General features: G+C 41.5%; 67 protein-coding genes, 1 riboswitch and 2 other annotated features (2 of these 70 cut by a window edge). Of the genes, 58 read left to right on the top strand and 9 right to left on the bottom strand.

Annotated features, from left to right (window positions below; all coding sequences use genetic code 11):
- The 3 genes from ytxC to NSS76_RS13475 all read left to right on the top strand — a co-directional run.
- Positions 1–553 carry the 3' portion of a putative sporulation protein YtxC gene (gene ytxC / locus NSS76_RS13485; protein WP_024425712.1) on the top strand. It extends 317 nt beyond the left edge of the window, so the window shows 553 of its 870 coding nt (coding positions 318–870); the start codon falls outside the window, past its left edge; the stop codon is at positions 551–553.
- Positions 554–596: 43 nt separating this feature from the next.
- Positions 597–844, top strand: a binding site (T-box leader).
- Between the two features lie 46 nt (positions 845–890).
- On the top strand, positions 891–2,831 hold the full coding sequence (thrS, locus tag NSS76_RS13480) for a threonine--tRNA ligase (protein ID WP_024426134.1): 1,941 nt from the start codon (positions 891–893) through the stop codon (positions 2,829–2,831).
- 156 nt (positions 2,832–2,987) lie between these two features.
- Positions 2,988–3,908 carry a methyl-accepting chemotaxis protein gene (locus NSS76_RS13475; protein ID WP_341082386.1) on the top strand — a complete coding sequence of 307 codons (921 nt, stop codon included), beginning with the start codon at positions 2,988–2,990 and terminating at the stop codon, positions 3,906–3,908.
- Between the two features lie 51 nt (positions 3,909–3,959).
- Here NSS76_RS13475 and NSS76_RS13470 read toward each other — a convergent pair whose 3' ends face one another.
- Positions 3,960–4,739, bottom strand: a complete 780-nt coding sequence (locus tag NSS76_RS13470) for an HAD family hydrolase (RefSeq protein WP_024426132.1) — start codon at positions 4,737–4,739, stop codon at positions 3,960–3,962.
- A gap of 176 nt (positions 4,740–4,915) precedes the next feature.
- Here NSS76_RS13470 and NSS76_RS13465 point away from each other — a divergent pair, with 176 nt between their 5' ends.
- From NSS76_RS13465 to NSS76_RS13430, 8 genes are all read left to right on the top strand, one after another.
- The gene (locus NSS76_RS13465; protein ID WP_073206892.1) at positions 4,916–6,673 is read left to right on the top strand and encodes a sensor histidine kinase; all 1,758 of its coding nucleotides are present in this window, start codon (positions 4,916–4,918) and stop codon (positions 6,671–6,673) included.
- Complete coding sequence (locus tag NSS76_RS13460) at positions 6,670–7,407, top strand: LytR/AlgR family response regulator transcription factor (RefSeq protein ID WP_034624188.1); 738 nt, start codon at positions 6,670–6,672, stop codon at positions 7,405–7,407. Before NSS76_RS13465 ends, NSS76_RS13460 begins: the two co-directional genes overlap by 4 nt.
- A 137-nt stretch (positions 7,408–7,544) precedes the next feature.
- Entirely contained in the window at positions 7,545–7,988 is a 444-nt protein-coding gene (lrgA, locus tag NSS76_RS13455) for an antiholin-like murein hydrolase modulator LrgA (RefSeq protein ID WP_044335475.1), read from the top strand.
- Positions 7,989–8,002: 14 nt separating this feature from the next.
- Positions 8,003–8,698 carry an antiholin-like protein LrgB gene (gene lrgB / locus NSS76_RS13450; RefSeq protein WP_205684420.1) on the top strand — a complete coding sequence of 232 codons (696 nt, stop codon included), beginning with the start codon at positions 8,003–8,005 and terminating at the stop codon, positions 8,696–8,698.
- 128 nt (positions 8,699–8,826) lie between these two features.
- Positions 8,827–8,958, top strand: a sequence feature (ribosomal protein L20 leader region).
- 71 nt (positions 8,959–9,029) lie between these two features.
- Complete coding sequence (gene infC / locus NSS76_RS13445; protein WP_024425720.1) at positions 9,030–9,545, top strand: translation initiation factor IF-3; 516 nt, start codon at positions 9,030–9,032, stop codon at positions 9,543–9,545.
- A 24-nt stretch (positions 9,546–9,569) separates the two neighbouring features.
- Positions 9,570–9,770 carry a 50S ribosomal protein L35 gene (gene rpmI, locus NSS76_RS13440; RefSeq protein WP_003216324.1) on the top strand — a complete coding sequence of 67 codons (201 nt, stop codon included), beginning with the start codon at positions 9,570–9,572 and terminating at the stop codon, positions 9,768–9,770.
- A gap of 31 nt (positions 9,771–9,801) precedes the next feature.
- Positions 9,802–10,161: a 50S ribosomal protein L20 gene (gene rplT / locus NSS76_RS13435; protein WP_007501659.1), complete on the top strand. Its 360-nt coding sequence runs from the start codon at positions 9,802–9,804 to the stop codon at positions 10,159–10,161.
- A gap of 63 nt (positions 10,162–10,224) precedes the next feature.
- Positions 10,225–10,491 (top strand): DUF1294 domain-containing protein, encoded by a 267-nt coding sequence (locus NSS76_RS13430; protein WP_034279690.1) that lies wholly within the window; start codon positions 10,225–10,227, stop codon positions 10,489–10,491.
- A gap of 17 nt (positions 10,492–10,508) precedes the next feature.
- Here the strand turns inward: NSS76_RS13430 and NSS76_RS13425 are convergent, their stop codons facing one another.
- Positions 10,509–10,913 (bottom strand): hypothetical protein, encoded by a 405-nt coding sequence (locus NSS76_RS13425; RefSeq protein ID WP_024426127.1) that lies wholly within the window; start codon positions 10,911–10,913, stop codon positions 10,509–10,511.
- Between the two features lie 179 nt (positions 10,914–11,092).
- On the opposite strand from NSS76_RS13425, the gene NSS76_RS13420 reads away from it, so the two are divergent.
- Positions 11,093–12,181 (top strand): M42 family metallopeptidase, encoded by a 1,089-nt coding sequence (locus tag NSS76_RS13420; RefSeq protein WP_151040371.1) that lies wholly within the window; start codon positions 11,093–11,095, stop codon positions 12,179–12,181.
- Positions 12,182–12,527: 346 nt separating this feature from the next.
- A complete protein-coding gene (gene cstA, locus NSS76_RS13415; protein ID WP_172881103.1) occupies positions 12,528–14,324 on the top strand; it encodes a carbon starvation protein CstA in 1,797 nt (598 codons plus the stop codon).
- A gap of 43 nt (positions 14,325–14,367) precedes the next feature.
- Here cstA and sspI read toward each other — a convergent pair whose 3' ends face one another.
- Positions 14,368–14,589, bottom strand: a complete 222-nt coding sequence (gene sspI, locus NSS76_RS13410; RefSeq protein WP_024425725.1) for a small acid-soluble spore protein SspI — start codon at positions 14,587–14,589, stop codon at positions 14,368–14,370.
- A gap of 113 nt (positions 14,590–14,702) precedes the next feature.
- On the opposite strand from sspI, the gene NSS76_RS13405 reads away from it, so the two are divergent.
- From NSS76_RS13405 to pheT, 3 genes are all read left to right on the top strand, one after another.
- Entirely contained in the window at positions 14,703–15,446 is a 744-nt protein-coding gene (locus NSS76_RS13405; RefSeq protein ID WP_341082385.1) for a TrmH family RNA methyltransferase, read from the top strand.
- 376 nt (positions 15,447–15,822) lie between these two features.
- Positions 15,823–16,857 (top strand): phenylalanine--tRNA ligase subunit alpha, encoded by a 1,035-nt coding sequence (gene pheS, locus NSS76_RS13400; protein ID WP_024425727.1) that lies wholly within the window; start codon positions 15,823–15,825, stop codon positions 16,855–16,857.
- Positions 16,858–16,872: 15 nt separating this feature from the next.
- Positions 16,873–19,287, top strand: a complete 2,415-nt coding sequence (pheT, locus tag NSS76_RS13395; RefSeq protein ID WP_341082384.1) for a phenylalanine--tRNA ligase subunit beta — start codon at positions 16,873–16,875, stop codon at positions 19,285–19,287.
- Between the two features lie 64 nt (positions 19,288–19,351).
- On the opposite strand, the gene NSS76_RS13390 is transcribed toward pheT, so the two are convergent.
- Positions 19,352–20,502, bottom strand: a protein-coding gene (locus NSS76_RS13390) for an IS3 family transposase (protein WP_206534229.1) whose coding sequence is annotated in 2 segments (ribosomal slippage) — positions 19,352–20,229 and positions 20,229–20,502 — 1,152 coding nt in all. Because the reading frame shifts where the segments join, the coding sequence is not laid out codon by codon here.
- A gap of 111 nt (positions 20,503–20,613) precedes the next feature.
- Positions 20,614–21,492 carry a ribonuclease HIII gene (gene rnhC, locus NSS76_RS13385; protein ID WP_217273348.1) on the bottom strand — a complete coding sequence of 293 codons (879 nt, stop codon included), beginning with the start codon at positions 21,490–21,492 and terminating at the stop codon, positions 20,614–20,616.
- A 179-nt stretch (positions 21,493–21,671) separates the two neighbouring features.
- Between rnhC and zapA the strand changes: the two genes are divergently transcribed.
- From zapA to NSS76_RS13310, 15 genes are all read left to right on the top strand, one after another.
- On the top strand, positions 21,672–21,929 hold the full coding sequence (gene zapA, locus NSS76_RS13380; RefSeq protein WP_012010831.1) for a cell division protein ZapA: 258 nt from the start codon (positions 21,672–21,674) through the stop codon (positions 21,927–21,929).
- A gap of 7 nt (positions 21,930–21,936) precedes the next feature.
- The gene (locus NSS76_RS13375; protein WP_024423226.1) at positions 21,937–22,470 is read left to right on the top strand and encodes a CvpA family protein; all 534 of its coding nucleotides are present in this window, start codon (positions 21,937–21,939) and stop codon (positions 22,468–22,470) included.
- A 114-nt stretch (positions 22,471–22,584) separates the two neighbouring features.
- Entirely contained in the window at positions 22,585–24,297 is a 1,713-nt protein-coding gene (gene polX, locus NSS76_RS13370) for a DNA polymerase/3'-5' exonuclease PolX (RefSeq protein WP_341082383.1), read from the top strand.
- 21 nt (positions 24,298–24,318) lie between these two features.
- Positions 24,319–26,676 (top strand): endonuclease MutS2, encoded by a 2,358-nt coding sequence (locus NSS76_RS13365; RefSeq protein ID WP_341082703.1) that lies wholly within the window; start codon positions 24,319–24,321, stop codon positions 26,674–26,676.
- 14 nt (positions 26,677–26,690) lie between these two features.
- The gene (locus NSS76_RS13360; protein ID WP_007501637.1) at positions 26,691–27,095 is read left to right on the top strand and encodes a DUF350 domain-containing protein; all 405 of its coding nucleotides are present in this window, start codon (positions 26,691–26,693) and stop codon (positions 27,093–27,095) included.
- A 162-nt stretch (positions 27,096–27,257) separates the two neighbouring features.
- Positions 27,258–27,713, top strand: coding sequence for an immunity 63 family protein (locus NSS76_RS13355; protein WP_122631840.1), 456 nt, complete (start codon positions 27,258–27,260; stop codon positions 27,711–27,713).
- Between the two features lie 99 nt (positions 27,714–27,812).
- Positions 27,813–29,531 (top strand): AMP-binding protein, encoded by a 1,719-nt coding sequence (locus NSS76_RS13350; RefSeq protein ID WP_135032563.1) that lies wholly within the window; start codon positions 27,813–27,815, stop codon positions 29,529–29,531.
- Positions 29,532–29,699: 168 nt separating this feature from the next.
- Positions 29,700–30,284, top strand: coding sequence for a TetR/AcrR family transcriptional regulator (locus tag NSS76_RS13345; RefSeq protein ID WP_024427175.1), 585 nt, complete (start codon positions 29,700–29,702; stop codon positions 30,282–30,284).
- A 26-nt stretch (positions 30,285–30,310) separates the two neighbouring features.
- Positions 30,311–31,090, top strand: a complete 780-nt coding sequence (locus NSS76_RS13340) for an enoyl-CoA hydratase (protein WP_025092456.1) — start codon at positions 30,311–30,313, stop codon at positions 31,088–31,090.
- Between the two features lie 31 nt (positions 31,091–31,121).
- Positions 31,122–31,895, top strand: a complete 774-nt coding sequence (locus NSS76_RS13335) for an electron transfer flavoprotein subunit beta/FixA family protein (protein ID WP_024427173.1) — start codon at positions 31,122–31,124, stop codon at positions 31,893–31,895.
- Positions 31,896–31,938: 43 nt separating this feature from the next.
- The gene (locus NSS76_RS13330; protein ID WP_073206874.1) at positions 31,939–32,916 is read left to right on the top strand and encodes an electron transfer flavoprotein subunit alpha/FixB family protein; all 978 of its coding nucleotides are present in this window, start codon (positions 31,939–31,941) and stop codon (positions 32,914–32,916) included.
- Positions 32,917–32,991: 75 nt separating this feature from the next.
- Positions 32,992–34,470, top strand: a complete 1,479-nt coding sequence (locus tag NSS76_RS13325) for an alpha-N-arabinofuranosidase (RefSeq protein ID WP_341082382.1) — start codon at positions 32,992–32,994, stop codon at positions 34,468–34,470.
- A gap of 246 nt (positions 34,471–34,716) precedes the next feature.
- On the top strand, positions 34,717–35,031 hold the full coding sequence (gene trxA, locus NSS76_RS13320; protein WP_007501629.1) for a thioredoxin: 315 nt from the start codon (positions 34,717–34,719) through the stop codon (positions 35,029–35,031).
- A gap of 139 nt (positions 35,032–35,170) precedes the next feature.
- On the top strand, positions 35,171–36,943 hold the full coding sequence (uvrC, locus tag NSS76_RS13315; protein ID WP_024423216.1) for an excinuclease ABC subunit UvrC: 1,773 nt from the start codon (positions 35,171–35,173) through the stop codon (positions 36,941–36,943).
- Between the two features lie 61 nt (positions 36,944–37,004).
- A riboswitch (Lysine riboswitch) is annotated at positions 37,005–37,182 on the top strand.
- 133 nt (positions 37,183–37,315) lie between these two features.
- Positions 37,316–38,551 (top strand): aspartate kinase, encoded by a 1,236-nt coding sequence (locus NSS76_RS13310; RefSeq protein ID WP_044335318.1) that lies wholly within the window; start codon positions 37,316–37,318, stop codon positions 38,549–38,551.
- Between the two features lie 153 nt (positions 38,552–38,704).
- Here the strand turns inward: NSS76_RS13310 and NSS76_RS13305 are convergent, their stop codons facing one another.
- Entirely contained in the window at positions 38,705–39,148 is a 444-nt protein-coding gene (locus NSS76_RS13305; RefSeq protein ID WP_024423214.1) for a YslB family protein, read from the bottom strand.
- Between the two features lie 283 nt (positions 39,149–39,431).
- On the opposite strand from NSS76_RS13305, the gene NSS76_RS13300 reads away from it, so the two are divergent.
- From NSS76_RS13300 to NSS76_RS13280, 5 genes are all read left to right on the top strand, one after another.
- Positions 39,432–40,040, top strand: a complete 609-nt coding sequence (locus tag NSS76_RS13300; RefSeq protein WP_024423213.1) for a succinate dehydrogenase cytochrome b558 subunit — start codon at positions 39,432–39,434, stop codon at positions 40,038–40,040.
- Between the two features lie 37 nt (positions 40,041–40,077).
- Positions 40,078–41,838: a succinate dehydrogenase flavoprotein subunit gene (gene sdhA, locus NSS76_RS13295; RefSeq protein ID WP_024423212.1), complete on the top strand. Its 1,761-nt coding sequence runs from the start codon at positions 40,078–40,080 to the stop codon at positions 41,836–41,838.
- 1 nt (position 41,839) lies between these two features.
- Positions 41,840–42,604, top strand: a complete 765-nt coding sequence (sdhB, locus tag NSS76_RS13290; protein ID WP_041115060.1) for a succinate dehydrogenase iron-sulfur subunit — start codon at positions 41,840–41,842, stop codon at positions 42,602–42,604.
- A gap of 121 nt (positions 42,605–42,725) precedes the next feature.
- Entirely contained in the window at positions 42,726–43,187 is a 462-nt protein-coding gene (locus NSS76_RS13285; RefSeq protein ID WP_044335316.1) for an acyl-CoA thioesterase, read from the top strand.
- A 79-nt stretch (positions 43,188–43,266) separates the two neighbouring features.
- Positions 43,267–43,986, top strand: a complete 720-nt coding sequence (locus NSS76_RS13280) for a biotin--[acetyl-CoA-carboxylase] ligase (protein WP_044335313.1) — start codon at positions 43,267–43,269, stop codon at positions 43,984–43,986.
- 27 nt (positions 43,987–44,013) lie between these two features.
- Here the strand turns inward: NSS76_RS13280 and NSS76_RS13275 are convergent, their stop codons facing one another.
- On the bottom strand, positions 44,014–45,144 hold the full coding sequence (locus NSS76_RS13275; protein ID WP_044335311.1) for a 2-methylaconitate cis-trans isomerase PrpF family protein: 1,131 nt from the start codon (positions 45,142–45,144) through the stop codon (positions 44,014–44,016).
- A 135-nt stretch (positions 45,145–45,279) separates the two neighbouring features.
- Here NSS76_RS13275 and NSS76_RS13270 point away from each other — a divergent pair, with 135 nt between their 5' ends.
- The 3 genes from NSS76_RS13270 to NSS76_RS19650 all read left to right on the top strand — a co-directional run bounded on the left by NSS76_RS13270 (position 45,280) and on the right by NSS76_RS19650 (position 48,100).
- A complete protein-coding gene (locus NSS76_RS13270) occupies positions 45,280–46,140 on the top strand; it encodes a LysR family transcriptional regulator (RefSeq protein ID WP_024423208.1) in 861 nt (286 codons plus the stop codon).
- A 153-nt stretch (positions 46,141–46,293) separates the two neighbouring features.
- The gene (locus NSS76_RS13265; RefSeq protein WP_341082381.1) at positions 46,294–47,610 is read left to right on the top strand and encodes a CitMHS family transporter; all 1,317 of its coding nucleotides are present in this window, start codon (positions 46,294–46,296) and stop codon (positions 47,608–47,610) included.
- A 205-nt stretch (positions 47,611–47,815) separates the two neighbouring features.
- Positions 47,816–48,100, top strand: a complete 285-nt coding sequence (locus tag NSS76_RS19650; RefSeq protein ID WP_420797613.1) for a helix-turn-helix domain-containing protein — start codon at positions 47,816–47,818, stop codon at positions 48,098–48,100.
- Here NSS76_RS19650 and NSS76_RS13255 read toward each other — a convergent pair.
- Positions 48,069–48,503 carry a helix-turn-helix domain-containing protein gene (locus tag NSS76_RS13255; RefSeq protein WP_341082380.1) on the bottom strand — a complete coding sequence of 145 codons (435 nt, stop codon included), beginning with the start codon at positions 48,501–48,503 and terminating at the stop codon, positions 48,069–48,071. The two genes, NSS76_RS19650 and NSS76_RS13255, sit on opposite strands and share 32 nt — an antisense overlap.
- A 262-nt stretch (positions 48,504–48,765) precedes the next feature.
- Between NSS76_RS13255 and NSS76_RS13250 the strand changes: the two genes are divergently transcribed.
- Positions 48,766–49,881 (top strand): AimR family lysis-lysogeny pheromone receptor, encoded by a 1,116-nt coding sequence (locus tag NSS76_RS13250; protein WP_341082379.1) that lies wholly within the window; start codon positions 48,766–48,768, stop codon positions 49,879–49,881.
- A gap of 20 nt (positions 49,882–49,901) precedes the next feature.
- Positions 49,902–50,027: a hypothetical protein gene (locus NSS76_RS13245; RefSeq protein ID WP_341082378.1), complete on the top strand. Its 126-nt coding sequence runs from the start codon at positions 49,902–49,904 to the stop codon at positions 50,025–50,027.
- A gap of 197 nt (positions 50,028–50,224) precedes the next feature.
- Here the strand turns inward: NSS76_RS13245 and NSS76_RS13240 are convergent, their stop codons facing one another.
- Positions 50,225–50,623, bottom strand: coding sequence for a helix-turn-helix domain-containing protein (locus NSS76_RS13240; protein ID WP_058015859.1), 399 nt, complete (start codon positions 50,621–50,623; stop codon positions 50,225–50,227).
- A gap of 156 nt (positions 50,624–50,779) precedes the next feature.
- On the opposite strand from NSS76_RS13240, the gene NSS76_RS13235 reads away from it, so the two are divergent.
- From NSS76_RS13235 to NSS76_RS13160, 17 genes are all read left to right on the top strand, one after another.
- On the top strand, positions 50,780–50,983 hold the full coding sequence (locus NSS76_RS13235; RefSeq protein WP_269379470.1) for a helix-turn-helix domain-containing protein: 204 nt from the start codon (positions 50,780–50,782) through the stop codon (positions 50,981–50,983).
- 118 nt (positions 50,984–51,101) lie between these two features.
- On the top strand, positions 51,102–51,254 hold the full coding sequence (locus NSS76_RS13230) for a hypothetical protein (RefSeq protein ID WP_017367805.1): 153 nt from the start codon (positions 51,102–51,104) through the stop codon (positions 51,252–51,254).
- A gap of 74 nt (positions 51,255–51,328) precedes the next feature.
- Positions 51,329–52,192, top strand: coding sequence for a phage replisome organizer N-terminal domain-containing protein (locus NSS76_RS13225; protein WP_341082377.1), 864 nt, complete (start codon positions 51,329–51,331; stop codon positions 52,190–52,192).
- Positions 52,131–52,997 (top strand): ATP-binding protein, encoded by an 867-nt coding sequence (locus tag NSS76_RS13220; RefSeq protein WP_341082376.1) that lies wholly within the window; start codon positions 52,131–52,133, stop codon positions 52,995–52,997. Before NSS76_RS13225 ends, NSS76_RS13220 begins: the two co-directional genes overlap by 62 nt.
- Before the next feature lie 84 nt (positions 52,998–53,081).
- Positions 53,082–53,237: a DUF6906 family protein gene (locus NSS76_RS19645; RefSeq protein WP_445662183.1), complete on the top strand. Its 156-nt coding sequence runs from the start codon at positions 53,082–53,084 to the stop codon at positions 53,235–53,237.
- Positions 53,234–53,764 (top strand): hypothetical protein, encoded by a 531-nt coding sequence (locus NSS76_RS13215; RefSeq protein ID WP_151284819.1) that lies wholly within the window; start codon positions 53,234–53,236, stop codon positions 53,762–53,764. The genes NSS76_RS19645 and NSS76_RS13215 overlap by 4 nt, the downstream gene beginning before the upstream one ends.
- Positions 53,733–53,873, top strand: a complete 141-nt coding sequence (locus tag NSS76_RS13210) for a hypothetical protein (RefSeq protein WP_289407654.1) — start codon at positions 53,733–53,735, stop codon at positions 53,871–53,873. The genes NSS76_RS13215 and NSS76_RS13210 overlap by 32 nt, the downstream gene beginning before the upstream one ends.
- Positions 53,873–54,007 carry a BH0509 family protein gene (locus NSS76_RS13205; RefSeq protein WP_341082375.1) on the top strand — a complete coding sequence of 45 codons (135 nt, stop codon included), beginning with the start codon at positions 53,873–53,875 and terminating at the stop codon, positions 54,005–54,007. Before NSS76_RS13210 ends, NSS76_RS13205 begins: the two co-directional genes overlap by 1 nt.
- A gap of 15 nt (positions 54,008–54,022) precedes the next feature.
- Positions 54,023–54,196 (top strand): hypothetical protein, encoded by a 174-nt coding sequence (locus NSS76_RS13200; RefSeq protein WP_341020894.1) that lies wholly within the window; start codon positions 54,023–54,025, stop codon positions 54,194–54,196.
- A gap of 65 nt (positions 54,197–54,261) precedes the next feature.
- Positions 54,262–54,471, top strand: coding sequence for an XtrA/YqaO family protein (locus NSS76_RS13195; protein ID WP_017358222.1), 210 nt, complete (start codon positions 54,262–54,264; stop codon positions 54,469–54,471).
- Positions 54,472–54,508: 37 nt separating this feature from the next.
- Positions 54,509–54,676 (top strand): hypothetical protein, encoded by a 168-nt coding sequence (locus NSS76_RS13190; protein WP_341082374.1) that lies wholly within the window; start codon positions 54,509–54,511, stop codon positions 54,674–54,676.
- Positions 54,673–54,921 carry a hypothetical protein gene (locus NSS76_RS13185; RefSeq protein ID WP_341082373.1) on the top strand — a complete coding sequence of 83 codons (249 nt, stop codon included), beginning with the start codon at positions 54,673–54,675 and terminating at the stop codon, positions 54,919–54,921. The genes NSS76_RS13190 and NSS76_RS13185 overlap by 4 nt, the downstream gene beginning before the upstream one ends.
- Positions 54,918–55,382 carry a hypothetical protein gene (locus NSS76_RS13180; protein ID WP_341082372.1) on the top strand — a complete coding sequence of 155 codons (465 nt, stop codon included), beginning with the start codon at positions 54,918–54,920 and terminating at the stop codon, positions 55,380–55,382. Before NSS76_RS13185 ends, NSS76_RS13180 begins: the two co-directional genes overlap by 4 nt.
- A gap of 28 nt (positions 55,383–55,410) precedes the next feature.
- Positions 55,411–56,154 carry a hypothetical protein gene (locus NSS76_RS13175; RefSeq protein ID WP_341082371.1) on the top strand — a complete coding sequence of 248 codons (744 nt, stop codon included), beginning with the start codon at positions 55,411–55,413 and terminating at the stop codon, positions 56,152–56,154.
- A gap of 10 nt (positions 56,155–56,164) precedes the next feature.
- On the top strand, positions 56,165–56,341 hold the full coding sequence (locus tag NSS76_RS13170; RefSeq protein ID WP_341082370.1) for a hypothetical protein: 177 nt from the start codon (positions 56,165–56,167) through the stop codon (positions 56,339–56,341).
- Complete coding sequence (locus NSS76_RS13165) at positions 56,338–56,469, top strand: hypothetical protein (RefSeq protein WP_341082369.1); 132 nt, start codon at positions 56,338–56,340, stop codon at positions 56,467–56,469. The genes NSS76_RS13170 and NSS76_RS13165 overlap by 4 nt, the downstream gene beginning before the upstream one ends.
- A 12-nt stretch (positions 56,470–56,481) precedes the next feature.
- Positions 56,482–56,662, top strand: the 5' portion of a protein-coding gene (locus NSS76_RS13160) for a hypothetical protein (protein ID WP_073206821.1). It continues 47 nt past the right edge of the window; the window shows 181 of its 228 coding nt (coding positions 1–181); it begins with the start codon at positions 56,482–56,484; its stop codon lies off the right edge, out of view.

Here is a 56,662-nt window from a genome sequence, read left to right as displayed (position 1 = left end):
TCAGCAAGACCCGTCAAGAGAAGCCCTTTTAAAAAAGGAGCTTGAGGCGATTTCTTTACAGCAAGGCGTTTTTTCAATTGGTTCATTTATGACATTTAGACTGTCAGAGTATGACCGAAGGCTGAAGAACTATGTTGAAGTGTCCATTGAAGAATACAAAATGGAGCAAGAGTATCAAAATTTCATTCAATCGCTTCGAGACTATGTGATGGCAAGAGAGCCTAGGCTTGAAAAAGTACATGTTGTGCATCAGGACCGCCTGGTGATTTGGGAATTTCGCTACGCTTCTGAGCGTGATCAAAAACAATACATAGACAGACAGTTTGTAAGAGAGCATCCAATGTATATTGATTCGCAGCTGATTGCACCGCTTGTCTCCATTGCACCGCAAAAAATTGACCTATTTACAAATGATACAGGTCACTCGATGGTGCAAACCATTCAAAATATTTTTCAAGAAAGGGTCGAGGTGTTCCCGTCTCATTCATTCCAAGAGCAGAATGTTCAATTTGTACATGCTCATTTCAACAAGAAAAGTGAAAAGCTTTCTTGATTTTCACGAAAAAACGTTTTATAATACGGTGTAACTTCATACAGAGACCGTATTGATAAGGACATGAACAAATGAACACCCGCTTAAAGAGAGGGAAGCCGCGGCTGAAAGCTTCCTAGCAGAGGACCATTTGCTTTACCACCTTTGAACATCAGCTGTGAACTTTTTAGTAATGGCTGACGGGAATTCCCGTTATCGAACCGCAAGCCGTATTTGCTTATGAAAAAGCAAGCTGCAAATACGGGAAAAAGGGTGGAACCACGATTCCGTTTATTCAACCTCGTCCCTTTCCAGGGGGCGGGGTTTTTATATTGCCAAAAAAAAGGAGTGACCAGAGATGTCAGAACAAATTCAACTTACATTTCCAGATGGAGCAGTCAAGGAGTTTGACAAAACAGCTACAACAGAAGACATCGCGGCATCAATTAGCCCGGGCCTAAAGAAAAAAGCACTTGCCGGTAAATTGAACGGTAAAGAAATAGATCTGCGTACGCCGCTATTAGAAAGTGGAACAATCGAGATCATCACAGATAAAAGTGAAGAAGCACTCGACATTATGCGCCACAGCACAGCACATTTGCTAGCGCAGGCGATCAAACGCCTGTATGGAAAAGAGCATCACGTTCAGTTTGGCGTAGGTCCTGTCATCGAAAATGGCTTCTACTACGATGTGGACATCGATGTTGCCATCACACCTGAAGACTTACCAAAGATTGAAAAAGAAATGAAGAAAATCATTAACAGCAATCTGCCAATTGAGCGAATTGAAGTATCAAGAGAAGAAGCGAAAAAGCGCTTTGAAGCAATTGGTGATGAATTGAAGCTTGAGCTGTTAGAGGCGATTCCAGAAGGTGAAGCTGTGACGATTTATGAGCAGGGTGAATTCTTTGACCTCTGCCGCGGGATTCACTTGCCGTCTACAGGGAAAATCAAAGAATTTAAACTGTTAAGCCTTGCCGGTGCATACTGGAGAGGTGACAGTAACAACCAAATGCTTCAGCGTATTTACGGAACAGCTTTCTTCAGCAAAGAAGATTTAAATGAACACTTACGTCTGCTGGAAGAAGCGAAAGAACGCGATCACCGTAAGCTTGGAAAAGAGCTGAAACTGTTTGCGAATTCCCAAAAGGTTGGTCAAGGACTTCCGCTTTGGCTGCCAAAAGGCGCTACAATCCGCCGCGTCATTGAGCGTTACATTGTCGATAAAGAAGTGCGTCTTGGCTATGAACATGTGTATACACCAGTTCTTGCAAGTGTTGAATTGTATAAAACATCAGGACACTGGGCGCATTATCAAGAAGACATGTTCCCAGTAATGGAAATGGACAACGAAGATCTTGTTCTTCGTCCGATGAACTGTCCGCACCATATGATGATTTACAAAAACGAGCCGCACAGCTATCGCGAATTGCCAATTCGTATTGCAGAGCTTGGTACAATGCACCGCTATGAAATGTCAGGTGCCTTATCCGGCCTTCAGCGTGTTCGCGGTATGACATTAAACGATGCACACATCTTTGTTCGTCCAGATCAAATCAAAGACGAGTTCATCCGTACAGTTCGTTTAATTGAAGAAGTGTATCAAGACTTTGGCTTGAATGACTACACATTCCGCTTGTCTTATCGTGATCCAGAAGATACTGAGAAGTATTTCGATGACGATGCGATGTGGAATAAAGCACAATCGATGCTGAAGGATGCAATGGACGAGCTTGGTCACGACTACTATGAAGCAGAAGGCGAAGCGGCATTTTATGGGCCGAAGCTTGATGTACAAGTGAAGACAGCTCTTGGAAAAGAAGAGACATTATCCACCGTACAGCTTGATTTCTTACTTCCAGAACGCTTTGATCTCACATATATCGGAGAAGATGGAAAACACCATCGTCCAGTCGTGATTCATAGAGGCGTTGTTTCTACAATGGAACGCTTCGTTGCCTTCTTAATTGAAGAATACAAAGGAGCCCTTCCAACATGGCTGGCACCTGTACAATTTCAAGTCATCCCAGTTTCACCGTCTGTTCATTTAGACTATGCGAAAAAAGTACAAGAACGTTTGCAGCTTGAAGGTCTTCGTGTAGAGCTTGACAGCCGCGATGAAAAAATTGGGTACAAAATTAGAGAAGCGCAAATGCAAAAGATTCCGTACATGCTTGTCGTCGGAGATCAAGAAGCAGAAAATGGCGCTGTCAATGTAAGAAAATACGGGGAACAAGATTCAGAAACAATGGATCTTGAAGCCTTTGTGAAACATGCAGTAGCAGAAGCAAAGAAATAATAAGCACAGCCAGTGATTCTCTTTAGATCACTGGCTTTTTCTTTTTGGAGAACACTTCCACTAGTGATCCAATTTCTAAAAAGAGACGTTTAGATAGTACAAAAGTAAGGGTAAGTATGTACTATTGGTTCGAGACAAATTGGGGGAATGAAAGCGATGATGCAAACAACAAACAATTTATTGTCACATGTATTGGAGCAATCAGCTGTTCTTCGTGCATTAGAGCACTCGCTGGCAATGATTGAATTTAATGTGACAGGTGAAGTTCTATGGGTGAACGATATTTTTGCAAAAGCCATGGGATATTCTAAAGAAGAGATGATCGGTCTTAAACATAGACAGTTCTGTCCTCCACATATTATAGAACACACGAGCTATCACATGTTTTGGAAGCGTTTGAGAGAAGGTCAAGTCTTTCAGGAAAAAGTGCAGCGGATCACAAAAAATGGCAGCAGCTTATGGCTTGAAGCGACATATTCACCTGTTCAAGATGAAGAAGGAACTGTAGTGGGTGTTGTGAAAGTGGCAACAGATATTACGGAAAGAGAACATACAATGAAGCAAGTCGTAGAAGACCTAAAGGAGATGTCTGCGAAATTAATGCAACGAGCAGAAGTTGGCATTCAGCATAGTCAAAGTGTCAATGCCTCCTTTGATCATATAGCAAACGAAACCGATCAAAATATGAGCTTGTTAAAAGGATTAACGGAGCAGGTAGAGTCCATCAGCTCCATTGCGGCAACCATCAACAGCATTTCTTCACAAACCCAGCTGCTCGCCTTAAATGCAGCAATAGAAGCGGCACATGCGGGTTCCTATGGAAATGGCTTTAGTGTAGTGGCAGCAGAGATTCGAAAGCTTGCGACAAATTCAAAAGAAGCGATCGTCAAGGTAGATCAATATGTGAAGGCGATCCATGCAGAAGTAGAGAAAGTCAGCAGCGGCACAAGCCGGGCAAAGACAACCGTGTTTACAAACCGGGATCTTGTAAAGCAGGCAAGTGAGGAATTCATCGTTGTAGGAGAAGCAGCACGCGGCTTAGACCGGCAAGCGCAAAATCTAGCAGCAATCATTTAGCTCTGAGAATACAAAAACACCCAATCTCGTGAGAGAAGGGTGTTTTTTGTTCTATTTTAATATATCAAACAATTCATGTAAGTCTTTGATTTCATAATCAGGCGTCACATCTGTTTCATTTTTCTTGCCATGGCGATTGATCCAAACGGTTTGGATACCAACGCGAGATGCGCCGAGAATATCTGTTTTTGGATTATCTCCAACCATGATCACTTCGTCTTTTGTTAAGTTTAACAGCTGAAGGCAGTGCTCAAAGATACCAGGATCGGGTTTGCCTTTTCCGTAATCTCCTGAAATCACGATTTCGTTAAAATAAGGGGCAAGCTCAGGAACACCTGCCAGTTTTTCCTTTTGAAGGCTAGGATCTCCATTTGTTAAAAGGAGCAATTCGTAGCTGCCTTTCAGGCGGTTTAATACAGGGTATGTTTCTTCATAGACATATGGGCGTTTTCTGCGTTCTGCTGCAAAGAAATCAGCCAAATATTGTCCAAATGCCTCATCGTCAATTCCCGCTGTCTTTAAGCCGTTGGTCCAAGCGTTTTTACGATACTCTGGTGCAATGGCGTTCAGCTTTTGAAAGCCTTCGCTAATCGGTTCACTAAAATTGGACCACAGTCCTTCGAAAGGATTAATGCCGATCATGACAGTATAATCATATGTTTCATAGGAAGAGTACAGCTTTCTTGCTTCTTCACGTACAATCTGTTCAAACGATTCTGGATCAAGTCCATATTTCTTTTCCGCTTCCCGGCAAGTTTCCTGAAAAGTTGTATGAATGCTTTTTTCGTCCCAAAGCAAAGTATCATCTAAATCGAAAAATACGGCTTTCATGATCTTCTCCCTTGTTATGTATGTGTTACCTTCAATTGCAAGTGACAGGCTCATGTTCATTTTACAATAGAAGAAGAGGGCAATAAAGAAAAGATTTGAGAGATCTTTGCTCATTGACCGCACATGATAGAATAGAAAGACAGTAGATATGACATACATCATTTGAGGTGGCCGGTTTGCTTCATTTAATTATTATGATGATCGAGCGTGTGGGGATCATCGTTATTTTAGGATTTGTGCTTGCCCATGTGAAGGGCTTTCGCAATCTATTGCTACATAATCAAGGGTTTCGGAAAAAGGCAATTCTTGTCTTCATTTTTGCTTCTTTTAGTATAATCAGTAATTACACAGGAATTGAAATCCAGCAGCAAATTGTCATGAATCATGAGTTTTCTTATCATCTTGGCTCATCAAGCTCAATCGCCAATACGAGAATTATGGGGATCGAAATGGGCGGTTTGATTGGGGGGCCGTTTGTAGGGATTGGCACAGGGCTTTTAGCTGGAATTCACCGCTATTCTCTAGGAGGAAGCACCGCGTTCAGCTGTGCGATTTCTTCCATTTTAGCGGGTGTCATTGCAGGCTATGTCGGCAGCAGGTTTAAACGGAGGAATCGAATGGTCACACCTCGTCAAGCAGCCCTTTTTGGTGTAGCGATGGAATCATTACAGATGATCATTATCCTGCTGTTTGCAAAGCCATTTGCTGATGCATGGGGGCTTGTCAGTATCATCGCTTTGCCGATGATCTTTGTGAATGGAATCGGCAGCTTTATCTTTTTATCTATTTTACAGTCAGTCATTCGGCAAGAAGAGCAGGCAAAAGCGATGCAGACACATCGTGTATTTTCAATCGCCGATCAAACACTGCCTTTTTTCCGCCAAGGGTTAAATGAACAGTCCTGTAAAAGTGTGGCGGAGATCATTCATCGGTTGACTGAAACAGATGCGGTCTCCTTAACAGACACAGAAAAGATTTTAGCGCATGTCGGAGATGGAACAGATCATCATATTCCATCTAAAAGCCTGATTACGGGGCTGTCGAAACAAGTATTGATGAGCGGCAAGATTATGAAAGCACATTCTAAGGACGAAATCAATTGTTCAGTTGCCCATTGCCCTCTTAAAGCGGCAATTGTGCTACCGCTCACCTCTAACGGTCAAACGATCGGAACATTAAAAATGTATTTCAATTCTCCGGTCGGATTAAGCAGGGTGGAAGAAGAGCTTGCAGAAGGTTTGGCGATGCTGTTTTCCACACAGCTTGAGCTTGGGGAGGCGGAAACTCAAAGCCGCCTGCTAAAAGATGCAGAGATCAAAGCACTTCAAGCACAAGTGAACCCGCACTTTTTATTTAACGCCATTAATACCATCTCTGTTTTATGCAGAACCAATGTGGAGATGGCAAGGAAGCTGCTGCTGCAGCTAAGTATTTATTTTCGTTCAAATATGCAAGGTGCCCGCCAGCTGCTGATTCCAATGCATAAAGAGATTCAGCATGTGGAGGCATATTTATCACTTGAACAAGCAAGGTTTCCAAATAAGTACCATGTGACCTTTCAAATTGAAAAGGAGCTGGAGCAGGTGATGATTCCGCCCTTTGTGCTTCAGGTGCTTGTTGAAAACGCAGTGAGACATGCTTTTCCTAAACATCAAACGAATTGTGAAGTCATCGTATCCGCTTTGATAAAAGATGGGCATGTTTATATGAAAGTGACAGATAATGGACAGGGGATTGAAGATGATAAGATGGCTCAGCTATTAAAAGCGCCTGTTGAATCACTAGAAGGAACAGGGACGGCCCTTTTTAATTTAGATCAGCGGTTAAGAGGAATTTTTGGCAGACAAGCCGCTTTATCCATTCATAGTGACCAAGGCACTGACATCTCATTTCGCATTCCGATGGACTATGTAAAAAAGGATGATTCTCGTTGATGAAAGTATTAATCGTAGATGATGAAGTGTTAGCAAGAGATGAATTAAAATACTTATTACGAAGAACGAAAGAGGATGTTCAAATAGAGGAAGCAGAAAATATAGAATCTGCTTTTGACCGGATGGTCGACCATAAGCCGGATCTGCTCTTTTTAGACATTGATTTATCTGGTGAGAACGGATTTGATATTGCCAAAAGGCTCAACCGGATGTCTGATCCGCCAGCGGTTGTATTTGCGACAGCCTTTGATCAATATGCGCTGAAGGCGTTTGAGGTCAGTGCGCTTGATTACTTAACAAAACCATTTGATGAAGAGCGGCTGCTCCAGACCATCCAGAAGTTTAAAAAATGGAAATCTGTTGAGACGCAAGAGCACCAGGTGTCAGATGAGAAAGCGCCCCGCCAGCAAAAATTAGCGATCTCTGTCGATGACTCAATTGTGATCCTGCAAGTTGAAGAGATCATGTATGTAGGACTCAGCGAGGGGAAAAAGGTCGTGAAAACAAAGAATCACATGTATGAGGTCTCAGAACCGCTTGTGGTCATTGAAAAGAAACTTCCTGAGGCTTACTTTATGAGGGTTCATCGCAGCTATATCGTGAATACCTCTCATATGAAAGAAGTACAGCCGTGGTTTAATTCGACGTATAATCTGCATATGACAGACGGGTCCATCATTCCTGTCAGCCGTACATATGCGAAAGAATTAAAGAAGTCGCTCCTGCTAGAGTAGGAGGGCTTTTTTTGTTTGTATTTCAATACTCGTTTTTTGCATTTCAGTCATTGAATCCAGCGAGTTTTATTGTAAACGCTTCATTCATTTATTTCATGCCCTATACTGAGGGCAGTCGAAGAAAGAGGTGAAGGGGCATGAGTGCCACGAAAGTATATGGATTTCTATCTCAAGCATTTATTTTTGCAACCGTAATGTTCGTTTCTAATCTCATTTCAATGTATTTACCGATTCCGATGCCCGCATCCGTCATTGGTTTGGTTCTATTATTTGTTTTGTTAACAACGAAAATCGTCAAACTAGAGCAGGTGGAGCAATTAGGTACATCATTGACAGGACTCATTAGCTTTCTATTTGTTCCCTCTGGGATCTCAGTTATTCAATCATTAGGTGTCATGCAAGAAGTGGGTGTGCAAGTCGTCGGTGTCATTATCATTGCAACCATTATGCTACTTGCAGCGACAGGGCTGTTTTCGCAGCTTCTCATGCAATTATCAGAAAGACCGCAGAAACGTAAAGAGGCAAAGGAGAGTAAATCTGCTCCTTCTCATTCAAATAAACCAGCTTCAAGTACGCATTAAAGGAGAGATGCAAAATGGGTACAAGTACGATGAGCCCTTATTTTGGCATTGTCGTCTCATTGGTCGCTTTTGGAATAGGGACATTCTTATTTAAAAAATCAAAAGGCTTCTTCTTGTTCACCCCGCTGTTTGTGGCGATGGTACTAGGCATTTTATTTTTGAAAGTTGGCGGTTTTTCCTACGCAGATTATAATGAGGGCGGCAAGATTATCAAATTTTTCTTAGAGCCTGCAACGATTGCTTTCGCTATCCCGCTTTATAAGCAGAGAGCCTTGCTTAAAAAATATTGGTGGCAAATTTTATCTGCTATTTTTGTAGGTTCACTTTGTTCTATTACGATCGTATATCTCGTCGCAAAAGGAATTCATTTAGATGCGGCTGTGATGAAAAGCATGCTTCCACAAGCAGCGACAACAGCGATTGCTCTTCCAATTGCAAAGGATATTGGCGGAATCGCAGATATCACAGCCTTTGCGGTCATATTTAACGCAGTCATTGTCTATGCACTAGGTGCTTTCTTCTTAAAATTGTTTCGCATTAAAAACCCAGTGGCAAAAGGTCTTGCACTTGGTACATCAGGACATGCGCTTGGGGTTTCTGTTGGAATTGAGATGGGAGAAATAGAAGCAGCGATGGCAAGTATCGCCGTTGTAGTCGTAGGAGTTGTGACCGTTATCGTCATCCCAATCTTTATGCAGTTGATTCTTTGATGCCGTCATGGTGTGAAAAAGTCTTGCCCAATTCGTTTCATCATGTTACACTGAAAAAGTTGTTTCAAGAGTTCGGTTACTTGACGGACAAATGAAAATTGTGTAGAATAGTTAACGAATTGAATAGATATCACAAGCAGAAGCACCCGCTTCTCACCTGATTGACACATGTTTGTAGTTGACAGGTTGACCGTACATTTATTTTTTCATGCAAATGTTCGCAGTGTGGGTGTTTTATATGCCCACACTTTTTGTTTGCCTGTAAAACATACAACGAAATGGTCAAAATGAATTGTGAACTCAATTCAAAATCTCATGGAGGTGGCTCACTATTAGCAAAGATCAATTAGTTAATGAAGGTATTCGTGCGCGTGAAGTTCGTTTGATCGGACAAAATGGCGATCAGCTTGGGATTAAAACCCGCCAGGAAGCTCTGGAAATTGCTGCTAAAGCTAATCTTGACCTTGTGTTAGTTGCTGCAAATGCAAAACCACCTGTTTGCCGAATCATGGACTATGGTAAGTTCCGATTCGAACAGCAGAAGAAGGAAAAAGAGGCACGTAAGAATCAAAAAATCATTAGCTTAAAAGAAGTTCGGTTGAGCCCGACAATCGATGAACATGATTTTAACACGAAGCTCCGTAATGCAATCAAATTCCTTGAAAAGGGAGATAAAGTGAAAGCTTCTATCCGCTTTAAAGGCCGTGCGATTACGCATAAAGAAATCGGACAGCGCGTGTTAGACCGTTTCTCTGAAGCTTGCGCTGAAGTAGCAACAGTAGAAACAAAACCTAAGATGGACGGACGCAGCATGTTCCTCATGCTTGCACCAAAAGTCGAAAAGTAAAGTAACAGAGGGAGGAAACATCCAATGCCAAAAATGAAAACTCACCGCGGATCTGCTAAACGTTTCAAAAAAACAGGTTCTGGTAAACTTAAACGTTCTCATGCGTACACAAGTCACTTGTTCGCTAATAAATCTACAAAGCAAAAACGTAAATTGCGTAAGAGCGCAATCGTAAGTGCTGGAGATTTCAAACGTATCAAACAACAACTTGCAAACATCAAGTAATTTGGAATAGGAATCATAGGAGGGAATTACAATGCCAAGAGTAAAAGGCGGAACTGTGTCGCGTCAGCGTCGTAAAAAGGTTCTTAAATTAGCAAAAGGTTATTTCGGTTCAAAACATAGATTATACAAAGTAGCAAACCAACAGGTGATGAAATCTGGAAACTACGCTTTCCGTGACCGTCGTCAGAAAAAACGTGACTTCCGTAAACTATGGATCACTCGTATCAACGCTGCAGCTCGTATGAACGGTCTTTCTTACAGCCGTTTAATGCATGGCTTAAAGCTTTCTGGTATCGAAGTAAACCGCAAAATGCTTGCTGACCTTGCTGTGAATGACCTAAATGCATTCAATCAGCTTGCTGATGCTGCAAAAGCACAACTAGACAAGTAAGTTTTATAAAAGATCATTCCTTCGAGGGGTGATCTTTTTTTCTCATCATGTGAGGTGAAATGAATGAATATGGCTTTAATCCTGCTGCTTATTTTAGTGAATGGCTACGGCTTTTTTCTCATGGGCGAGGACAAACGCCGGGCGAAAGCACATAAATGGAGAATTTCAGAGGCGCATTTATGGAGTGCTGCGGTTCTTTTTGGCGCTGCCGGATCGTATCTAGGAATGCAGTATTTCCGGCATAAAACAAAGCATCCTGCCTTTCAAATCGGCATGCCTTTATTAATTATTTTGCAGTTGATTCTATTGGGATATATCCAAGTTATTTGAAAAAGGAGCAGACGCCATTAGGACGGCGTGTCTGCTCCTTTTTTTTGTTTGATTTTTTTAATAGGCTGATCCCAATCAATTTTTGTTTGAGGATAACGCTCGATAATGTTTTCCTCCAGTTTTTCAAAGTCTTCTAATGTAAATTCACTCAGCTTCTCAGGTGACTCCGTCCAAACGTAAATGGAGTGGACAAACAGAGGATGATCCTTAGAAGGAACATGCTTCTCCCCTTCAAACAAGACACCTTTATAGACGAAATTAAAATTTTTGCGCGCATTTTGCTGTTCGTCCATAAAATAAAAGCCTTCTTTTAATTGTGCTTGTTTCAGCTTTCTTCTCGGGTTTGAGAAGAATTTTACCGCCATGTAGAAGATGTAGACAAGCAGTGCAACAAGAGCAAGTCTCATGAGGATTACAAACATGACAGGATGCACCTCCAATACCGTTATCTGATGTACTACGAATGGAAACGCCAAAAGGTTTCAACTTTTTTTAAAAAAATATTTCGTAAAACGAAAAAATATTCATAAAAAGATCGTATTGAACGAAAGAGGTTTTGTATAATAAGAATGCACCATGAAGATAAAGGAGGATAAATGGAATGACAAAGCTCGATCAAACATTAACTATGCTGAAAGACCTAACGGATGCAAAAGGGATTCCAGGAAATGAACGTGATGTCAAAAAAGTCATGCAGACATACATAGAATCATATGCAGATGAAGTCTCTACAGACCGCCTTGGCAGCTTGATCGCTAAAAAGGAAGGAAAAGCAAACGGACCTAAAATTATGCTCGCTGGTCACTTAGATGAAGTAGGATTCATGGTGACAAAAATTGATGACAAAGGCTACATTCGTTTTCAAACAGTCGGCGGCTGGTGGTCACAAGTCATGCTCGCCCAGCGTGTCACCATTGTGACGAAAAAGGGAGAGATCACAGGGGTAATTGGTTCAAAGCCACCACACGTCTTGTCACCTGAAGCTCGTAAAAAGTCAATTGAGATTACGGATATGTTTATTGATATTGGGGCGTCAAGCAAAGAACAGGCAATGGAGTGGGGCGTGCTGCCTGGAGATCAAATCGTTCCTTACTTTGAGTTTACAGTCATGAATGATGAAAAAATGCTCCTTGCAAAAGCATGGGACAACCGCATTGGCTGTGCAGTGGCAATTGATGTCATGAAAAACTTACACAATGCTCAGCATGAGAATATTGCTTACAGCGTCGCAACTGTCCAAGAGGAAGTAGGCCTGCGCGGAGCCAAAACAGCAGCGGCTACAATTCAGCCCGATATTGGATTTGCCATTGATGTAGGTGTAGCAGGAGATACACCAGGCATCACTGAGAAAGAAGCAACTAGCAAACTTGGCAAAGGCCCAACAATTGTTGTATTTGATGCTTCAATGGTCTCTCATAAAGGACTTCGTGATTTTGTTGTCCAAACAGCTGATGAGCTGAACATTCCTTATCAATATGACTCAATGCCTGGCGGCGGGACAGATGCTGGCGGTATTCATTTAACAGGTCATGGAGTTCCATCACTATCTATCGGGATTCCGAGCAGATATATTCATACCCATGCTGCAATGATTCACCGAGATGATTATGAAAATGCAGTGAAGCTTTTAACAGAAGTGATCAAAAGACTTGATCAAAAAACCGTTGAACAGATTACGTATGGTTCTTAAGGAAGAATGCCTTTCCTCAGTACAGAGGAAAGGCTTTTTTTATTGAATTTCCCAGGAAATGAACGGTGTGTTCAAGGTGAGCCAAAAGAACTGTTTTTGGTAAAAGAAGAGAGTGTTTCCTAGTGAATAAGGCACATGTGATCGAGCGTTTATTTTTGTAAGATGAAAGCAATAAAAAGGACAGAGCCATAGAATGCCCTGTCAAAAGAGAGTTTATGGAAGTAGGTGAAGCTACCTTAAGAATAAACACATTATTCTTATTTGTCAACTTGGTTTTAAAAGAAAGAAAAATCAATCAATTTATGTTATATTTGTAACAAATTGTTTATACAAAGGGGATGGTTAAATGAATGCGGTTACAATTGTAATAGGATCTATGTGTATTTTAGCGATTGCCTATCGTCTTTATGGCACATTTATGATGGTCAAGGTATTAAAGGTCACAGATGATCATCCTACACCGGCTCACACGCTAGAGGACGGGAAAGATTATGTGCCGACAAATAAATGGGTCACATTTGGGCATCACTTTGCTGCGATTGCAGCTGCTGGTCCGTTAGTGGGTCCGATTTTAGCCGCTCAATTTGGATATTTACCTGGTCTCCTTTGGCTTTTAATTGGTGCAGTCATAGGCGGAGCTGTACATGATCTAGTCGTCTTATTTGCGTCGATGCGAAAAAAGGGGAAATCATTATCAGAGGTAGCGAAGGAAGAGCTGGGACCTGTTGCAGGGTTTTGTACAGGGCTTGCGATGCTGTTTATTATTACCATCACAATGGCAGGTTTGTCTATGGTTGTGCTTCATGCTTTAGAACGTAACCCTTGGGGGACATTTGCAGTTGGAATCACGATTCCGATTGCAATGGGGGTTGGTCTGTATTATAAAAAAACAGGCAATTTAAAGCTGGCGACATCTGCGGGATTTATTTTGCTGATGTTTGGTGTATTCCTTGGGCCAAATATTCAAGGAACGGCACTAGGTGATTTTTTAACACTTGATACAAAAACGCTTGCTCTTGCCCTGCCGATCTATGCCTTTTTTGCTGCGGCTCTGCCAGTTTGGCTGCTGCTTGCACCGAGGGACTATTTAAGTAGTTTTATGAAAATTGGTGTATTCATTGCGCTGATTGCTGGTATTTTTGTCGTGAATCCGTCCATTCAATTCCCCGCGTTTACAGAGTTTGTGAATGGAGGAGGACCTGTATTAGCTGGTCCTGTCTGGCCATTTATTTCGATTACCATTGCTTGCGGTGCCATTTCTGGTTTCCACGCATTTGTTGGTTCAGGGACAACACCTAAGATGCTGGACCGATGGAGTGATATGAAGCCTGTTGCGTTTGGCGCAATGCTTGTGGAATGCTTAGTTGGGATTATGGCTTTAATTGCGGCTACTGCCCTGCATCCAGGGGATTATTTTGCGATAAACAGTACGCCAGAAGTGTTCCGTACACTCGGTATGAGTGTCGAAAACCTTCCGCAGCTGAGTAAGGAAATCGGCCTCGACTTAGAAGGAAGAACGGGTGGTGCCGTAACATTAGCGGTAGGGATGGCGTATATCTTTACTGGGATTCCGTTCTTTAGTCATTTGGCTTCTTACTTCTTCCAGTTCGTCATTATGTTTGAGGCTGTCTTTATTTTAACTGCTATTGATGCGGGGACACGTGTGGCACGCTATTTGATTCAAGACTTTTTAGGTGAAGCATATAAACCACTTAAACGAACTGACTGGGTACCTGGTTCGGTGTTTGCAAGTGTGCTTGCTTGTTTTATGTGGGGATACTTACTTTACTCAGGGGACATTGGCTCTATTTGGGCGCTGTTTGGAGTTTCAAACCAGTTAATGGCTTCGGTTGGGTTAATCATCGGGGCAACCGTTGTATTAAAAATTGCAGATAAAAGGCGATATATGCTGACTTGTTTAATTCCGCTTGCTTACTTATATGTGACGGTGAATTATGCAGGCTATTGGATGGTAGCAAATGTATATCTCAATCCTGAAGCATCCGGTTACAGCGTGCTGAATGCGGTGCTGTCGATCATCATGCTGATCTTAGGTTTTGTGATTATTGTGTTTGCGATTAAAAAATGGGTTGAAATCTGGCGTGATCCAGCGCTTCGAATGGAAACGCCTATCACTGGTTAAATGAAAAAGGCCGGCTTGCTTTTATAAGCAAACCGGCTTCTTTTTATTGCTGCTGCTGAGGCTTTAAGCCTTGTTCTAATGTTTCAAGGATTTCATTTTTCTCGTTTTCTGATGCTTCTTGCCATAGCACTTCGAACAACACGCCAAGGCCTGGCAGCATTTTTTCCTCGCCGCTTTGAATAGCATCTAAAATCGTATGTTCAAGCTGTTCTTGATTATGGCCAGTAATGTTTTGAATGACTGCGCCTCTTAAATTAAAATCCATTGCCCACACTCCTTTTTTGATGGTAATAGCCCTATTCTGTCTCAAAGACAGGTTTATTATGTAGTGTGCATGAGATATAATAAATTCATGATAATTAAAGGAGTTAACGTCGCTTGAAATATATAGAATCAGCTAAAAACACAAACATTAAACAGTGGAAGAAGCTCCATACGAAAAAAGAACGAACGAAAACGGGGCTGTTTCTCGTTGAGGGAATACATTTAGTCGAAGAAGCATTAAAGAGCGGGATCGTGAAGGAATTAATGGTCACCTCGCCCGAACTGCTTCCTTCTCATATCCAGCCTGACATTGAGCTTTATGAACTGAGCGAAGAGGCCTTTTCTGCCATGACAGAAACAGAAACGCCTCAGCACATTGCCGCAGTCTGTACAGTTCCTGTTTTTGAAGAAAAGAAGGTTGAACGGCTTCTTTTATTAGACGCAGTGCAGGATCCGGGGAATTTAGGCACACTCATTCGAACAGCAGATGCCGCTGGTCTTGATGCTGTGATCTTAGGAGACGGAACAGTTGATGCGTTTAACGGAAAAACGCTCCGTTCCGCGCAAGGGTCTCATTTTCACCTGCCTATCTTAAAGCAAACTCTTCAACAGGCGATCACGGAGCTGAAAGAACGAGGCATACCTGTATACGGAAGTGCCTTAAAAGATGCGAAAGAGTATAAAAGCGTAACGGCAGAAGGTCCGTTTGCATTAATTGTTGGAAATGAAGGAGCTGGTATTGACCCAGACATTCTGCAAATGACAGATCAAAATTTATATGTACCAATGTATGGGCAGGCAGAATCTTTAAATGTAGCTGTAGCAGCCGCTGTTCTTGTTTATCATTTGCGTGGATAATGTTGCAACATGCGTTTATTTTCACTATAATAAAACTAATATTTTAAAAACCATGATAGAGGAAGATTGTTTCAAGAAGCGGCCTTTTAGGGAGAATGCATCGTAGACTGAAAGTGCATTTAAGGAATGCTGAAACAGGAATTCACCTCTGGAGTTGTCACCGGGACCGCAGGTTTTGCGTAAAGGTGAACCGGATTCGTTTGATTCCGTTATGTCAATGAAGCTTATTCGCACATGCATTTGTGCTTAACAAGGGTGGTACCGCGACCACAACTCGTCCCTTCTTTTATGGAGGAACGAGTTTTTTTATTGTCTTCAAACGATCAAACAGCCGTTTATCCGAGCGGTTTTGTATATCAAAAGGAGGATTACACTCATGCAAGAAACGTTAAAACAGCTTGAAACAGAGGCGTTAGCAAAGGTTGAAGCAGCCAGCTCGCTCAAAGAGGTCAATGACATTCGTGTTCAATATTTAGGGAAAAAAGGACCGATTACAGAAGTACTTCGCGGAATGGGCAAGCTTTCCGCAGAAGAAAGACCGAAAATGGGGGCACTCGCAAACGAAGTAAGAGAGCAGATTGCTAGTGCCATTGCTGAAAAAAATGAACAGCTGGAAGCAGAAGAAGTGAAGAATAAACTTGCCTCTCAAACGATCGATGTTACTTTGCCGGCAAGTCCAATCAAAATGGGAGCAAGACATCCATTAACGATAGTTGTCGAAGACATTGAAGATTTATTTATCGGAATGGGCTATACCGTTGAGGAAGGTCCTGAGGTGGAAACGGATTATTATAACTTTGAAGCGCTGAATCTTCCAAAGGAGCATCCGGCACGTGATATGCAGGACAGCTTCTATATTACCGAAGATACACTGATGAGAACACAAACATCACCAGTACAAGCACGTACACTTGAGAAATATAACGGACAAGGTCCTGTGAAGATCATCTGTCCTGGGAAAGTATATAGACGTGACAGTGATGACGCGACTCATTCACATCAATTTATGCAAATTGAAGGGCTTGTCGTCGATCACAATATTAGCATGAGTGATCTAAAAGGAACGCTGGAGACAGTCGCAAGAAAAATGTTTGGGGAAGATCGTGAAATTAGACTGCGTCCAAGCTTTTTCCCATTCACAGAACCATCTGTCGAAGTCGATGTGTCTTGCTTTAAATGCGGCGGGAAGGGCTGCTCTGTATGTAAAGGAACAGGCTGGATTGAGATTTTAGGTGCAGGAATGGTTCATCCGAATGTCCTGAAAATGAGCGGATTTGATCCAGAAACTTACCAAGGCTTTGCTTTTGGAATGGGTGTGGAACGGATTGCAATGCTGAAATACGGCATTGATGATATTCGCCATTTCTACACAAATGACATTAGATTCACAAAGCAATTCAAGCAGGACTAAGAGGAGGAAATCAACATGTTTGTTTCATATAAATGGTTAGAAGACTATGTCGATTTAGAAGGCATCAAGCCGGCCGAATTAGCAGAAAAAATTACAAGAAGCGGAATTGAAGTGGAAGCCGTTGAATATAAAGGCGAAGGCATCAAAGGAGTTGTCGTTGGACACGTCATTGAGCGTGAACAGCATCCGAATGCGGATAAATTAAACAAATGTCTTGTTGATATCGGCGAAGACGCACCGGTGCAAATTATTTGCGGGGCGCCGAATGTGGAGAAAGGACAGTATGTGGCCGTCGCAACGGTTGGCGCAGTCCTTCCTGGCAACTTTAAAATTAAAAAAGCAAAGCTGCGCGGTGAAGAGTCTCATGGCATGATTTGTTCTCTGCAAGAATTAGGCGTAGAGAGCAAGCTCGTACCAAAGGAATATGCAGAAGGGATTTTTGTTTTCCCGAATGACGTGAAACCAGGGGATGATGCCCTCCAAGCACTTCAATTAGATGATGCGGTGCTTGAGCTCGGCTTAACACCAAACCGTGCCGATGCCCTGAATATGCTGGGTGTGGCTTATGAGGTTGCCGCCATTTTAGGAAGAGTCATCAAGCTTCCTGATACAGCACATGACACTTCTTCCGAAAAAGCAGCAGACTATATTTCTGTTAAAATTGAGGATCAAGAAGCGAATCCACTTTATGCAGCGAAGATCATTAAAAATGTAAAGGTTGGACCAGCACCGCTTTGGATGCAAACAAGATTGATGAATGCAGGCATCCGTCCAATTAACAACGTCGTGGATATTACAAACTTTGTACTGCTTGAATACGGCCAGCCGCTTCATGCCTTTGATTATGACCGCTTTGGTTCAAAGCAGGTGGTTGTACGTAAAGCGTCTGACAGCGAAATCATTCAAACACTCGATGAGCAGGAGCGTACATTATCATCAAAGCATCTTGTCATCACGAATGGAACGAAAGCGCACGCGGTAGCTGGCGTCATGGGCGGCTTTGAATCAGAGGTGCGTGATGAGACAACGACGATTCTTTTAGAAGCGGCATATTTCAACGGTCAAACAGTCCGTCAAGCATCTAGAGACTTAGGGCTTCGCAGTGAATCAAGCACACGATTTGAAAAAGGACTCGATCCGCAGCGTACGAAACCGGCAGCAGAAAGAGCAGCTCAATTGATCAGTATGTATGCAGGCGGTGAAGTGCTAAGTGGTACAGTTGAGGAAAATCACCTTGAAGCAAGTATGAATGTCATTCACGTATCAACTGAGCGTGTGAACAAGGTGCTTGGAATGAGCATTTCAAAAGAAGATATGATTCAGATTTTCAACAAACTAGGCTTTACAGTAGGCGAATCAAATGATGTTCTTGTCGTAACGGTTCCTTCCCGCAGAATGGATATTACGATTGAAGAAGACCTCATTGAAGAAGTTGCAAGATTATACGGCTACGATAATATTCCATCTACACTGCCTGCGACAGCCGGCACTGTTGGCGGTCTCACACCATACCAAGTAAAGCGGAGAAAGGTCAGACGTTTCTTAGAGGGCGCAGGACTTTCTCAAGCGATTACGTATTCATTGACGAATCAGCATAAGTCCACAGCTTTTGCCCTGCATCCAGCTTATAAAACGAGACTTTCTCTGCCAATGAGTGAGGAACGCAGTGTGCTAAGACAAAGTCTTCTGCCAAACTTACTTGATTCTGTAGCATATAACTTGGCAAGACAAGCTGATTCATTCGGATTTTATGAAACGGGCTCAGTTTTCTTAGCAGAAGCTGAAGGGGCAAAACCAGTGGAAAAAGAACATGTCGCTGGTGCGCTGACAGGCTTATGGCATAAGAATCTTTGGCAGGGCGAGAAAAAAGCTGTCGACTTTTATGTAGCGAAAGGAATTGCTGAAGGATTGTTTGAAAAGCTTGGTGTGTCAGACCAAATCACATATGTTCAATCAGAGCGTGAGGGTCTTCACCCAGGGCGAACAGCAGATGTTCACTTAAATGGTCAAGTCATTGGCTTTGTTGCCGCCCTGCATCCAGTCGTTGAAAAAGAATTGGATCTAAAAGAAACGTATGTGTTCGAGTTTGATTTAACAGATGTGATGACGTCTGAAACGAAGGATATGAAATATACAGCGATTCCGAGATTCCCTGCTGTGACAAGAGATATTGCACTTGTTGTCGATCAGCATATCTCAAGCGGACAGCTGGAGCGTGTGATCTATGAAGCAGGCGGTCAATTACTCACAGACCTATCTGTATTTGATGTATATGAAGGGGAACATATGGAAGAAGGCAAAAAATCTGTGGCATTCTCTCTTCAATATTTAAACCCTGAACAAACGTTGACCGAGGAAGAAGTCACAGCTGTTCATACAAAAGTATTGAAAGCACTAGAAGATACGTATCAAGCCGTCTTACGCGGTTAAAGAAAAAAAGCTATGGCCTCATGGGGGACTGACCCCCGTTTTTGAGACAGGGATCAAAACACCTTTATACAGCCAATTGCCGATAGTTGATCGGTGATTGGTTGTTTAGTTTTGTTTGAATACGAATGTTGTTATAATAATAAATGTATTCTTTGACAGTGCGTTCTACGATGGTGGTCGTAGTTCGATCAATGCTGTTAAGATAGAACGTTTCAGACTTTAGCGAGGAATGAAACGATTCGATGGAGGCATTATCAGCGGGCGTCCCTTTACGGGACATGCTCATGGTAATGCCTTTTATATGAACAGCTTTCTGATACTCGTAAGATGTATACACAGAACCTTGGTCGCTATGTAACACACAGTTTTCAGGCAGTGCTGGGAGCTGATCAAGTGTGTTTAAAATAAAGTCTGTGTCCTGCTTATCACCAATCGTAAACGCAATCACTTCTCCATTATATAAATCCAATATACTGGAAAGGTACAATTGTTTCTGTCCATAAGGCAAATACGTGATGTCCGTTACTAGTTTTTCAAGAGGACGATCAGACTGAAAGTTCCGATCCAGTATATTACCGGCCACGGCATAGGGCTGCCCATTCTTCTTACGCTTTTTCATTTTAACCCGGCACTGCCACTGGTTTTTCTGCATGATACGTTGAACAGTTTTATGGTTAATACGCATTCTCACTTTTAGTAAGGCTGTGATTTTTCGGTATCCATATCGATACTTGTGCTCTCGGCACAACGTGCCGATTTGCTTCTCTAGTTGTTTTTTAGAATGATTCTGAGTCAGATCTTTTTTCCATCTATAGTACGAAGCGCGAGAGATGCTTAAATGGACACAAATGTCCTGTACTGTCATCATTTTGCACAATTCTTCTACTAGTTTGATTGACGTTTCCTTATCAACTTCCTTTCCAATTCGTTGTACTTTTTTAAAACTTCATTCTGTTGACTCAGATAGCGATTTTCTGCCTGCAGTCTCTCTAATTCGGAAGAGTACTCGGGACCCTTTCCATAGGTATATTGTTTTCCAACAGGCTGTTCGAACCGGTGTGTATCCCCAGCCTTATGCCACCTCACCCATGTCTGAACCTGCGTTTTATTTTTGATATTCAATTCCTGCATGATCTCTTTCATAGATACGCCTGCCAATCTCATGTCTACAGCCTTCTGCTTGACTTCAACCGGATAACTCACTCTTGTCCCCATAGAAAAAACACCTCCATGTTTTATTTCGGATTACAACGATCCGTTTTCAAACTTGAAGGTGTTTTTTATTTGTCTCATCTTATGGGGTCAGTCCCTGGGCCCTAGCTTTTTTTATAGCATTTTTTTCGCTTTTTGTGTGTTGGCAAAATGCAGCTTTGTAAATTGACGTAAAGCATCTTCACCATGCAGCTTGATGAGCTTGGCGGCGGCCTTATCTACATGAGGACCGGCCCCTTTTGGGATGTCAAAGCCTGCAGCCTGTGATAATTTGTCCATTTCAATTAAAAAGGCGTACCTTGCGATAATGGAAGCTGCAGCGACTGACAAATGGATGCCTTCTGCTTTTGTACTAAAATACGTCCGCTCCCGAATAATTTTTTTCCCGGCAAGATGCTTGAAATAAATGCCTGGTTCTGCAAATTGGTCAATCAAAATGGCTTCAGGCTGCTTTCCATCTAGTTTTTCTAGCACAGAGGTGATGACTTGATTATGAAGCAGTGCCTTCATTTTTCCTTGACTCATGCCCTTTTCCTGCATTGTATTGTACTTTTCATTACGAAGAACGAGAAGGCTGAACGGAATGGTTTTGATGAGATCCTTGGCAATGTTGATAATTTGCGGATCCTTTAATCCTTTTGAGTCTTTTACACCAAGCTCTTTCATTAAAGCAAGCTGGCTGGCATCAACATAGGCCGCACAGACTGTGATCGGTCCAAAATAATCACCTGTACCTACTTCATCTGAACCGACGACCGACATGGAAGCAATGCCAGGCGGCGGACTGTATTTTGTGACAGCAGGTGATTTTTGACTTTTCGTATCAGCTGCTTGTAAATGGCTGAATTGACTGGCTTCAGCTTCTGCCTTTTGTCCTTGAAAGAGCACTTTCCCAGATCGATAAGCTGTAATCGTACAGCCAGGGACTTTTGCTTGAAAGAGGGCGCCTGGCGGCAAAGTGTCTGTTAAATGGTGCGCATAGGCGCTCTTCATTTTTTTGAGGTCTTCTGATGTTGCTTTTAAAACGGATTGGGGCACAGTGGATAACTCCTTTTTACCTTGATATCATTGATTTCTAAAGTGTACCATAACAGGTAAGGGCTCGTCTTTCCATTCAATGTCTAAACATGTTATGATAGAGACTAGGATTCTCGTGGAATGGAGGAGAAACGTTGTCTGACGGCGGTAAAACGAAAACAACAGTTGAGATATACGGACAGTCCTATACGATCATCGGTCAAGAAACGAAGATGCATATGCGGCATGTTGCGTCAATTGTTGATGATAAAATGAGAGAAATAAATGAAAAAAATCCATACCTTGATATAAACAAATTAGCTGTACTGACAGCAGTCAATGTCGTCCACGACTACTTGAAATTAAAAGAGCAATACGAAAAATTAGAGATTCAGCTAAAAGAAAAGGAATGAAATTACCGTGATCGATATCATCATTTTGTTTTTGCTTCTTATGGGAACGCTTGTCGGTCTAAAACGCGGGTTTATTCTTCAATTTATTAAATTGATCAGCTTTGTTGTTTCTATCTTAGTGGCGTCCATGTTTTATCAGTCACTGGCACCACAGCTTACGTGGATTCCGGCACCTAATTTTAGCGGCGGTCAACCGCAGCTCGCTTTCTTTAGCGGGAATCTAGAAACAGCTTATTATAATACCATTGCGTTTATCATTCTGTTTATCTTGACCAAAATCCTGCTCGCCATCATTGGCGGATTGCTCACAACCATTGCAAGTATACCTGTGATTAAACAGGTGAACAAACTGCTTGGCGGTGTTTTAGGATTTCTTGAAACCTATTTATTTGTGTTTATTCTATTGTTTGTCGCTGCATTACTTCCAGTAGATGCGCTGCAAACAATGATGAGCAAATCAATGTTAGCAGATGTGATCGTAAACAACACCCCTTACCTGTCCGGTCTTGTCAAAGACCTATGGTCGACGTATGGAGTTTAAAAACTTCTCCTTTCCTGGAGAAGTTTTTTCTCATTCCATGACAGAAAGTTGTAGGATGAAGGGAAAGTTTGTATATTTATATAGGAAGATGCCAAAGCGGCTGGAGGATGAGAGATGAATAAAAAAGATATTATCAAACTTCTTGAAACAATTGCAGTATATATGGAACTAAAAGGAGATAATCCTTTTAAAATTTCTGCCTTTCGTAAAGCAGCAGCGGCACTGGAACAAGACGACCGCAGCCTTTCTCAAATAGATGATCTATTAGCATTACCCGGCATTGGAAAAGGAACCTTTGCTGTGATCACAGAGTATATCGAAAAAGGGCAATCAGAAACACTTGAACAATTAAAAAAGGAAGTGCCTGAAGGACTTGTCCCGCTCTTAAAATTGCAAGGACTTGGCGGGAAGAAGATTGCTAAGCTTTACCAAGAGCTTGGAGTCCATGATGCACAGTCATTAAAGGAAGCATGTGAAGCGGAAAAAGTACAAGCGCTTGCAGGCTTCGGTAAAAAAACAGAAGAAAAGATTCTCGCTGCTCTTGAGGAGGCCGGAAAGCAGCCAGAACGACTGCCAATTGGCTTTGCATTAGATGTGGCAGAGCGGATTGATCATGCGCTTGAACAGATGAAGGGTATTCTTCGTTTTTCAAGAGCTGGCAGTTTAAGACGTGCACGGGAAACTGTCAAAGATTTAGATTATATCATCGCGACTGACAATCCTGAACAAGTCAGAGAGCAGCTCGTTGCACTCGATGATGTCAAAGACGTTATCGCAAGCGGTGATACGAAGGTATCTGTCATTCTTGCCCTTGATTTTGAGATCAGTGTAGACTTCCGGCTTGTGACAACAGATCAATTTGCCACAACGCTGCATCATTTCACCGGCTCAAAAGATCACAATATTCGCATGCGCCAGCTGGCGAAGGAACGCGGAGAGCGTATTAGTGAATATGGTGTGGAAACAATTGAAACTGGAGAAGTCAAAACGTTTGAAGACGAGGCCGCTTTTTATGCGCATTTTGAACTTCCGCTCATTCCGCCAGAAATTCGTGAAACCGGAGCGGAGATTGATACGTATAAAGAAAGTATGCAATTTGTAGAGTTAAAAGATATTAAAGGCGACCTTCATATGCACTCGACTTGGAGTGACGGCGCATTTTCTATTCGCGAAATGGCAGAGGCATGTATCGCAAAAGGCTATGAATACATGGCGATTACAGACCACTCGCAATATTTAAAAGTAGCAAACGGTTTAACAAAAGAACGTTTACGTCTGCAAGCAAAAGAAATTGACAAGCTGAATCAAGAATTCCAGCATTTTCACATTTTCAAAGGGGTCGAAATGGATATTCTCCCGGATGGATCATTAGATTATGATGATGACTTTTTATCAGACATGGATTTTGTGATTGCGTCTATCCATTCGAGCTTTTCTCAGCCAGAGGAAGTCATAATGGAGCGCCTTGAAAATGCGCTGCGGAATCAGCATGTGGATTTAATTGCACATCCAACAGGCCGTTTGATCGGCAGACGGGACGGCTATGCCTTAAATATAGATCAGCTTATAGAGCTTGCGAAGAAAACGGGAACTGCACTAGAGCTCAACAGCAACCCGTCAAGACTTGATTTGAGAACAGAGCATTTAATGAAAGCAAACGAAGCAGGTGTAAACATCATGATCAATACAGATGCACACAATATCACCATGCTGGATCATATGGAAGTTGGTGTAACAGCTGCAAGAAAAGGCTGGACACCAAAAGCAAATGTCGTGAATACTTTTTCTCTAAACGAGATCAAAAAGTTTTTAACGCGTGACAGGTAGTCGTTAGGAGGCTGGACCATGCTGCAACAAAAAGTGTTAGCATCATTAGAATTTCATAAAGTAAAAGAAAAAGTCATGTCCTATACCGCATCCTCATTAGGAAAAGAAAGAGCGCAGGATTTAACGCCGCTGACGGATATAGAAACCATTCAGCATTTGCTGGAAGAGGTAGCAGAAGCACAGGATGTTATCCGCTTAAAGGGATCGGCGCCATTTGGCGGGCTGACGGATATTAGACGCGGGGTCAAACGGGCAGAAATCGGCAGTACATTAAGCCCGTCTGAGCTCATGGAAATTGCAGGACTATTATATGCTGTGAAGAATATGAAGCATTTTCTCAAGTCCATGTATGAAGATGGTGTAGACATACCACGACTTCATACATATGCAGAGACACTGATTTTACTGCCTGAAGTCAGAAAAGAAATCGAAAGCTGTATTGGTGATAATGGAGAAGTTCTCGACCATGCCACCCCGGCACTTCGTTCATTGCGCATACAATTACGTTCACTTGAATCAAAAGTTCGAGATAAATTAGAATCCATGATTCGCTCACAATCTGCTTCGAAAATGCTGTCAGACACGATTGTCACTATTCGTAATGATCGGTTTGTGATTCCGGTAAAGCAGGAGTACCGCTCGAATTACGGCGGAATTGTTCACGATCAGTCATCATCTGGGGCAACCCTTTTTATCGAGCCGCAAGTGGTCGTGGATTTAAATAACACCTTGCAGCAAACCCGTTTAAAAGAAAAACAAGAGGTCGAAAAGATCCTGCAAATGCTGACAGAGAGTGTGTCAGAACACATTGAGGAACTGCTTCACAATGTAAAGGAGCTTCAGACGTTAGATTTTATTTTTGCTAAAGCAAAATATGCAAAGGCAGAAAAAGCCACAAAGCCTGCTGTGAACGATCAAGGGGAAATTTATTTAAAGCGGGCAAGACATCCTCTATTGCCTAGGGATCAGGTTGTGGCAAATGACATCGAGCTCGGCAAAGATTTTTCAACCATCGTCATTACTGGCCCAAATACAGGGGGTAAGACAGTTACCTTAAAAACGCTTGGTCTTCTCACGCTGATGACGCAGTCAGGCCTTCATATTCCAGTTGAAGAAGGATCGGAAGTGGCGGTGTTTGACCAAGTCTTTGCTGATATTGGAGATGAACAGTCGATTGAGCAAAGTTTGAGTACGTTCTCATCTCATATGGTCAATATTGTGGATATCTTAAAGAATTTGACATCTAACTCACTCGTGTTATTTGATGAATTAGGGGCAGGAACAGACCCTGCTGAAGGTGCCGCGCTGGCCATGAGTATCTTAGATGAAGTGCATCAAACAAATGCACGCGTCATCGCAACGACTCACTATCCTGAGCTGAAGGCTTACGGGTATAACCGAGAAGGTGTCACAAATGCGAGCGTGGAGTTTGACATTGAAACCTTATCACCAACGTACCGCTTGCTCATCGGTGTGCCCGGACGAAGTAATGCATTTGAAATTTCTAAACGTCTTGGTTTGCCAGATCACCTCATTGACCGGGCAAAAGCGGATATGCATGCCGAACATAATGAAGTAGACCAAATGATTGCTTCATTAGAAGACAGCAAGAAACAAGCAGAAGAAGAGCTGCATGAAACAGAAGCCTATAGAAAAGAAGCAGAAAAGCTTCATAAAGAATTGCAGAGACAAATTCTTGAATGGAATGAGCAAAAGGACAAACTGCTAGAAGAAGCTGAACAAAAAGCAGCAGAAAAAATTGAACAAGCCTCAAAAGAAGCAGAAGACATCATTCAAGAGCTTCGGTCGATAAAAAATGAGCATCGCTCATTCAAAGAGCATGAACTCATCGATGCGAGAAAGCGTCTTGAAGAAGCAGTTCCTGAGTTTGACCGGAAGAAAAAGCCAGAGCCGGTGAAAAAAGCAGCAAGACAGCTAAAATCAGGCGACGAAGTGAAGGTGCTCACCTTCGGGCAAAAAGGAACGCTGCTTGAACAAACAGGTGACAAAGAATGGAGTGTCCAAATGGGCATTCTAAAAATGAAAGTAAAAGAAAAAGACATGGAATTTATCAAATCAGCACCTGAATTTAAACAGGAAAAAGCCATTACGGCAGTCAAAGGAAAAGACTATCATGTATCGCTTGAGCTTGACTTAAGGGGCGAGCGTTATGAAAATGCCTTAAGCAGAGTCGAGAAATATTTAGATGATGCTGTCTTAGCTGGTTATCCGCGAGTGTCAATCATTCACGGAAAAGGAACTGGCGCCCTTAGAAAAGGGGTTCAGGAATTACTGAAACAGCACCGAAGTGTGAAAAATGCTCGTTTTGGGGAACAAGGCGAGGGAGGATCAGGCGTTACCATCGTCGAATTAAAGTAAAAAGGAGAAAACGCATGAAAGCCTTTTGGGAAAATGAACTTGTGGAAATTGCCGCCTATTACAGCGTGGCCGTCCTATGTCTTGTCTTATTTCTAACCATTTTTGAACTCGTTACCTCCTATAAAAACTGGGAAGAGATCCAGCGTGGGAACTTAGCTGTTGCCATGGCAACAGGCGGAAAGATTTTTGGGATTGCGAATGTGTTTCAGCATTCAATTGCACAGCACAATTCCCTTCTGCAAATGGTTGGATGGGGCGTATACGGCTTTGTGATGCTGCTTGTCAGCTATTTCATTTTTGAATTTTTAACACCGCGATTTAAAGTAGACAAAGAGATTGAGAATGATAATAGAGCGGTCGGGTTTATTTCACTCATTATTTCAGTTGGGCTGTCTTACGTAGTAGCAGCCGGCATTTAAGGAGACGACATGGAAAAGCTAGCAAAAGTATTAATCGTAGTTGCCTGCACTTTTGCGGTCATTGGTGCCGTTTACATGTTCCTGTGAAATGAAGAAGACAAAGTGAGAAAGCTGTCAGGGGTCCCTTGGCAGCTTTTATCTCACCCAAAGGCGGCGAATCACATGAAGAAAATTCTGCAAAAAGACGAACTCATAAAGCGCATTGATACATGTCTCCAAATGACATCCCTGCCAAGAGACATATATGAACCGTATATTGCACGCCCATTTCAAACGACTGGATTTTTTGATGATTTGAGCCCTTATATTCAAATCGATCCGAGTGGCTATATTCTCATTCAATATGAACGAGGAATCCAAATGCTGCATAAAAGAACAAAAGCGGCGGATGAAGTCATTTACTGGATTTTAGAAGACACGATCTTTCTTACAGTCTACATAGACATGATGAGGCAGTATCAAGTCGACAACATCCAGACGCATTTACCTAATGACCCGAGTATCCATCAACAGATCGTGGAGAGAGTAAATGAGTCATTTCGTGCAATCGGTGGATTATATGAACAGTGGCATCATGAAGGAAAAAGAGCATCGATCGAAACACCAGCGAAGAAATAAAGATGGCATGGAACCAAGCTCTATTTGAAAAAAGCAAACTGCCTTAAGGAAAAGTTTGCTATAATAAAATAGTACGAAAGTTCAGGAAGGAGGGTTTTTATGCAATCAGATAAACGTTGGCTTCTGCATTACCCGAATCAAATTCCCCACGAACTCACCATCCCAAATGAGACGTTACAATCTTACTTATTCAGCTCCGCAGAGGCTGCACCTGAGCATACAGCCATTCATTTTCTAGGAAAAAACATCACCTATGAACAGCTCCAGGAAGAAGCATTGAAACTAGCTGGTTACCTGATGAAAATTGGCGTGAAAAAAGGCGACAGAGTAGCGATCATGCTGCCAAACTGTCCTCAATCTGTCATTTCTTATTATGCTGTTTTAATTGCAGGCGGCATTGTTGTTCAAACGAACCCGCTTTATACGGAGAAAGAACTGGCATATCAAATGGAGGACAGTGGCTCAAAAGTGCTGATTACACTGGATTTATTGTATCCAAAGGCCTATAAAATGAAAGCGCTGACAAGTATGGAGCACTTGATCATCACCAAACTACAGGATTATTTACCATTTCCGAAAAACATTCTGTTTCCTCTCGTCCAAAAAAGAAAAAATAAAATGGTCATCCAAGTAGAGAAAAGTGAGACCATTCATCACTTCTCACAAATCATGAAAGAATCGTCAGAAGAACAGATTCCGGCGCTTGCCTTTGAACCGAAAGAGGATGTCGCTGTTTTGCAATATACAGGCGGAACGACCGGTTTACCAAAAGGGGTCATGCTGACGCATGAAAATATTTTAGCGAATACTGAAATGTGCGCTTCTTGGATGTATAAAACGACAAGAGGCAAAGAACGAATCCTCGGCATCATTCCGTTTTTTCATGTATACGGAATGACGACCGTATTAAATCTTGCTGTCAAAGAAGGGCATTCAATGATTCTCCTTCCAAGATTTGACGCAGCTGATACCCTCAAAACGATTGAAAAACAGAAACCGACGCTCTTTCCAGGTGCACCCACCATGTATATTGCCTTGCTGCATCATCCGAACATTGAAAAGTATGACCTGTCGTCCATCACTGCATGTTTAAGCGGCTCGGCGGCTCTTCCTGTTGAAGTCAAACAGAGCTTTGAGAAATTAACAGGAGGGCGTTTAGTAGAGGGGTATGGTCTTTCAGAAACTTCACCAGTGACCCATTCTAACTTTTTATGGGGAGCGAACAAAACAGGCAGCATTGGCTGTCCGTGGCCTGGGACAGACGCAGGCATTTATTGCGAGGAAACGGGTGGCCTTAAAGAACCGTATGAGCACGGAGAAATTATCGTCAAAGGGCCGCAAATTATGAAAGGCTATTGGAATCAGCCAGAGGAGACAGCAGCTGTATTAAGGGATGGATGGTTTTTCACCGGAGATATTGGGTATATGGATGAGGACGGTTTTTTCTATATCGTTGACCGGAAAAAAGATGTCATTATTGCGAGCGGTTATAATATTTACCCAAGAGAGGTCGAAGAAGCCCTATATGAGCATGAGCTTGTACAAGAAGTCGTTGTCGCAGGTATACCAGATCCTTATAGAGGCGAAACAGTAAAAGCGTTTGTTGTACCGAAAAAGGATGCTTATTTAACAGAGGATGAACTCGATCGCTTTGTCAGAACGAGAATTGCTTCATTTAAAGTACCGCGCGTGTATGAATTTAAAGAATCACTGCCTAAAACGGCTGTCGGAAAAATTTTGCGCAGAGTATTAATTGAAGAAGAAAAAAGAAAGCAAGCTTCATCATCTGAGACACCTGTCGATCAATTGAAGAAATAACGGCCTTCATCATCCGGTCGAGCGGCCGGATGATTTGAATGATGACAGTCTGCTCTGGTATGATAAAGGTTGAAAAGAAAGAAGAAGATCACTTGACAAATCACCCGTTTCTTTTTAACATAAAGTTATGAATGAATGCTCATTCAATTTAGAAAGGGACGAAGCACATTGAAGCAGAAAAGACCGAAGTACATGCAAATTATTGATGCAGCAGTTGTGGTGATTGCGGAGAACGGCTATCATCAATCACAAGTTTCAAAGATTGCGAAACAAGCAGGGGTAGCAGACGGAACCATTTATCTTTATTTCAAAAACAAAGAGGATATTCTCATCTCATTGTTCAAAGAAAAAATGGGACAATTCATCGAACGGATGGAGACAGATATTCAAAAGAAGCCGTCTGCAAAAGAAAAGCTTCTACTGTTGATTGAGGAGCATTTTCGCATGCTGGCGCAAAATCATCATTTGGCTCTTGTGACACAGCTTGAACTCAGGCAGTCAAACCTTGAGCTGCGGCAAAAAATCAATGAGGTGCTAAAAGGGTATTTAAATATGCTCGAGTCGATTTTAACAGAAGGAAAGAAAACAGGAGAATTCAGACAAAATTTAGATGTCCGCTTAGCAAGACAAATGGTATTTGGGACGATTGATGAAACCGCAACAACATGGGTCATGAATGATCAAAAATATGATCTGCCTGCACTCGCAGAAAGTGTACATGATCTGCTGTTAAACGGAATACATCAATCCTAAAGACAATGTGAAAAAGGATGATTGACATGGAAAAAATACTCAGCTTACATCATGAAGGACAGACAGCGCTCATCACGATTCAGAACCCGCCTGCAAATGCCTTATCCTCTCAGCTGCTCACTGAGCTTAATGACATGTTTGATAAGCTCGAACAGAATGAAGAAGTAAGAGCGATTGTGATCCACGGAGAAGGCAGATTCTTCTCAGCAGGTGCTGATATTAAAGAATTTACGACTTTACAGGAAGAGTCTGATTATGCAAGCCTCGCTGATAGAGGACAGCAAGTCTTTGAACGGATTGAACAGTGTCCAAAGCCAGTCATTGCCTCGATTCACGGAGCAGCATTAGGCGGAGGCCTTGAGCTTGCTATGTCTTGTGATATCCGAATCGCAACAAAAGATGCAAAGCTTGGACTGCCAGAACTAAACCTCGGCATTATTCCAGGATTCGGCGGCACGCAGCGCCTCCCTCGCTACGTTGGTTCTGCTAAAGCGCTTGAAATGATGGGAACAGCTGAACCGATTACAGGTGAAGAAGCATTTACGTGCGGCCTTGTTACAAAGCTGGCAGAAACAGAGGAAGAAGCGCTCGAAGCGGCTAAAACACTTGCGGGGAAATTTGCCGCGAAAAGCCCAAAATCACTTGAATATGTGCTTGATTTATTGAACGCCACAAAATTGTATTCATATGATGGCGGAATGAAGCTGGAAGCCAAAAAGTTTGGTGAGGTTTTCCAATCAAATGACGCCAAAGAAGGCATCCAGGCCTTTATAGAAAAGCGCAAACCGAACTTTAAAGGGGAATAAGGGATAAGTACGACACAAGGGGGAGAAATAAATGAATATATTTGTTTTGATGAAGCGTACGTTTGACACGGAAGAGAAAATTTCGATTCAGTCTGGTGCAATTCAAGAAGATGGAGCAGAGTTCATTATTAATCCTTATGACGAGTATGCCATTGAAGAAGCCATTCAGCTTCGCGATGAGCACGGGGGAGAAGTGACCGTTGTGACAGTTGGCGGTGAGGATGCAGAGAAACAGCTGAGAACAGCGCTTGCTATGGGCTGTGACAGGGCCGTCTTATTAAACGTCGAAGATGACTTAGAAGAGTGGGACCAATATTCAGCTTCTACCATTCTTTATCACTATTTAAAAGACAAAGAGGCTTCCTTGATCTTAGCAGGGAATGTAGCAATTGACGGCGGCTCTGGACAGGTAGCACCGCGTCTTGCTGAATTACTCGGTTTTTCATATGTGACTACGATAACAAGTATTCAAATTGACGGCGGCTCTGTATCGATTGAACGAGATGCAGAGGGGGATGTGGAAGTCATTTCTGCCGAACTCCCGCTTGTCGTCACAGCTCAGCAAGGACTCAATGAGCCTCGCTATCCATCATTACCAGGCATTATGAAGGCAAAGAAAAAGCCTTTAGAAGAATTGGAACTTGATGATTTAGATCTGGATGAAGACGATGTACCATATAAAATCAAAACAATTGAACGTTTCTTACCGGAGAAAAAAGAGGGTGGCAAGGTGCTGAGCGGCGAGCTTCAGGATCAAGTCAAAGAACTGACAGATCTACTCAGAAATGAAGCAAAAGTCATCTAAACATCCACTTTACGATATCACGAGAACAAGGGGGAGCTTAAAGATGAGTAAAAAAGTTGTTGTACTTGGCGAAAGTCGTGACGGTAAATTAAGAAATGTGACATTTGAAGCCATTGCTGCCGCTCACAAAGTGGCAGATGGCGGTGAGGTCATTGGCGTGTTAATAGGGGATGACGTCAAAGACCTAGCAGATGAACTGCTTTACTATGGAGCGGATCATGTCATGATTGTGGAGCATCCGCACCTTTCATATTATACGTCAGATGGTTTTGCGCAGGCACTTCAAGCCATATTAGATCAGGTCGATCCGGATGCTGTGCTCTTTGGCCATACGTCGATCGGAAAAGACTTGTCGCCGAAAATAGCTGCACGTCTCCAGACTGGCTTGATTTCAGATGCGATCGATGTAAGCGTTACCGGTGAACATCTTGTTTTCACTAGACCGATTTACTCTGGAAAAGCTTTTGAAAAAGTCATTTCGACAGACCGCCTGCTTCTAGCAACCATCCGGCCAAACAACGTGGCACCACTTGAGCGTGATGCGTCACGAGGCGGAGAAGTCACGCCGGTTTCTGTCGATATTCAGAACCTTCGGACGATCGTGAAGGAAGTCATTAAAAAAACGTCAGAAGGTGTAGATTTATCGGAAGCAAAGGTCATTGTTGCTGGAGGGCGCGGGGTTAAGAGCAAGGAAGGCTTTGAACCGCTGAATGAACTCGCTGAGACGCTGGGGGCAGCAGTCGGAGCCTCGCGCGGAGCCTGTGACGCTGACTATTGTGATTATGCCCTGCAAATTGGTCAGACGGGAAAAGTGGTCACACCTGATCTTTATATTGCATGCGGGATATCAGGAGCGATTCAGCATTTAGCGGGAATGTCTAACAGTAAAGTCATTGTGGCAATCAACAAAGACCCAGAAGCGGAAATTTTCAAAATCGCCGATTATGGAATCGTTGGTGACTTGTTTGAAGTGGTACCGCTTTTGAATGAAGAGTTAAAAAAGATGAATATCCACTCGTAACGCTCATACACTCAGAATGCCTAGGTATTCTGGGTTTTTTTGTATGTGATCAAGCAGAAAAGGAGCGGTTGACAAGTGAAGGGGACAGTAAAAGTCAATGACGTGATCGGACGCATTTCTAAACACATTTATGGGCACTTTCAAGAGCATTTAGGAAGAGGGATTTATGACGGGATTTGGGTAGGAAAAGACTCAGAGATTGATCATATTGAAGGGATTCGTACCGATGTGCTAAAGGCGCTTCAAGCATTACATATTCCGGTGCTGAGGTGGCCGGGGGGCTGCTTCGCAGACGAGTATCACTGGGCAAATGGTGTAGGTGATCTCAGTGAACGAAAGCCGATGGTCAATACCCACTGGGGTGGTACGGTTGAATCTAATGCATTTGGGACACATGAATTTATGACATTGTGTGAGCTGCTTGAATGTGAGCCTTACATTTGCGGCAATGTGGGAAGCGGGTCTGTTCAAGAATTAGCCGATTGGGTCGAATACATGACATTTCCAAAAGGGACACCTATGTCAGACTGGCGCATTCAAAATGGAAAACAAGAACCTTGGAAGCTGACCTATGTTGGTGTAGGCAATGAAAGCTGGGGCTGCGGCGGGAATATGACGCCTGAATACTATGCAGATTTATATAAACGCTATCAAACGTACGTAAGAGAATTTGCAGGGCAGCGTATTTATAAAATCGCCTGCGGTGCGAACTCTAATGACGTGAATTGGACAAAAGTATTGATGGAGCGGGCTGCACCGTGGATGGATGGGCTCAGTTTACATTATTACACTGTACCTGGTACATGGGAGAAGAAAGGATCAGCGACTGAATTCGATGAGGATGAATGGTTTATCACGCTGAAAAAGGCCTATGAGATGGAACGGCTTGTCGAAGACCATGGAGAAATCATGGATCGTTATGACCCAGACAAGCGAATCGGGATGATTATTGATGAATGGGGGACATGGTATGATCCAGAGCCAGGAACAAATCCTGGGTTTTTATATCAGCAAAACACACTAAGAGACGCCCTTGTGGCCGCCCTCCATTTTCATATTTTTCATCGCCATTGCGAGCGGATTCATATGGCAAATATTGCTCAGACGGTCAATGTGCTGCAAGCGATGGTATTAACAAAGGACGAAAAGATGCTTCTTACACCTACGTATCATGTATTTCACATGTTTCAAGTGCATCAAGAGGAAGAAGCGCTTGAAGTGGAGTTCGTTTCACCGCCGTATGAACGAAGAGGTGAAAAAATTCCTCAGGTCAGTGTGTCAGCCTCACGTTCATCAGGTAAGATGCATATTAGCTACTGTCATCTGAATCCGCATGAAAAAAGAGAGATATCCCTTGCCATTGAAGGGATTGATGAACAAACGAAAGTCACTGGACGTGTGCTGACGGCTGATCGCATGAATGCGCATAATACATTCGATGATCCTCATTTTGTTCAGCCAAAAGACTTTCAGCAAATGACTGTAAAGTCCGGCGAATTAACGGTGGAGCTGCCGCCAATGTCAGTGGTCATGATTACTGTCGACCTCGCTTAATTGCATATTTCGATGTTTGATGAGAAGAATGTTGGGGCATCATACATTGTAAATGAAGCGGAAAGGGTGTCATGTCATATGCTTAGAACCATTCTAATGATCATCGGTGCGATTGTTGTTATTGGTGCGATTATACGGTTTGTTTTTTAATTCATTTCCTAAAAAATGATTCGTAAGCATTTCATTCGCAAGTCACATTGGTAGATGCTATACTAAAAAGCATAATTTACATTGGAGGAATGAATAATGGCAATCGTAAAAGCTACTGACGCAACATTTTCACAAGAAACTGCAGAAGGTGTTGTTCTTGCAGACTTTTGGGCACCATGGTGTGGACCTTGTAAAATGATTGCTCCAGTTCTTGAAGAACTTGATCAAGAAATGGGCGACAAAATGAAAATCGTAAAAATTGATGTAGACGATAACCAAGAAACTGCTGGTAAATACGGCGTTATGAGTATCCCAACACTTCTTGTTTTAAAAGACGGTGAAGTTGTAGAAACTTCTGTTGGTTTCAAACCAAAAGAAGCACTTGCTGAACTTGTCAACAAACATCTATAAACCGATCTATGTCCAAGCGGCATAATCATTGAAGCGGTTCTCGTAAAGACGAGAGCCGCTTTTCTTTCAGCATGGTATAAAACAAATGTTCGTGATACACTAGAAGGAGTGAAAGAGGAAAACAAGGACGGATGAAAATATGAACAAACTAATTAAAGAAAAGCTGTCAGTCCTGCCGGATCAACCAGGCTGTTACTTAATGAAAGATAGACAAAATACGATCATTTATGTAGGAAAAGCAAAGGTTTTAAAAAACAGGGTGCGCTCTTATTTCACTGGATCACATGACGCCAAAACGCAGCGGCTTGTCAGTGAAATTGAAGACTTTGAATACATTGTCACCTCTTCTAATATCGAAGCGCTTATTTTAGAACTGAATTTAATCAAAAAATATGACCCAAAATACAATGTCATGCTCAAGGATGACAAGACGTATCCTTTTATAAAAATTACGAATGAACGCCATCCTAAGCTGATCGTCACCCGCAATGTAAAAAAGGACAAAGGAAAATATTTCGGTCCATACCCAAACGTACAAGCAGCTCGAGAAACAAAAAAGCTGCTCGACCGCCTATATCCACTGAGAAAATGCGCCACCCTTCCTGACCGCGTCTGTCTTTATTATCATCTTGGACAATGTCTTGCGCCATGTGTGTATGACATTTCCGAGGAAACGAATAAGCAGCTCGTGGACGAAATCACAAGGTTTCTAAACGGGGGACATCAGCAAATCAAAAAAGAACTCACCGAAAAGATGCAGGAAGCCGCTGAAAATTTAGAGTTTGAACGGGCAAAAGAACTAAGAGACCAAATCGCATATATCGACTCAACGATGGAAAAACAGAAAATGACGATGAGTGATTTATCAGATCGAGATGTCTTTGCCTATGCCTATGATAAAGGCTGGATGTGTGTCCAAGTTTTCTTTATCAGACAGGGGAAATTGATTGAACGTGATGTCAGCTTGTTCCCTATGTATCAGGACCCTGAGGAAGAGTTCCTCACGTTTATGGGGCAATTTTATGAAAAGAACAACCATTTTCTGCCGAAGGAAATTTTGGTGCCGGACAGTGTTGATCAAGAGATGATTGAGCAATTGCTTGAGACGAACGTTCACCAGCCGAAAAAAGGAAAGAAAAAGGATCTGCTTTTACTTGCCCATCAAAATGCCAAAATCGCTTTAAAAGAAAAATTTTCGCTCATTGAGCGTGATGAAGAGCGGACAATTGGTGCGGTGAAGCAGCTCGGGGATGCGCTTAATATTTATATGCCATACAGAATCGAGGCATTTGATAACTCAAATATTCAAGGAGCAGACCCGGTTTCTGCCATGGTCGTCTTTCAGGACGGGAAACCCTATAAAAAGGAATACCGAAAATACAAAATAAAAACCGTCTCAGGGCCAGATGATTATGCATCCATGCGTGAAGTCATTAGAAGACGATATACCCGTGTGTTAAAGGATGAACTGCCGCTGCCAGATTTAATTTTAATTGACGGAGGAAAAGGACAGATCAACGCAGCCATCGATGTGCTTGAAAATGAATTGAATCTGTCTGTCCCAGTCGCAGGTCTTGTAAAAGATGAAAAACACCGGACTTCAAATCTTATGATGGGAGATACACTTGAAATTGTTGCGCTGGAGCGGAATAGCCAGGCCTTTTACTTATTGCAGCGCATTCAAGATGAAGTGCACCGCTTCGCCATTAGCTTTCACAGGCAGCTCCGCGGAAAAAATGCATTCCAGTCTATTTTAGACGATGTACCAGGTATCGGAGAGAAGCGTAAAAAGCAGCTCCTCAAACATTTTGGCTCTGTGAAAAAGATGAAAGAAGCCTCTATCCAAGACTTTCAGGAGGCTGGCATTCCGAAACAGACGGCTGAACTTTTAATGGAAGCATTAAAAAAATAGATTGTACTTTTACCAAAAGTCTGTTAAGATGTGACTAATTTAATAAATGAACGTGTTGTTTGTTGAAGATAGAGGTGCGAACTTCAAGAGTAAGCCTTCGGAGATCGATGGGATCTAAGAAGAGGGCTGAAAGGGGAGCGTCGCCGAAGTGAATAAAATCCACTCATTTTATTCGCTGGCTGTACATTGAAGAAATGTAGGGCTGTCAAGAATTCATTTCTTGGAGGGCTATCTCATTGTTTGCATCGTTTAATGATGATTTTAAAGCAATGGGAGATTTGTTCTCTCATTGCTTTTTTATTTGCAGTGAGCGGCCAGTCTCCAAAGCTGCCTCTTCTCTCACACGTGAACTTTTGAAAAAGGGTGGTAGACATGGGACTAATTGTACAAAAATTTGGCGGAACTTCCGTTGGATCGACAGAAAAAATTCGCAATGCCGCAGAGAGAGTGATCGCTGAACGCGAGGCAGGACATGATGTGGTTGTGGTTGTATCAGCGATGGGCAAATCAACGGATGTTCTAGTAGACTTAGCGAAAGAACTCACAGACGATCCAAGCAAAAGAGAAATGGATATGCTGCTCGCAACGGGTGAACAGGTGACCATTTCATTATTAGCGATGGCGCTCCAAAGAAGAGGTTATGATGCCATTTCCTTTACAGGCTGGCAGGCTGGTATGAAAACAGAGCATGTACACGGAAATGCAAGAATCGTGGACATTGATGAATCAAGAATAAAAGAGGAATTAAGTGCGGGGAAAGTCGTTGTTGTGGCAGGCTTCCAAGGAATTGCAGATGACTTACATATCACAACTCTTGGCCGCGGCGGATCAGATACAACAGCTGTGGCACTGGCTGCCGCACTAAAAGCTGATAAATGTGATATATACACTGATGTACCAGGAGTGTTTACGACAGATCCGCGTTATGTATCATCTGCGCGGAAACTTGCAGGCATTTCATACGATGAGATGCTTGAGCTGGCTAATTTAGGAGCTGGGGTTCTGCATCCAAGAGCTGTTGAATTTGCGAAAAATTATCAAGTCCCGCTAGAAGTCCGTTCTAGTATTGAAAATGAATCGGGTACGTTAATTGAGGAGGAATCATCCATGGAACAAAACTTAGTCGTCAGAGGCATTGCATTTGAAGATCAGATTACACGTGTGACAGTGTGCGGGCTTTCAAGCGGTTTAACAACATTATCGACCATTTTTACGACGCTTGCGAAACAGAATATCAATGTCGATATCATCATTCAGTCTGCCACAAGCACCAATCAGACGTCGATCTCTTTCTCTGTGAAAACGGATGATTTGTCCAAAACAGTTGAAGTATTAGAAGAATATAAAGGGGCGCTTGGCTACGAGCAGATTGAGACAGAAAGCAAATTAGCGAAAGTATCCATCGTGGGATCTGGAATGGTCTCAAATCCAGGGGTAGCTGCTGAAATGTTTGCTGTGTTAGCGCAAAAAGACATTCAAGTGAAAATGGTCAGTACGTCTGAAATCAAAGTCTCAACGGTCGTTGGCCGTGATGATATGGTCAAAGCGGTTGAAGCGCTGCATGATGCGTTTGATTTATCAAAGGTGAGCGCCGCTGCGCACTCTTAAAAAGGTAAAGAGGTGATCTCATGAAAGAGGGTCGCCTCTTTTTTCTATATGGAAACGGCTGAAACGGGCGTAAACCTATTCATTAAGTATGCTATGATAGATGTAGACATATAAAAAGGCGTGACCTGAAGTCCGCGCCTTTTATAAAGAGTATTAGCTAGGGTCTCTTAAATCCCATTTAACGGTTAAAATGACTTTCTCAGCACGCTTTTTCACTTGTTCGTAGGATTCAGCTACGTGCTCATTTAGAAGCTGAATTTGTTCAGCAATAAAACCCGCTTCCATCTGAAAGCATGGCTCCTTTTGATAGGTGAGTCGATTGGATACTAGTGGACCTTCGAGCTCAAACTCAATTTCCTGTTTTTTCGAATGGACCATCGTGAGAGTCCCCCATCCGGCATCATGGAAAAATTCGGGGATCTTTTCCCATGACTCTTGAGGAAATTTACGAGCAAGCAGTTTACCCGCAAAATACATCATAGATGAATGGTCCTGACCAAGAATATCAGGCAGCAGAACTTCGCGTATCAGCTCGTAGGCAAATCCATTGACTTCAATTTCTTTTAGCTGTTCTAAGTTAGATTCGAATTTATTCATTGTACGGCTCCCCTCTTTCAACAATTTATTATAGCTTATGTGGGCATATGATGACAGAGTTTTCCCTGAAGTCTAAGAAATTCTTATTGTAGTAAAACGAATTTTGATTTAAAACTTTTAAATTTCGGAAAATTTTAATTTATGTACGCGGTTTCTTGACGCTTTTTTGACATAGGAGTAAAATGAAATTGTCAATAAATTTGAATAAAGTGCTTACAATTGAAAGAAGCGGGGGTAAGACAATTTTCAAGCAATTGCACTTTTTTTACTAGGGGGTAAAGTAATGTCGGGGAACAAAGAATTTTTTTATCGGAGATTGCATTCTTTGCTTGGCGTCATTCCGGTCGGTCTATTTTTAATACAGCACTTAGTGGTTAACCACTTTGCGACAAATGGACCAGAGGCGTTTAACAAAGCTGCACACTTTATGGAACAGCTTCCTTTCAGATATGCACTTGAGCTGTTCGTGATTTTCTTACCACTGATCTATCATGCTGTTTATGGGGTGTACATAGCCTTTACGGCACAAAACAACACGTCTCGCTTCAGTTACTTAAGAAACTGGCTGTTCAGATTGCAAAGGATTTCAGGTATTATCACATTGATTTTTGTCTCTTGGCACGTATGGGAAACACGAATTCAAGCTCAGCTTGGAGCTGAAGTCAACTATGACATGATGGCGAATATTTTAAGCTCTCCATTTATGCTAGGCTTCTATATTGTCGGCGTTTTATCTACTATTTTCCACTTTGCTAATGGCTTGTGGTCATTTGCTGTCAGCTGGGGAATTACTGTTTCACCACGCTCACAACGAATCTCCACATATGTGACATTAGGTATATTTATAGCGCTTTCATATGTAGGGCTAAGAGCAATTTTCGCTTTTGTTTAAGAGGAAATAGATTAGTAGAAGAGGGAGAGGGGCTACAATGAGTAATTCTAGCATCATCGTTGTCGGAGGCGGCTTAGCTGGTCTCATGGCAACTATTAAAGCAGCAGAAGCGGGAACAGCTGTTCAACTATTTTCAATCGTACCTGTGAAACGTTCGCATTCTGTATGTGCACAGGGCGGAATCAACGGAGCGGTCAATACAAAAGGTGAAGGGGATTCACCTTATGAGCATTTTGATGACACGGTTTACGGCGGAGATTTCTTAGCCAACCAGCCGCCAGTAAAGGCAATGTGTGAAGCAGCACCGTCCATTATCCACTTACTTGATCGTATGGGTGTTATGTTTAATAGAACACCAGAGGGATTATTGGACTTCCGCCGCTTCGGGGGAACACAGCACCACCGTACAGCGTTTGCTGGAGCTACAACAGGCCAGCAGCTATTATACGCACTGGATGAGCAGGTTCGCCGCTATGAAGTAGCAGGACTTGTCACGAAATATGAAGGCTGGGAATTCCTTGGCGCCGTTTTAGATGACGAGGAAGTATGCCGCGGGATTGTCGCGCAGAATTTGACGACAATGGAAATTGAATCTTTCCGTTCAGATGCAGTCATCATGGCAACAGGCGGTCCTGGAATCGTTTTCGGTAAATCAACAAACTCTATGATTAACACTGGATCTGCAGCATCTATCGTCTATCAGCAAGGTGCACATTATGCAAATGGAGAATTCATTCAAATTCACCCAACAGCGATCCCAGGAGATGACAAGCTTCGTCTTATGAGTGAATCAGCTCGTGGTGAGGGCGGACGTGTTTGGACATATAAAGACGGGAAGCCTTGGTACTTCCTTGAAGAAAAATACCCAGCATACGGGAACCTTGTACCGCGTGACATCGCAACGCGTGAAATCTTTGACGTATGTGTCGAGCAAAAGCTTGGCATCAACGGAGAGAACATGGTATATCTTGATCTTTCTCACAAAGATCCAAAAGAGCTTGATATTAAGCTTGGCGGAATCATTGAAATCTATGAAAAATTCATGGGTGACGACCCGCGTAAGCTGCCGATGAAAATCTTCCCAGCTGTTCATTACTCTATGGGCGGATTATGGGTCGATTATGATCAAATGACGAATATCAAAGGTCTATTCGCTGCCGGAGAATGTGATTACTCAATGCACGGCGGAAACAGACTTGGTGCAAACTCACTTCTTTCTGCGATTTACGGCGGAATGGTCGCTGGACCAAATGCGGTGAAGTACATTAACGGTCTTGAAAAATCTGCGGAAGACCTTTCTTCTGCACTATTTGACAGCGCCGTGAAGAAAGAGCAAGAGAAATGGGACAACATCCTCAGCATGGACGGAACAGAAAATGCGTACGTGCTTCATAAAGAGCTTGGTGAATGGATGACGGATAACGTTACAGTGGTTCGTTACAATGACAAACTCTTAAAAACAGATCAGAAGATCGAAGAACTAATGGAGCGCTACAAGAAGATCAACATCAATGATACCGCATCATGGAGCAACCAAGGCGCTGCCTTCACGCGTCAGCTTGACAACATGCTACAACTGGCAAGAGTCATTACGATCGGGGCATATAACCGGAATGAAAGCCGAGGCGCACACTATAAACCGGAATTCCCAGAAAGAAACGATGAAGAATTCCTTAAAACAACGATGGCTACGTTCAAAGGGAAAAATCAAAAGCCTGCATTCCACTATGAGGACGTCGATGTATCGTTAATTGCACCTCGTAAACGAGATTACTCGAAGAAAAAGGTGGAGAAATAAGATGAGTGAAAAAAACACAATTCATTTCATAATCACACGTCAAGATACAGCAGATGGAAAGCCTTATGATGAGGAATTCGAAATCCCTTACCGTCCGAATATGAACGTCATTTCTGCACTCATGGAAATTAGACGTAACCCGGTCAATAAACAAGGTGAAAAAACAACGGCGATCAACTGGGATATGAACTGTCTTGAAGAGGTGTGCGGAGCTTGTTCCATGGTCATTAATGGAAAACCGCGTCAGTCATGTACAGCCTTGATTGACCAGTTAGATCAGCCGATCCGTCTCCAGCCGATGAAGACATTCCCGGTCGTGAGAGACTTGCAGGTTGATAGAAGCCGCATGTTCAACTCCTTGAAAAAAGTAAAAGCATGGGTGCCGATCGATGGCACATATGATCTTGGACCTGGACCAAGAATGCCTGAGAAAAAACGTCAATGGGCGTATGAGCTTTCTAAATGTATGACATGTGGTGTCTGCCTTGAAGCTTGTCCAAACGTAAATGATAAGTCTTCCTTTATGGGCCCTGCACCGCTTTCGCAAGTACGTCTATTTAACGCACATCCGACAGGTGCGATGAATAAGTCTGACCGTCTAGAAGAAATTATGGGTGACGGTGGTCTTGCGAACTGCGGGAACTCTCAAAACTGTGTGCAGGCTTGTCCGAAAGGAATCCCACTGACAACGTCAATTGCAGCACTTAACCGAGATACAACATTACAAGCTTTCCGTAACTTCTTCGGAAGCGATCACGCAGAATAACATCACATTCAGTCCTCTTTGTCAATCATGATGAGTGTTTACAAGAGGCTGGATGGAACACAAAATAAACGCCTCTTCCAATATGGGAGAGGCGTTTATTGATGAATAAGGAGATGATGAAGTGAGACTTCCGTCATATATTGAGGAACCATTTGAAGAATGGAGAGCATCTTTTCGATTTTATGTCGAAACGACTGTCCGTTTTTCAGAAACGGATATGTTTGGCCATATGAACAATGTTACTCCATTTGTGTATTTTGAAGAAGCACGGATCGCCTTTTTTCAAAAAACGGGAATTGTTGATAAACGAATGAAACGAGTGAAAGAGACAATTACAGTCGTGGCAAACCTGCAATGTGACTACATCAAACAGGTGGAGATTGGGGAGAGGCTTCGTGTGTATGTAAAGCCGGAAAAAGTCGGATCAAGCTCACTTATCCTTCATTATTTAGGAGAAAACGAGCAGCAGGAACCATGCTTTACAGGCTCAGTCACCATGGTGCAAATTAATAAAGAAACAGGCGCTTCTGTTCCATTTACAGAGGAAGAAAAAGAAACATTTCAAGCTCAACGAAATAAGTAACATAGAGCTCTCATCATCGTGTAAGCTTCATTTTGTTATAATAAAAGGATCATATCAAGAAGAAACAAAAGGAGAACACATGAAGATTTTTCAATATGACACCATTGATAGTACAAATAATGAAGCAAAAAGGCTTATGCAAATAGGAGAAAAACCCTCATTTGCTGTCTATGCACATCAGCAGACAGCAGGAAGAGGCAGGCTAGGCAGACCGTGGGAAACGCCTGCAGGGAATGTCGCTTTGACCATGACGGTTTTGCCGCCACAAGAACTCTCCACCCAGTCAACGATTGCTCCGCTGACGGCACTAGCGATCTACGATGTACTCAAACCTCTCATCAGGGATGAGGATCAACTGGCGATCAAATGGCCAAACGATATTCTTATTAATGAGGCAAAAATATCAGGCACATTGATTGAAGCGGACCGTAACGCCATTTATATCGGGGTTGGCATCAATGTGAAGACAAAGCCGGAGCATGTTCCGTACAAAACCATTTGCCTATCAGAGCTTACAGAGGTAAAAGCCGATCAGCTTGTGAAGGAACTTGCCAAGGCTTTTGAAAAATATCATACACGCTGGAAGAATGAAGGGTTTGAAGCACTCACTGCCCTTTACAATAAACGATTATATCGTCTTCATAAACCGCTGCGGATTTCGTTAGACCGTGAAAAACAAACATGGGAAGAGGGCATTTGCTGCGGAGTCAACCGCTACGGTCATCTCCAGCTCAAAGATGAGAAAGGGCAGATAAAAGCTCATTCTGCCGGTGATATTGATGCACCGCTTCAGCATTAAAAAAAGCAGACGAGAACATCGTCTGCTTTAAGCTTCTCTTTTAATATGAGGCTGAATCACATAGTCTTGTTTTGTGAAGACAACTCCGTCTAGAATTTCTCTTGCCGTTCGAATGACTTTGACTCTGTTTTGAGAGATGTCAATTTCCGTTTGCATAATACCAGCAGGATGCCCAATACGAAGTGTGTCACCTTGTCCTTGGAACAGCTGAGAAGGAAGCGTTTCATCCAAGAAACAGCTGGCTGTCACGCAGACAGAGCCGGTAATGGCAAGTGCTTGGTGCGGTCTTTGCATCGATAGCATACGAACGATGATGTCCATATCTTCTGCTCGTCTCAAGATTCCATTTGTATCTACATAATCAGCAGGCTCGCTAATGAGCGCAAGCTTTGGAACAGCTGGAGACTGTAATGTGGCCATTTCTTTTGGTGCAAAATGACACATTTCAGCAGCGAGAGAACGAATATCTTCTAAATCATCCAGTAATTCGTCTGTAAACTCTTCAGGTAATTCAGTTCCTTTTAATTGAATATCTTTGGCACGAATAAAGGCAATTGGATTTGCAATGTCAACGATCGAGATTGGAATTTCCCCAAACTTCGTTTGAATCGTATCAATTTTGTTTCCAGTCGGAAAGGTTTTACCTGTGACAGCGCCTTCAGGTTTCTCAAAGGATAAATAAATAGGAGAACCAGTTCCTTTTACTCCTGGAATTTCTGCCTGTCCTTCAAATTTCACTTCTCCATTTTCAACTTCGACCTCTGCCGTAATGACTTTATTTGTATTGGTATTGAGGATACGTACAGTTGTAATGGGCTCAACCGCTTGAACAAGTCCTTTAATGATCGCATACGGCCCAACGGCTGATGAGATGTTCCCGCAGTTTCCTTTAAAGTCTACATATCTCTCATTAATGCTGACTTGTGCAAATGTATAGTTCACATCCACATCCGGGCGTGTGGCTTTATCGATAATGGCCACTTTGCTTGTTAAAGAATTACCGCCGCCAATTCCATCGACCTGCAGCCGGTCAGGGCTGCCCATAATGTCTAATAGAAATGCTTCGAGCTCATCGTGTTCATATGGTGCATTGTTTGCGTGAATGAATACTCCTTTGCTTGTACCGCCTCGCATGATTGTGATTGGAACTTTTCTCATGACTCTCACCCTCAATTTTTAATTAACTGTTTATCTAACCAAAATGGTAAAGTATAATAAGAGATAAGTTAAATACATTATTTTAAGAGAAATCGATAAAATTATTTTATAATTAGTAAAAAAGGAGGGCATACAATGGATGAAAAAGATTGGCGGTTTTTAAAGGTACTTTATGAAGAAAAGAACATCACAAAAGCGGCAGAAAAATTATTTGTCTCTCAGCCTGCCTTAAGCTATCGATTGAAACAGCTTGAAGAGGAGTTTGATATGAAACTTTTCTTTAAAAGAAAACGAGGAATTGAATTTACATCAGAGGGCGAATACTTGGCTAAATACGCAAATGACATGCTCAAACAGCTGCAGCAAACGAAAGATGGCATGCTCAATATGCAAAAAAAGGTCAAAGGAACCATTCGGTTAGGGGTCTCAAGTAACTTTGCCCAGTATAAACTGCCAGAAATATTAAAGGAATTTTCTAAGCAGTATCCACATGTTCAATTTATGGTCAACACAGGCTGGAGCACAAAGGTAATGGATTTATTAGGAACATCAAGTGTGCATTTAGGGATTTTAAGAGGCGATTATGACTGGAATGGAGAGCGTTTTTTGCTTGATAAAGAGCGTCTTTGCATTATTTCAAAATCAGAAATTCAGCTAAAGGATCTCCCGAATCTGCCGCTCATTGACTATCATACAGACAGTTCATTAAAACGGCTGATTAACAGATGGTGGCAGGAAACATTCACAATGCCTCCGCTTGTCACGATGGAGACAGACCGTCAGGATACATCAAAAGAGATGGTGAAGCATGGTTTAGGCTATGCCATTGTCCCAGAAATTTGCCTCAGACCAAGTGATGAGTTATTTGTAAAAGGACTTTCGTATAAAGATGGACAGCCTGTTTTAAGAGATACATGGCTCATGTACCAGCCAGACTCACTTCATTTGTCTGTGGTGAAAGCGTTCATTGAGTTTTTAAGAAATCAGCAAGGTTGATTATAAAAGAAATTTATTGAATATACGAAAAAATCAATATTTTCATTATAAAAAAAGCTATTATATCCTTGAAATAGAAAGCGCTAACATATAGATCGCAAGTGCAAGGGGGCGCTTGCAGATCATGTAAAGAAGAGGATGGAGGGATATAAAGTGCTAGCTATTTTAGGGATCTTGATGGTCTTGACATTTACATTTCTCATTATGACAAAACGTATGCATCCGGTGGTGGCTCTAACCGTTGTACCTATCATATTTGCATTGATCGGCGGCTTTAACAAAGGGTTAGGGGACATGATGCTTGATGGACTGAAAACTGTTGCACCATCAGCTGCTTTATTGTTATTTGCGATTTTATTCTTCGGTGTCATGCTGGATGCTGGATTGTTTGATCCTCTGATTAAACTCATTCTACGTATTGTAAAAGGTGATCCTGTCAAAATTGCTTTTGGGGTAGCGATTTTGTCTATGCTTGTTGCATTAGATGGTGATGGAACAACAACGTACATGATTACCGTATCAGCTATGCTGCCACTTTTCTTAAGAATTGGGATGAATCCATTAATTTTAGGAACAATTTCATTATTATCATTAGGAATTATGAGCGGAATGACGCCATGGGGCGGTCCAGCTACTCGTGCAATCGCGGCGCTTGGATTAGATGCAGGCGAATTTTTCATTCCATTACTCCCAACGATGGTTGGAGGCGGTCTTTTTATACTTTTTACTGCTTATGTACTTGGGAAAAAAGAAAGAAAACGGATTGGGATTGCAGAGATTCAGTACAAAGAAGAGCCGTCCATTTCTCCTGAATTGGCTGCGTCAATTGAAGATGGAGTAGCCAATATCAAGAGACCGAATCTGATTTGGATTAACTTCTTCTTAACAATTGCGGTCATGGTCACACTCGTCATGGATATCATACCAATTCCTGTACTCTTCTTAATTGGATTTGTCATCGCTCTGATGATCAATTATCCAAAGGTTGAAGATCAGCGCGAGCGAATTTTATCTCATGCAGGAAACGCATTAACGGTTATCACACTTGTATTTGCAGCAGGGATTTTCACAGGGATTTTTTCTGGAACAAAAATGGTTGAGTCCATTGCCAATTTGGTCATTTACATGATTCCGGATTCCTACAGCTCATTTTTCCCGCTGATTGTTGCTTTGACGAGTATGCCATTTACATTTGTGCTCTCAAACGATGCTTACTATTTCGGAGTGCTGCCAATCTTGGCTGAAGCCGGCGCAGCTTATGGGATTGATCCGGTGGAAATTGCACGTGCCTCTATCATAGGGCAGCCTGTTCACTTACTGAGTCCGCTTGTAGCTTCAACACTGCTGCTTGTCAGTATGCTGAACAAAGATATTGGTGATTTGCAAAAATATGCACTGCTATGGACCGTGTTAACTGCCCTTTTTACAACACTTATTGCATTGTTAACAGGCGCCATTTCAATCTTTTAAATACCACGCAAAAAAGGACGATGTCTCGGGGAGGAGACTCGTCCTTTTTTGCGTGGATGAAAGCGCAGAAATTGGACGCTGATATGCGGGATTTCTTGATTTTAACGTCACCTACCTCAGGCACCCGGCATATGATATCTCGACTATACAGAATCCCATTCTATAGAGACTAGAGCTCTCACCTTAGCAAGGAGGGTTACAATACTTGAAGGAGAAAGAGTTTCAATCCAAGCCGCTATTAACCAAAAGAGAAAGAGAAGTATTCGAATTGCTCGTCCAAGATAAAACAACAAAAGAAATTGCAAGCGAGCTTTTTATTAGCGAAAAGACTGTTCGAAATCACATTTCGAATGCTAAGCATACCTTTTGCAAACGAACAATAAATCCTCGAATAAGTGTAGAAATAAAGTGCTTAGAGGAAGGGGAAAGAAATAGGAGTGGAAAAAAGAAGCTTAAAATCAATCGTCATTCGATGAAATATTGCTTGTGATGAATTTGACCTTAGAGGCTCTATAATTCTTTAATGCATCAAGCATGAAATTTCGTTCATCATCTGTTAATGGGTTTCCATCATCATCTATAATGTTAATATTTTTGATTGTATCAAGAGTCAGTCCATTCACATAAACTTGATTCGTCTCTACATCTTTGCCGTTGAAATCAATATATCTAGGATCGGTAATAAAAAAGCTGAGATCCACATTGAAAAAATCGGAAAGTTTCATCATGGCTTCCAAAGACGGACTTTTAATCTTACCGGTTTCAAGCTTTGATAAATACCCATTACTCAGACCAACTTCTTCAGCGAGACGTCTTATTGATAGTTTAGGTTTTTGCTTGTTTCTTAGTCTGTTTAAGTTTATTCCGATTATTTCGTTTTTTTTATAATCCATTAGATAAAGACACCCCAATTTAATAACACTTAATCTTAATCAATAACAATAATTATATCATGTTGGAAATTACTTGCTAATAATCCTACTCATATTTACAAATAAAGCTCGCAGCATATAACTCCTCCAAAAGTTATATGTTAATATAAACCTTAAAAGGATTATAATTGAATTAACAGAAAAGGATTGTTTTTAATTTTAGATTAAAAATTCATACTTATTCGACATTTTGTGACAGCATTTTCGACTTTAGAGTGCTAAATTGATTTTGAAAGGTGAGCGTATGCACAGTACAATTAAAAATGATGATATAAGAGACGTTCTGAAAAAACACCTGGATAAAATGGAGAAATCCCAAAATAGCATCGCCAAAGCGATCGGGATTACAAAAGGTTATATGAGTAAATTTTTTTCGGGAAAAGAAATAGCTTTTTGGATGGTCATAGAAACAGTAAGGGAAATTTCACCTAGTGAAGAAAAACAATTGATGAAAGAATACTCTAAAAGTGGCTTCGATAAGAAATACATTTATAGCGCTTTGGAATATTATTACACCAATCAGATGTTTAATGAAATAAGATATATTATTGATAATTATTCTTCTGTAGCACCAGACGCTTGTAATGCTTACCGCTTTGCTTTGAACTTTAGAGAATCATTTAAACCGCTTGAACACCAAAGAGCATTAAACAATCTTAAAGCAAAAACCATAGAAGGTAAAACATTACTTGAAATATTTGAATCATATGTCTATTACAATATCGGGAAGTACGATTTAAGTTTGTATTCAATTGATAGAGCCAAGGAATTTTTAAAAGGAATTAATGATCCATTTCTAAAGAAGAGCTTTAAAGCGAGAATTGATGAAATTCTTGCAAACACGTACCTGAAACAAGAAAATAATATTGAAAAAGCAAGAGATTCTGCAATGTCTTTAATGAAAACAGGTATTAGCAAAAGCCATGTCATGACCGCAACATATTTACTTGGCCTATCCTATTTTTTTGAGTCGTATAAGAAATCACTAAATTACTACAAGCAACTTTTGAAATTATATGAAGAGTTTCCAGAGAGAGAAGAAGAAGTTATCCAAAATAAAGAAGAGATTGCTATTCTTCAATATTACTGGTGTAAAAAAATTGATGAAGATTATAATGTTACACATTTCACACAGGTTCTAAGTGAAGGTAGTTCACTTAAACTGTATTATTTAGATAAATCCTTACGCCCCTATGCATATCTATTTGATGGAATTAGAGAGGTAAGGACAGATAAAATTTTATTATGTTTACACTTTTTCTCTGAACAGCGTGATTACTTTAGAGCTAATATCCCGAAAATCCAGTTGAAAAAAATGGATTTAGATCTTACACTTTAAAGGTCAAGGGAGGTGAAAGTATGAAAGCATTAACTAGCTTATTTATAATAACAATTTTTCTTTTACCAGCCGGAGTGAAGGACGCTGATATGAAGAGTGAAAAAGAAATGATTATTCAAACAAAAGAAGTTAGAGTAGGGATGTAAAAAAAGACGTTACCAGAAATGGTATCGTCTTTCGTGTTTTAAAGAGGTGTTTCCTGTTTTGGGAAAACAACAAAACAGGAAACACTAGTTAAATTAGGGGGAAAGTATATTGTCTAGTTACGAACAACTTATTGAAAAAATAGAGAGAGAAATATCTAAAATAAAGAAACTTGAAGAAGAAAGCAAAAAAAAATAAATTATTCTTTTCCTTTTAAATAATTTTCTCTTAATTCTCTTAGTTCCTTTAGGCGATCAATTACATAATTAATTTCTTCTTTTGTGATTTTAGAGCCGTTGTCATGAACAATGTTTAATTTTTCAAGGTCATTTATATTAATATGTTTGCTTGAGAATAATTCGTTCTCTTTTTCAGTAAAGCTATTTATGCTTTCTTCATCCAAAAATAAATATGAACTATGTACATCAAAATAATCTGCTATTTTATTTATAACTTTAACGGAGGGAATTTGTGAGTTATTCTCAATTCTAGATAAATAGCTTTGAGATATACCAATTTCCTTAGCTGCCTCTTCCACAGTTTTCTTCTTTTTTAAACGTAGACGCTTTACAGCAAAACCGATTTTTCTATTCTCCATTTTTAAACCACCTTTGATCGTAACAGTTTAACCAAAATTACATAATAATTATAGCATACTGACTTTCCAGACGGGAATATTTCTTTTGGAAAAGACTTGCCAATAATATTCCTGTGTGGTATATTCATTCCTGACAGGAATATTAGGAGGTGCTGTGTGATTGACCTTAATGAACTAGCTAAAATGTTGAAAACGAAAAGAAAAGAGAGTGGTCTTTCTCAAGAAGAATTCGCAGAAGTGATGGGTTTTACGGGTTCTTATATATCGAGACTAGAAAACGGAAAAATTTCTCCTACTTTTAAAAGCTTAGAGAGAATTTCAGAGCAAGTTGGCATAAAAGCCAAGCTTTTTTTTGAATAATTTAATACCTGTCAGGAATAATGCTTGGGGTTTTTTAATTTTCAAATTTGAAACTGCTGATTTTTTTGGTGGGTAGTCCTACTGTCCACACTGCATATTATGTGTCGAGGTGATCTTTATGGCTAAGAAAAAGCAAAAGAGAAAAAGCAACCTGTTTCTTGGAGAAGTTTTCTTTGGAACAGAAGACAGAGAAAAACTTTTTACTGAGGCTGTGGCGCCTTATTACACACCAGTAAAAAAAGAAAAGAACAAAAAAACTAAAGAGGCTTGAAACATTTGTTTCACCTTTTTTTAAAGGACAAGCTTCAATTAGAAAAACTCAAAAACATTAGGAGGATTTTGAAGATGGGTGAAGTTAAATGGGTGAAGCTAAGCACCCAGATGTTCGATGATGAAAAGATCAAACTCATTGAACAAATGCCTGAATCTGACACTCTGTTGATTATATGGGTTAAATTACTTGCTCAAGCAGGAAAAACTAACGCATCTGGTTTTATTTATCTAAGTGAAAACGTGCCTTACACAGACGAAATGTTAGCGCATATTTTTGGAAGACCATTAGGAATTGTCCGAATGGCTTTAGACACTTTCAGGAAATTCGGGATGATAGAAATTAATGAACAGAATTATATAAGTATATGTAATTGGGAGAAGCATCAGAATTTAGATGCCCTTGAAAAAATTAGAGAACAAAACAGAAAAAGAGTCTCTAAACACAGGGACAAACAAAGAGCTTTGCAACTACCAAAACCGTGTAACGTTACAGATAACATTACGGTAACGCAGAGTAACGCAATAGATATAGATAAAGAATTAGATATAGATAAAGAATTAAAAGATATATTGTCGGGCAACCCGACTGCAGATAATCCAAAAACTCAAAAAACAGAAATTCCTTTCAAGCTGATTGTTGATCTGTTGAATCAAATGTCAGGTAAGAAATTCAGAACAACCACACCAAAAACACAAAAAGACATAAGAGCAAGATGGAACGAGGGATTTAGATTCGATGACTTTAAAAAAGTGATCTTGTCCAAATGCTATGAATGGCGTAATAACCCAGACATGAGTAAATACCTCCGACCTGAAACGCTATTTGGAACCAAATTCGAGGGTTACTTAAATCACAGTGATGAGGTGATAAAGCGTGCAGAGCATCAAATCAGTGGCGGCGGAGTCCTTAAACGCAAGAATGACCTTCCATTCTGAATACTGCAATAAACACACATTCACAAGAGGGAACGAGGATGTCATCAAGCCTGTTCGTATGATGATCCTCAATGGCAAAATAATCTGCCCAAGATGTGAGCTGGAGGCAGATGAAAAGAAGATCCAAAAAGACTTGGAGAGGCAGATCGAGTTTAGCCAGCGTACAAAGAATTTCAACATGCTGGAGAAGCGCAGCATCTTCCGAGACAGAACCATTGCTAAAGCGACGTTTGATAATTACAAAGTGACAGAGCCTGAGGAAACGGCAAACAAACGCCTCATGATGGAGCTTGTCGGTTATTTGAAACAAGGAAAAGTGTTTAATATCTTTCTGCAAGGTCATCCAGGAGTGGGTAAGAGTCATCTGGCTTATGCCGCGCTCAAAGCTCTGAATGTGCCGCCTGACCCTGAGAACCCTAAAGACATGGGCAAATCATGCTTGTTTATAAACCTTGCTGATGCTGCTTTTGCAATTCAAGACTCTTTCAACAACAAAGAAAGTAAATTCACACAAGGTTATGTAACTGGGCTTATAGGTGATGTGGATTATCTAGTGATTGATGATGTTGGTGCTGAAACGGGATCTGAACATTCAAAGAGCGAAGCCACTAACTTTATTCACAAGATACTTTATGCAGTCACATCGGCTAGACAGGATAAAACAACGATTTACACATCCAATTTAACAGGGGACAAACTAAAACAAATGTACGACACAAAACTTGTATCACGCATGACAAAAAAGTCTAAATACATTTTGTTTAAAGACACCTTTGATAAGCGTGACGAAGAATTGCCATTTTAGGAGAAAACTATGACCATCAGCAATTCAACCGCTTCCGAAATTGCAAGTTAAATAGCCTATAAAAAAACACAAGGAGGAACGATCATGAAAAAAGGCGGTATAAAGCCCACGAGAGCCGAAAGAAAGATTTTAGTAGTAAATGGGTTGAACCCACTTTATTGGCTCGTAGAAAAGAATCTGACGACATCTGTGCACGTTGTACACAGAGAGGTCGGTCGCAGAAAGGAAATTGCAAAGTGAGTGCTACTAGAATCATTTTAGAAGATTTCAATTTCGAATGGACCATTGTTGGCCTCAAGAGGTTTTTGGATTACTGGTACGAAGGCAGGTCTTTGAGTGAAATGGCCGAGCTGTTTCGCAGGCCAGAAGAAGAAGTGTTAATGCTGATGATTGATTTCAGCAAAAGAGGAAAGATCAAGGAGCGCCCGAACGGTGTCGGCGCAAACGAGCCTATGTACATCAAAAAGAGCGTCATGATGGCGAAGAAGCGAGAATTACGCAAGTTGTTTGAAGATCAACCAGTTTACTACGCTTGCCCGTCCAGCGACTTCATATGGTGCGAGAGGGATATCATATCTTTTCGGAAGATGTGGCAGGATCATGAACCGATTAGACACATCGCAAATCGTTTAGCACGCAATGTTGATGAAATTCTGCTGCTTATTATAGATCAAGGCGATCTAGGCAAGATCGAACCACGTAAAGGCGGAGTCTTCGGAAAGGGGGACAAGCAGCATGAAGAAAAAGAGCATCTTGTTGCCATTTGAAAAAGCGACAGCACGCCAGCTGGAAGTCATTGCGAGATATGAAGAGTGTCCGAAACAGCTAAAGACAGCAGCCGTGCGCCACCTCAAAAAGAGGGGAGGCATCAAGTGATGAGTAGTGATGATAGAGCGTTAATGATCGAGTGGTTGAGTCTCACAAACGTTGGTCGCGAGTATTGCGAAAAACTATCTGACGAAGAACTCGAAAGAATCTATAATCTCAACGTTCCGCAGCGTGACGAATAAAAGGAGGTGAGCATATTGGAAAATGTAGCGAATCCATACAAAGCAGGTCCAGTGAAAGCGTGGGTTATGTCAGAGGAAGAACTAGCAGTATATAGGCAGCAACATCCACCCAAGCCATATAAAAAGAGACTCAAACGTAAAGACTGGCGTTGGCAGCGCACAGATCAATCCGTCGAGTCTCAGCGGTAGAATTCACATCAAAATGTGAGTAATTAAGCCCATGAATCTTAATTATATCACATGGAGTGATCAAAGTGAATGAACCACAACGAATCACATTAGAAAAAAACGACCTTTTTACAGCTGATGTTGAACCGGGGAAAATTCAAGTGATTGTCCTAGACGGGATTAATAACACAGCTCATATAACAGAAGCACCAGAGCACGGACACACGATAATCGAAACCATTAAAGGCAAATTAGATCGAATACGTTTTGACTACGGATTCAAATTCAATAAATAAGCAGGGGATGTTCATCCCCGGCGGGGGAGGAATCACGATGTTATCAAAAAATCAAATAAACGTTGACCTATTTGACGAGGTGACACGTTTGAAAAGAGAAATAGAGAAAAAGAATTATCAGCTCCGCGGATTAGCAGCCATGAAAAACATCGAGAAACAATATGAATTTGCTTTTATGAAGCGATTGGACGGTGAAAGAGTATGAGTCTACCAAAACACGTTGAATTGTCTCAGGCCGTCAAAGCCTGCAAACATCAAGCGATCACGATTCAGGATGCAGCTGCTCATCTTAAAGTGCCAGAAAACGTTGTACCAATGCTGGTACGTGAAAATGATGACCTTGTTATAGAGGGAAATGTCATCTTGGCAAAACGTGAATCAAACGGGCCTGTTATCTTCATGCTTCTTGGTTTCATGGGGATTATAACGATTGCTGGGTTGATGCAATGAAACACATCATTAAGTCTATTAAAAAGACTTATAACCTGTACAAGCAGCCGTTGCAGATTGGCGACTTGCTGGAGTTTAAACAAACAAACTGGATCATCATTGGCATAGAAGAAGTTTCAATCACATATAGCCAGCTTGAAATTGTATACACATGTCAAAATACAGCTGAAAAAATGCTGTATCAGCCAGAGACATTTAATCCAGCTGAATATAAAACAGTAGACATTGTAGCAAGAATCAGAACGGGGAAAGAACACATCTTGAAAAAGATACAACTTGGAAAACTCGTGTGGATTGAGGGCAAGCCGTATCAATCAGTCGGGTATACAGATGTCAGCATTGAATACACGGATATTGTTGTCTCTTTTCTTGGCAGACCTATCAGACCTATTCCAGTCAAAGAGGTCAAAGCAAAGCTACTGGAAGAACGGAAAAAAGCACTTAATTTGCAGCTTATATAACAGCCTAGCGGCTTAGGAGGAAAAAATAATGAACCTTGAAAAAAATATTAAAGATGTTATTGCACAACAATTAGAAAATGGAATGGTTGAAAATCTGATCGCAGAGCAATTGAAACAAGGCGTTTCAAAAGCGCTTGAAGACCTGTTTTCTTCATACGGTGGAGAAGCAAGAAAAGTCATTGAAAACAAGTTGAAAAGCGTCATTGTCCCATACCTTGAAACTTACGATTACTCAGAATACATCACCAAGCTAGACCATGTGCTAGTAGAAACGATAAAAGAAGCGTCATTTGATAACCGAACACTGCTTGAGAACTTCAAGAATTTAATGATTGAAGAAAAAGAAAAGACTATCAAACTGTCTGACCTCTTTGATGAATGGAAAAAGTATGTGGCAAAGGAAGTAGAAACTGACGGCCTTGAAGTTGAATTTGAAGCTGGTCCAGAGTATGAAGCGGTTGAGGTTAGTGTTCAAGTTGAGCGTAATGAGGACAGATCATGGAGTAGTTTTGAATACGCCACAATATTTTTTGAATGTGAGCATGACGAAGATTTGAATTTTGAGATACCAATTTCTATCTATAAAAAAAGAGAAAAGGAATGGGATATCGACTATAGAACGAGCAACGAATTGAAGTCGCTGAGACATCTAAATGACTTTGAAATCTTGCTAATGAGATTAAGTCAAAACAACGTGAAACTCGATCTTGATATTGAGTGGGAAGAGGATGAAGTCACACCAGATGAAGAGCCGGAAGCGACTTTCAGTTAGGAGAAAACATATGAAGCTTAATAAAAAGCAACAAAATCAAATCATCGAACGAATGAACGACTTTGGAGAAAGAGGAGTTCGTTCGAATGGAGCGGATAAAGAAGCTGTTGCCGGAATGGCTACTCTTCTTTGGATGCTTCAAGTCTTAAACGTTGATATGCAATCACTAAAGGAGGAAGCACAATGAACGAAAACAACCCGATTATCTCATCTGTAATTACAAAGCTGCACAAGCAGCAGGAAAAAGGCCTGAATAAGTACGGGGTTGAGGTCAAAACCTCCTCTCCTCCTAGAAGAAATGGTACTGATCATTGACAGAAGCCTGCTATGAAATATTCAATTTTGAGTGTTCGTGATGCTTCTAAATATGTTCCAAGAGATCAACTAACGAAATTTTTGGAGCATCTAGTAGAGGTGGAAATGTATATAGAAGAAGGTCGGAAAAAAGATGAAAAAAAGCCTTCTAACAACTATGTGATTATTAATCAAGATGAGCCATATATCCATG

Source organism: Bacillus sp. FSL R5-0654, assembly GCF_038008745.1.
GTDB classification, from domain to species: domain Bacteria; phylum Bacillota; class Bacilli; order Bacillales; family Bacillaceae; genus Bacillus; species Bacillus safensis.
Note: the sequence above shows the minus strand (reverse complement) of the source record. Positions and strands in the feature narration are given on the sequence as shown.

Coding starts and splice junctions, on each gene's coding strand:
- thrS (WP_024426134.1), top strand. CDS start 891: ATGTCAGAACAAATTCAACTTACATTTCCAGATGGAGCAGTCAAGGAG.
- NSS76_RS13475 (WP_341082386.1), top strand. CDS start 2,988: ATGATGCAAACAACAAACAATTTATTGTCACATGTATTGGAGCAATCA.
- NSS76_RS13470 (WP_024426132.1), bottom strand. CDS start 4,739: ATGAAAGCCGTATTTTTCGATTTAGATGATACTTTGCTTTGGGACGAA.
- lrgA (WP_044335475.1), top strand. CDS start 7,545: ATGAGTGCCACGAAAGTATATGGATTTCTATCTCAAGCATTTATTTTT.
- lrgB (WP_205684420.1), top strand. CDS start 8,003: ATGGGTACAAGTACGATGAGCCCTTATTTTGGCATTGTCGTCTCATTG.
- rpmI (WP_003216324.1), top strand. CDS start 9,570: ATGCCAAAAATGAAAACTCACCGCGGATCTGCTAAACGTTTCAAAAAA.
- rplT (WP_007501659.1), top strand. CDS start 9,802: ATGCCAAGAGTAAAAGGCGGAACTGTGTCGCGTCAGCGTCGTAAAAAG.
- NSS76_RS13430 (WP_034279690.1), top strand. CDS start 10,225: ATGAATATGGCTTTAATCCTGCTGCTTATTTTAGTGAATGGCTACGGC.
- NSS76_RS13425 (WP_024426127.1), bottom strand. CDS start 10,913: ATGTTTGTAATCCTCATGAGACTTGCTCTTGTTGCACTGCTTGTCTAC.
- NSS76_RS13420 (WP_151040371.1), top strand. CDS start 11,093: ATGACAAAGCTCGATCAAACATTAACTATGCTGAAAGACCTAACGGAT.
- cstA (WP_172881103.1), top strand. CDS start 12,528: ATGAATGCGGTTACAATTGTAATAGGATCTATGTGTATTTTAGCGATT.
- sspI (WP_024425725.1), bottom strand. CDS start 14,589: ATGGATTTTAATTTAAGAGGCGCAGTCATTCAAAACATTACTGGCCAT.
- pheS (WP_024425727.1), top strand. CDS start 15,823: ATGCAAGAAACGTTAAAACAGCTTGAAACAGAGGCGTTAGCAAAGGTT.
- pheT (WP_341082384.1), top strand. CDS start 16,873: ATGTTTGTTTCATATAAATGGTTAGAAGACTATGTCGATTTAGAAGGC.
- rnhC (WP_217273348.1), bottom strand. CDS start 21,492: ATGAAGAGCGCCTATGCGCACCATTTAACAGACACTTTGCCGCCAGGC.
- polX (WP_341082383.1), top strand. CDS start 22,585: ATGAATAAAAAAGATATTATCAAACTTCTTGAAACAATTGCAGTATAT.
- NSS76_RS13360 (WP_007501637.1), top strand. CDS start 26,691: ATGAAAGCCTTTTGGGAAAATGAACTTGTGGAAATTGCCGCCTATTAC.
- NSS76_RS13355 (WP_122631840.1), top strand. CDS start 27,258: ATGAAGAAAATTCTGCAAAAAGACGAACTCATAAAGCGCATTGATACA.
- NSS76_RS13350 (WP_135032563.1), top strand. CDS start 27,813: ATGCAATCAGATAAACGTTGGCTTCTGCATTACCCGAATCAAATTCCC.
- NSS76_RS13340 (WP_025092456.1), top strand. CDS start 30,311: ATGGAAAAAATACTCAGCTTACATCATGAAGGACAGACAGCGCTCATC.
- NSS76_RS13335 (WP_024427173.1), top strand. CDS start 31,122: ATGAATATATTTGTTTTGATGAAGCGTACGTTTGACACGGAAGAGAAA.
- NSS76_RS13330 (WP_073206874.1), top strand. CDS start 31,939: ATGAGTAAAAAAGTTGTTGTACTTGGCGAAAGTCGTGACGGTAAATTA.
- trxA (WP_007501629.1), top strand. CDS start 34,717: ATGGCAATCGTAAAAGCTACTGACGCAACATTTTCACAAGAAACTGCA.
- uvrC (WP_024423216.1), top strand. CDS start 35,171: ATGAACAAACTAATTAAAGAAAAGCTGTCAGTCCTGCCGGATCAACCA.
- NSS76_RS13310 (WP_044335318.1), top strand. CDS start 37,316: ATGGGACTAATTGTACAAAAATTTGGCGGAACTTCCGTTGGATCGACA.
- NSS76_RS13305 (WP_024423214.1), bottom strand. CDS start 39,148: ATGAATAAATTCGAATCTAACTTAGAACAGCTAAAAGAAATTGAAGTC.
- NSS76_RS13300 (WP_024423213.1), top strand. CDS start 39,432: ATGTCGGGGAACAAAGAATTTTTTTATCGGAGATTGCATTCTTTGCTT.
- sdhA (WP_024423212.1), top strand. CDS start 40,078: ATGAGTAATTCTAGCATCATCGTTGTCGGAGGCGGCTTAGCTGGTCTC.
- sdhB (WP_041115060.1), top strand. CDS start 41,840: ATGAGTGAAAAAAACACAATTCATTTCATAATCACACGTCAAGATACA.
- NSS76_RS13280 (WP_044335313.1), top strand. CDS start 43,267: ATGAAGATTTTTCAATATGACACCATTGATAGTACAAATAATGAAGCA.
- NSS76_RS13275 (WP_044335311.1), bottom strand. CDS start 45,144: ATGAGAAAAGTTCCAATCACAATCATGCGAGGCGGTACAAGCAAAGGA.
- NSS76_RS13270 (WP_024423208.1), top strand. CDS start 45,280: ATGGATGAAAAAGATTGGCGGTTTTTAAAGGTACTTTATGAAGAAAAG.
- NSS76_RS13255 (WP_341082380.1), bottom strand. CDS start 48,503: ATGGATTATAAAAAAAACGAAATAATCGGAATAAACTTAAACAGACTA.
- NSS76_RS13245 (WP_341082378.1), top strand. CDS start 49,902: ATGAAAGCATTAACTAGCTTATTTATAATAACAATTTTTCTTTTACCA.
- NSS76_RS13240 (WP_058015859.1), bottom strand. CDS start 50,623: ATGGAGAATAGAAAAATCGGTTTTGCTGTAAAGCGTCTACGTTTAAAA.
- NSS76_RS13230 (WP_017367805.1), top strand. CDS start 51,102: ATGGCTAAGAAAAAGCAAAAGAGAAAAAGCAACCTGTTTCTTGGAGAA.
- NSS76_RS13225 (WP_341082377.1), top strand. CDS start 51,329: ATGGGTGAAGTTAAATGGGTGAAGCTAAGCACCCAGATGTTCGATGAT.
- NSS76_RS19645 (WP_445662183.1), top strand. CDS start 53,082: ATGAAAAAAGGCGGTATAAAGCCCACGAGAGCCGAAAGAAAGATTTTA.
- NSS76_RS13210 (WP_289407654.1), top strand. CDS start 53,733: ATGAAGAAAAAGAGCATCTTGTTGCCATTTGAAAAAGCGACAGCACGC.
- NSS76_RS13205 (WP_341082375.1), top strand. CDS start 53,873: ATGAGTAGTGATGATAGAGCGTTAATGATCGAGTGGTTGAGTCTCACA.
- NSS76_RS13190 (WP_341082374.1), top strand. CDS start 54,509: ATGTTATCAAAAAATCAAATAAACGTTGACCTATTTGACGAGGTGACA.
- NSS76_RS13185 (WP_341082373.1), top strand. CDS start 54,673: ATGAGTCTACCAAAACACGTTGAATTGTCTCAGGCCGTCAAAGCCTGC.
- NSS76_RS13180 (WP_341082372.1), top strand. CDS start 54,918: ATGAAACACATCATTAAGTCTATTAAAAAGACTTATAACCTGTACAAG.
- NSS76_RS13175 (WP_341082371.1), top strand. CDS start 55,411: ATGAACCTTGAAAAAAATATTAAAGATGTTATTGCACAACAATTAGAA.
- NSS76_RS13170 (WP_341082370.1), top strand. CDS start 56,165: ATGAAGCTTAATAAAAAGCAACAAAATCAAATCATCGAACGAATGAAC.
- NSS76_RS13165 (WP_341082369.1), top strand. CDS start 56,338: ATGAACGAAAACAACCCGATTATCTCATCTGTAATTACAAAGCTGCAC.